The organism is Phocaeicola paurosaccharolyticus JCM 15092, from assembly GCF_000613805.1.
GTDB lineage: Bacteria > Bacteroidota > Bacteroidia > Bacteroidales > Bacteroidaceae > Phocaeicola > Phocaeicola paurosaccharolyticus.
In genome coordinates, this window is sequence record NZ_BAJR01000005.1 from 1 (window position 1) to 57,671 (window position 57,671).

Annotated in this window: 39 protein-coding genes and 3 pseudogenes (1 of these 42 running past the window's edge); 9 read left to right on the plus strand and 33 right to left on the minus strand. The window is 37.0% G+C overall.

What is annotated here, in order from left to right; all coding sequences use genetic code 11:
* Positions 1-100: 100 nt before the first annotated feature.
* The 7 genes and pseudogenes from JCM15092_RS03835 to JCM15092_RS03865 all read right to left on the minus strand — a co-directional run bounded on the left by JCM15092_RS03835 (position 101) and on the right by JCM15092_RS03865 (position 8,993).
* The gene (locus JCM15092_RS03835; RefSeq protein WP_024993510.1) at positions 101-1,630 is read right to left on the minus strand and encodes an LruC domain-containing protein; all 1,530 of its coding nucleotides are present in this window, start codon (positions 1,628-1,630) and stop codon (positions 101-103) included.
* A 38-nt stretch (positions 1,631-1,668) separates the two neighbouring features.
* Entirely contained in the window at positions 1,669-1,974 is a 306-nt protein-coding gene (locus JCM15092_RS03840) for a hypothetical protein (RefSeq protein WP_148296591.1), read from the minus strand.
* 147 nt (positions 1,975-2,121) lie between these two features.
* A complete protein-coding gene (locus JCM15092_RS14810) occupies positions 2,122-3,756 on the minus strand; it encodes a carboxylesterase/lipase family protein (RefSeq protein WP_235782262.1) in 1,635 nt (544 codons plus the stop codon).
* Between the two features lie 262 nt (positions 3,757-4,018).
* Positions 4,019-5,266, minus strand: coding sequence for a DUF1015 domain-containing protein (locus JCM15092_RS03850; protein WP_024993512.1), 1,248 nt, complete (start codon positions 5,264-5,266; stop codon positions 4,019-4,021).
* A gap of 126 nt (positions 5,267-5,392) precedes the next feature.
* Positions 5,393-6,312, minus strand: a pseudogene (locus JCM15092_RS14815) (NAD(P)-dependent oxidoreductase).
* Between the two features lie 17 nt (positions 6,313-6,329).
* On the minus strand, positions 6,330-7,400 hold the full coding sequence (gene serC / locus JCM15092_RS03860; protein ID WP_024993513.1) for a 3-phosphoserine/phosphohydroxythreonine transaminase: 1,071 nt from the start codon (positions 7,398-7,400) through the stop codon (positions 6,330-6,332).
* A gap of 261 nt (positions 7,401-7,661) precedes the next feature.
* The gene (locus JCM15092_RS03865) at positions 7,662-8,993 is read right to left on the minus strand and encodes a DEAD/DEAH box helicase (protein ID WP_034541527.1); all 1,332 of its coding nucleotides are present in this window, start codon (positions 8,991-8,993) and stop codon (positions 7,662-7,664) included.
* 115 nt (positions 8,994-9,108) lie between these two features.
* On the opposite strand from JCM15092_RS03865, the gene hcp reads away from it, so the two are divergent.
* Positions 9,109-10,752, plus strand: coding sequence for a hydroxylamine reductase (hcp, locus tag JCM15092_RS03870; protein WP_024993515.1), 1,644 nt, complete (start codon positions 9,109-9,111; stop codon positions 10,750-10,752).
* Between the two features lie 53 nt (positions 10,753-10,805).
* Here the strand turns inward: hcp and JCM15092_RS03875 are convergent, their stop codons facing one another.
* Positions 10,806-11,333, minus strand: a complete 528-nt coding sequence (locus tag JCM15092_RS03875; RefSeq protein WP_024993516.1) for a contractile injection system tape measure protein — start codon at positions 11,331-11,333, stop codon at positions 10,806-10,808.
* A gap of 83 nt (positions 11,334-11,416) precedes the next feature.
* Complete coding sequence (locus tag JCM15092_RS03880) at positions 11,417-12,775, minus strand: metallophosphoesterase (RefSeq protein ID WP_024993517.1); 1,359 nt, start codon at positions 12,773-12,775, stop codon at positions 11,417-11,419.
* Positions 12,776-12,937: 162 nt separating this feature from the next.
* On the opposite strand from JCM15092_RS03880, the gene JCM15092_RS03885 reads away from it, so the two are divergent.
* Both JCM15092_RS03885 and trhA read left to right on the plus strand, forming a co-directional pair.
* Positions 12,938-13,591: an outer membrane beta-barrel protein gene (locus JCM15092_RS03885; protein ID WP_051532478.1), complete on the plus strand. Its 654-nt coding sequence runs from the start codon at positions 12,938-12,940 to the stop codon at positions 13,589-13,591.
* A 94-nt stretch (positions 13,592-13,685) separates the two neighbouring features.
* Positions 13,686-14,306 carry a PAQR family membrane homeostasis protein TrhA gene (trhA, locus tag JCM15092_RS03890; protein WP_024993519.1) on the plus strand — a complete coding sequence of 207 codons (621 nt, stop codon included), beginning with the start codon at positions 13,686-13,688 and terminating at the stop codon, positions 14,304-14,306.
* 23 nt (positions 14,307-14,329) lie between these two features.
* Here trhA and JCM15092_RS03895 read toward each other — a convergent pair whose 3' ends face one another.
* Genes JCM15092_RS03895 through JCM15092_RS17420 form a run of 4 tightly spaced genes read right to left on the minus strand, consistent with a single transcriptional unit; the run spans position 14,330 to position 18,289 of the window.
* Positions 14,330-15,208 carry a PhzF family phenazine biosynthesis protein gene (locus tag JCM15092_RS03895; protein WP_024993520.1) on the minus strand — a complete coding sequence of 293 codons (879 nt, stop codon included), beginning with the start codon at positions 15,206-15,208 and terminating at the stop codon, positions 14,330-14,332.
* Between the two features lie 20 nt (positions 15,209-15,228).
* Positions 15,229-16,944, minus strand: a complete 1,716-nt coding sequence (locus JCM15092_RS14820; protein ID WP_148296592.1) for a glycoside hydrolase — start codon at positions 16,942-16,944, stop codon at positions 15,229-15,231.
* A gap of 35 nt (positions 16,945-16,979) precedes the next feature.
* Positions 16,980-18,044, minus strand: coding sequence for an AGE family epimerase/isomerase (locus JCM15092_RS14825; protein ID WP_235782263.1), 1,065 nt, complete (start codon positions 18,042-18,044; stop codon positions 16,980-16,982).
* Positions 17,996-18,289, minus strand: a complete 294-nt coding sequence (locus JCM15092_RS17420) for a hypothetical protein (protein WP_235782264.1) — start codon at positions 18,287-18,289, stop codon at positions 17,996-17,998. Before JCM15092_RS17420 ends, JCM15092_RS14825 begins: the two co-directional genes overlap by 49 nt.
* 225 nt (positions 18,290-18,514) lie before the next feature.
* On the opposite strand from JCM15092_RS17420, the gene JCM15092_RS16505 reads away from it, so the two are divergent.
* From JCM15092_RS16505 to JCM15092_RS03920, 4 genes are read left to right on the plus strand one after another with little or no spacing between them, the layout of a single operon-like run.
* The gene (locus tag JCM15092_RS16505; RefSeq protein WP_084488443.1) at positions 18,515-19,699 is read left to right on the plus strand and encodes a ligand-binding sensor domain-containing protein; all 1,185 of its coding nucleotides are present in this window, start codon (positions 18,515-18,517) and stop codon (positions 19,697-19,699) included.
* A 2-nt stretch (positions 19,700-19,701) separates the two neighbouring features.
* The gene (locus tag JCM15092_RS14830) at positions 19,702-22,464 is read left to right on the plus strand and encodes a hybrid sensor histidine kinase/response regulator transcription factor (protein WP_051532480.1); all 2,763 of its coding nucleotides are present in this window, start codon (positions 19,702-19,704) and stop codon (positions 22,462-22,464) included.
* Positions 22,465-22,480: 16 nt separating this feature from the next.
* Positions 22,481-24,214: an alpha-amylase family glycosyl hydrolase gene (locus JCM15092_RS03915; RefSeq protein WP_159101369.1), complete on the plus strand. Its 1,734-nt coding sequence runs from the start codon at positions 22,481-22,483 to the stop codon at positions 24,212-24,214.
* Positions 24,215-24,263: 49 nt separating this feature from the next.
* Positions 24,264-26,792, plus strand: coding sequence for a glycoside hydrolase family 9 protein (locus JCM15092_RS03920; protein ID WP_024993522.1), 2,529 nt, complete (start codon positions 24,264-24,266; stop codon positions 26,790-26,792).
* A 66-nt stretch (positions 26,793-26,858) separates the two neighbouring features.
* Here JCM15092_RS03920 and JCM15092_RS03925 read toward each other — a convergent pair whose 3' ends face one another.
* The 4 genes and pseudogenes from JCM15092_RS03925 to JCM15092_RS14835 form a co-directional block, all read right to left on the minus strand.
* Positions 26,859-28,181, minus strand: coding sequence for a TolC family protein (locus JCM15092_RS03925; RefSeq protein WP_024993523.1), 1,323 nt, complete (start codon positions 28,179-28,181; stop codon positions 26,859-26,861).
* Positions 28,174-31,209, minus strand: a complete 3,036-nt coding sequence (locus tag JCM15092_RS03930; RefSeq protein WP_024993524.1) for an efflux RND transporter permease subunit — start codon at positions 31,207-31,209, stop codon at positions 28,174-28,176. Before JCM15092_RS03930 ends, JCM15092_RS03925 begins: the two co-directional genes overlap by 8 nt.
* 10 nt (positions 31,210-31,219) lie before the next feature.
* Complete coding sequence (locus JCM15092_RS03935) at positions 31,220-32,302, minus strand: efflux RND transporter periplasmic adaptor subunit (protein WP_024993525.1); 1,083 nt, start codon at positions 32,300-32,302, stop codon at positions 31,220-31,222.
* A gap of 316 nt (positions 32,303-32,618) precedes the next feature.
* Positions 32,619-34,966 (minus strand): annotated as a pseudogene (locus JCM15092_RS14835) (beta-galactosidase).
* A 429-nt stretch (positions 34,967-35,395) separates the two neighbouring features.
* On the opposite strand from JCM15092_RS14835, the pseudogene JCM15092_RS17980 reads away from it, so the two are divergent.
* Positions 35,396-35,734: pseudogene (locus JCM15092_RS17980) on the plus strand (relaxase/mobilization nuclease domain-containing protein); the annotation flags it as partial.
* A 4-nt stretch (positions 35,735-35,738) separates the two neighbouring features.
* The gene (locus tag JCM15092_RS03945) at positions 35,739-36,458 is read left to right on the plus strand and encodes a hypothetical protein (RefSeq protein ID WP_024993526.1); all 720 of its coding nucleotides are present in this window, start codon (positions 35,739-35,741) and stop codon (positions 36,456-36,458) included.
* A gap of 2 nt (positions 36,459-36,460) precedes the next feature.
* Here the strand turns inward: JCM15092_RS03945 and JCM15092_RS03950 are convergent, their stop codons facing one another.
* From JCM15092_RS03950 to JCM15092_RS04025, 16 genes are all read right to left on the minus strand, one after another.
* Positions 36,461-37,039, minus strand: coding sequence for an SLATT domain-containing protein (locus JCM15092_RS03950; protein ID WP_024993527.1), 579 nt, complete (start codon positions 37,037-37,039; stop codon positions 36,461-36,463).
* Positions 37,021-37,488, minus strand: a complete 468-nt coding sequence (locus tag JCM15092_RS03955) for a hypothetical protein (RefSeq protein WP_024993528.1) — start codon at positions 37,486-37,488, stop codon at positions 37,021-37,023. The genes JCM15092_RS03950 and JCM15092_RS03955 overlap by 19 nt, the downstream gene beginning before the upstream one ends.
* Positions 37,476-38,384 carry a nucleotidyltransferase domain-containing protein gene (locus tag JCM15092_RS03960; RefSeq protein ID WP_024993529.1) on the minus strand — a complete coding sequence of 303 codons (909 nt, stop codon included), beginning with the start codon at positions 38,382-38,384 and terminating at the stop codon, positions 37,476-37,478. The genes JCM15092_RS03955 and JCM15092_RS03960 overlap by 13 nt, the downstream gene beginning before the upstream one ends.
* A 52-nt stretch (positions 38,385-38,436) precedes the next feature.
* Entirely contained in the window at positions 38,437-39,126 is a 690-nt protein-coding gene (locus tag JCM15092_RS03965) for a DUF4468 domain-containing protein (RefSeq protein WP_024993530.1), read from the minus strand.
* A gap of 38 nt (positions 39,127-39,164) precedes the next feature.
* Complete coding sequence (locus tag JCM15092_RS03970) at positions 39,165-39,743, minus strand: hypothetical protein (RefSeq protein WP_024993531.1); 579 nt, start codon at positions 39,741-39,743, stop codon at positions 39,165-39,167.
* A gap of 66 nt (positions 39,744-39,809) precedes the next feature.
* Positions 39,810-40,550, minus strand: coding sequence for an Ig-like domain-containing protein (locus tag JCM15092_RS03975; protein WP_159101370.1), 741 nt, complete (start codon positions 40,548-40,550; stop codon positions 39,810-39,812).
* 8 nt (positions 40,551-40,558) lie between these two features.
* Positions 40,559-41,200, minus strand: a complete 642-nt coding sequence (locus tag JCM15092_RS03980) for a hypothetical protein (protein WP_024993533.1) — start codon at positions 41,198-41,200, stop codon at positions 40,559-40,561.
* A 64-nt stretch (positions 41,201-41,264) separates the two neighbouring features.
* Complete coding sequence (locus JCM15092_RS03985; protein WP_024993534.1) at positions 41,265-42,302, minus strand: helix-turn-helix transcriptional regulator; 1,038 nt, start codon at positions 42,300-42,302, stop codon at positions 41,265-41,267.
* Positions 42,303-42,351: 49 nt separating this feature from the next.
* Positions 42,352-43,365 (minus strand): helix-turn-helix transcriptional regulator, encoded by a 1,014-nt coding sequence (locus tag JCM15092_RS03990; RefSeq protein WP_024993535.1) that lies wholly within the window; start codon positions 43,363-43,365, stop codon positions 42,352-42,354.
* Positions 43,366-43,409: 44 nt separating this feature from the next.
* A complete protein-coding gene (gene brxL, locus JCM15092_RS03995) occupies positions 43,410-45,476 on the minus strand; it encodes a BREX system Lon protease-like protein BrxL (RefSeq protein ID WP_024993536.1) in 2,067 nt (688 codons plus the stop codon).
* A 12-nt stretch (positions 45,477-45,488) separates the two neighbouring features.
* The gene (locus JCM15092_RS04000) at positions 45,489-48,044 is read right to left on the minus strand and encodes a PglZ domain-containing protein (RefSeq protein ID WP_024993537.1); all 2,556 of its coding nucleotides are present in this window, start codon (positions 48,042-48,044) and stop codon (positions 45,489-45,491) included.
* 3 nt (positions 48,045-48,047) lie between these two features.
* Entirely contained in the window at positions 48,048-49,643 is a 1,596-nt protein-coding gene (locus JCM15092_RS04005) for an RNA/DNA-binding domain-containing protein (protein WP_024993538.1), read from the minus strand.
* 30 nt (positions 49,644-49,673) lie between these two features.
* The gene (gene pglX / locus JCM15092_RS04010) at positions 49,674-53,273 is read right to left on the minus strand and encodes a BREX-1 system adenine-specific DNA-methyltransferase PglX (protein ID WP_024993539.1); all 3,600 of its coding nucleotides are present in this window, start codon (positions 53,271-53,273) and stop codon (positions 49,674-49,676) included.
* 11 nt (positions 53,274-53,284) lie between these two features.
* Entirely contained in the window at positions 53,285-56,917 is a 3,633-nt protein-coding gene (brxC, locus tag JCM15092_RS04015) for a BREX system P-loop protein BrxC (protein WP_024993540.1), read from the minus strand.
* A 12-nt stretch (positions 56,918-56,929) separates the two neighbouring features.
* Positions 56,930-57,538: a BREX protein BrxB domain-containing protein gene (locus JCM15092_RS04020; RefSeq protein ID WP_235782265.1), complete on the minus strand. Its 609-nt coding sequence runs from the start codon at positions 57,536-57,538 to the stop codon at positions 56,930-56,932.
* Positions 57,535-57,671: the final stretch of a BrxA family protein gene (locus tag JCM15092_RS04025; protein ID WP_024993542.1), read on the minus strand. The gene runs 496 nt beyond the window's last position; the window shows 137 of its 633 coding nt (coding positions 497-633); its start codon lies beyond the right edge, outside the window — the gene reads right to left on this strand; it ends in the stop codon at positions 57,535-57,537. The genes JCM15092_RS04020 and JCM15092_RS04025 overlap by 4 nt, the downstream gene beginning before the upstream one ends.

The window sequence follows — 57,671 nt, forward strand, 5'->3', positions numbered from 1 at the left end:
CTAAAAGGAAAGAGTCCGGTACAATACCGAACTCTATACTATTGAAATCTTTATTAATAAGTCCAACTTTTTGGGATCATATTATTATGCTGGCTTTTTTCTATAATTCTTCATCAAAATAATTTCCTGCAGAAGGATGTTTATACCAATCTTTAGATTTTGTAGCTTTACTACTTATCCAATCGGATATTTTGAAGCCATTTTCGTTGTATGTCTCTGTTATCTTTTTCCTCTCTATAGAATACTTGAAATTCTCATCAGGAATTCTTACACCTCCGATAATCTGTGAAGATGCATTAATACCACCTTGATCGGCTGCATAGATATCATGATTATCAACACGTATAAAGAATTTTAAATCGTCAAAATTGAAGTTCACGTTGCAAGCTATTCCATTCTTCTCAATTGTAACAGGGGCTACTTTCTTAGTACCTTTTTCTGTATTGACAAATACACCATTATTAACTCCCATTTCCTTGTGAGCATTGCCAAATAGTAATGTCTCAGCATTATTAATACTTATATATCCTGCAATAACCTTCGTTGCACCAACAGCAACTATCTTACATGATATATTTACTTTAGCACTGCTATTATCGCTCTTTAATAAAAGGGTTGGACTTATCTTAACAACAACATCATTTAAATCGAAATCTCCCATCGCAGGATATTGATCTTCCATGCAATATGTGACAGTTCCAAGTTTTGTCTGTTTATATCCAAAGCCTGGATTAGTAGAAGTTGCGTTGATATATATCAGTTCAGATGCATCATCAAAGAATTCTACAAATTGAGAATCAGGATTCTTATCCAACCCGTCTCTTGCGCCCTCTTTACACTGAATCAAAAGCTTTGAGTTCTCGCTATTACCACTGACATAAATTCCACTTGAGTTGGTAATCTTATCATTAACTACTATCAATGCAGCGTAATCATATCCATCAATATTAACCGGACTCTCTTTATCTATTGAGGCAATAGATATAACACCATCTTGACCTTGTGTCCTTGTTAATACATCACAATTAATATATGAGCCTGTATCCATTGTTATGTAACCGGAATCAAGAGATAAAACCTTACATTTAATATAACTGTATTTATATAAATGAGCATTAGGTTCAATAGTGCCATTTCCTTTGAAGTTTAAAGTAGAGACAGTTAAAGAACCATTATTTAAAAACTCAGCTCCTTCGTAAATAGTCATAGTTTCTGAACCTCCTGAGACTGTTATGATTCCATCATTGAAAAGCATAGAATGAGAACCTATAGAAAATGTTATATCTTTGTTCTTTAATATGAAGTTAACTTTTACACCTGGAGCTACATATATCATATCAAAGTTAAATCTTTTGCTATTGATATAAATATTACAGTCACTTTCTATTAGATAACTTTTATCATAGGAAAAGTAATAATCTTCCAAAAATAAGTTGCTTCTAGATAGTGTTTCAACTTTAATAAAGCTACTTAAATCTTTCAACTTATCAGGACAGAGTTCAGGTAATGTTTGACCAAGTTTATTATTTGCTCTGCTTATTGAGGCTCTGGAAAGCTTTACACTAGATATATTATTTACATCTACAGTAGAAGAAGCTATATCTATTTCTACACCAGATGGATCATTCAAAGTCTGCTTGATATATAATTTCTGAGCTATCTGGGAAATTATAATTTTTGGGCAAATGGCTTATCCTTGCTTGCGAAGCCTGATGCAATAGGTTTTGCTTGTGTGTTAATAGATGGGTCTTCATCGTATATTCTGATATTATAATTGAATTTACCGTTATAATCATCAACAGCTTCAACTACAGCATCTACACTTCTGGTCAAACTCCAATCAAATCCCTCAGGTATTTTTAAATTCAACTCTTTATTGAATTCAGTATCAAAAATATCTTCACTATTTTTAGTACATGAAGTCAAACATAATACCAAAATAAAAAAAACTGACCATATAACTTTGATGTTCATTTTTTTAAGTTTTAGGAGGTTTAAGCTGTATTTTATTATATTAAAATAGAAGTAGATAGACCTATTTTTAACATGACGAAGATAATTAATTATTAACAAATTTAATTATTTATACCTAATTATTTATACCTAATTATTTATACCTAATTATTTATTTAATCTATCTCTCTCACTTTCCGTAGTTTCCCTAATTTGTTTATAAAATTTATCCATGATATCTATTTTATCACGATTTGGGACAGAAATTAATGAAGCACCATTGCTAAACTGCATAGTTGTCTCCTTATCTTTATTAAAAGATGGCCAATAAGGCATACCCGATGCATTTGGGTTACCACTCTTTGCAAAGTTGACCCAATAGTTTTGCATAATATCACTCAGAGCAGCTTCAACAGGATGTTTGTCGATATTCTCAGGAAGTTGGAAATCTCCTTTAATATATAGAATGTCGTCCGCGTGGGATACACCATGACGCTTTTTATCTCCAATAACACTCATTGTTGATGGTTGAGAGAGATATGCAGCGTATATGGAAGACTTTCCATATTTACTATGTAGGGATGTCCATGCAAAAGATGGCCATGCAAAACCATTATCACGGAACAGGTCTCCATTTGATGAATATGTCTCATCGGCATTATTACCTGGATAAAGTTTTAGAATATCCTGAGCAAAATTCCCATATGTTGACTCTACATTCTTTTTGTAACTATCAACCGACATCTCTCGTGTAAACATAGCTCCCTCATCAGAGTTTGTCATAACGATACATGGTACATCATTAAAATTACCTTTCTCGTAGTTTCTATAATAATCATCAGTGATTACATATCCGTCCATACATGGCCAAAATCCACCGAATCCTACATTATCTCCTGCAAGAGAAAGAGCATCCATCTTTCTGAGATCTTTGATAGATTTTGCTTTTAAGTGTTTTTGAAAAGCCAAACCTTGCTCCTCTGCACCTTTCTGCGATGAATTTACAATATGTCCGCTCCGCTTATCACTCCATGGGCTAAAGAATCCGCCACTCTGTGAAATCGCTCCACGAAAAAGACCTTTGGCTAGTGGTGAACCACACAAAATGCTAACACTTATTGCTCCGGCAGACTCTCCAAATATTGTTACCTTTGTTGGATCACCACCAAATGCAGAGATATTTCTCTGAATCCATTTAAGTGCAAAAATCTGATCAAGAATTCCGTAATTTCCTGAATGACCACTCTTTGACTCTTTTGAAAGCTCAGGATGAGCCATAAATCCAAGGGCTCCTGTACGATACTCAATGCTAACAAGTACAATTCCCTTCTTTACAAGAGATGTAAATATGTCATTTCCATATGTTTCTGTCTGAAACCCACCACCATGTATCCATACCATAACAGGCAATTTATCCTCTTTTCTCGTAGCAGGAGTAACAACAGCCAAGTTAAGGCAATCCTCACTCATTGTCACCTTACCATGATAAGTTGTTGGTTGAGGTGGATATGGGCCAAACTTGTCAGCATGAAGGACGCCGCTCCAACTTTTAGCAGGCTGTGGTTCACACCATCTCAATTTACCTACTGGAGGTGCTGCATATGGAATAGCTTTATATAGAGCCATAGAACCTTCAATCAAATCGCCTCTGACTTCTCCTGTCTCGACAGTTGTTTGTAAAATAGGTTTACTAACGGAATTATCTTGTGTGGTACAACCTATTATACCATCACCTTCTACAAGATTTGAGGCAGATGCAAAAGATATTGCAAAAGCCATTACAGTGGTAAGAATAATTTTCATAATGCTAGTAATTTAGTTTAACTAAAGATTTTGAGTCGCAAACTCATTTGGTTTCTATCAATATATTTACTCTGACATTATTAATATAATGTTGGTAGATATACATACTAAGTATGGCTCGTAGTACAAAGCTATTCAGTTTTTTAAACCATCCAAAATAAAATCTAATTTTCCTTAGTTATTATAATTTATCTTGGTATAAAAAGACTCACGATATTTATAATGTATCGTGAGTCTCATAATTATCTTAATCAGATATCTTTTATCCTAATTTATGAATAACAAGGCCTGATCTAAGTTTTGGTTCAAACCATGTAGTCTTTGGAGGCATTATATTACCAGTATCAGCTATATCCATAAGTTGTTTCATTGATACAGGATAAAGAGCTAATGCAACCTTCATCTCTTTAGAGTCTACTCTCTTCTTCAACTCTCCTAATCCACGTATACCACCTACAAAGTCTATTCGTTTATCAGATCTCAGGTCTTTTATGCCAAGAACTTTATCGAGAATAAGATTAGAAGATATAGTTACATCAAGTACACCAATAGGATCATTGTCATTGTAAGTACCCTCTTTTGCGGTAAGACTGTACCATTTTCCTTCGAGATAGAGTGAGAAGTTATGAAGAGTTGCAGGTTTATATATCTGCTCTCCCTTTTCTTCTACGATGAAATCTTCTTTTATTGCATTAAGGAACTCCTCTTCAGTAAGACCATTCAAATCTTTTACAACTCTGTTATAGTCAATAATTGTAAGTTGATTTGCTGGGAAACATACAGCCATAAAGTAATTATACTCCTCATCACCATTATGATTAGCGTTTTGGCGAGATTTTTCTTCACCAACAAGGGCTGCAGCAGCAGATCTATGATGACCGTCAGCTATATATAATGAAGGCATCTCTTTGAAAGCTGCAGTTATTGACTTTATATCTTCGTCATTGTCGATTATCCAAAATGTATGACCGAATCCGTCACCTGGTGCAATGAATTTATACTCAGGATCTTTGACAATATATTTAGCAACTATCTCATCGAGCATCTTGTTATCAGGATATGCAAAGAATACAGGTTCAATATTAGCATCGTTTACCCTGACATGTTTCATTCTATCCTCCTCTTTATCACGACGAGTAAGCTCATGTTTCTTGATAACTCCATTCATATAATCAGGAACATATGCTCCGACAACTAGTCCATACTGAGTTTTGCCGTTCATTGTCTGAGCATAGATGTAGTAACACTCCTTCTTATCCTGGAGAAGCCATCCTTTCTCTTGGAACTTCTTGAAATTAGATGCCGCCTTCTCATATACAGCCGGATCATGTTCATCTGTTCCAACTGGGAAGTCTATTTCCGGTTTAATTATATGATATAGAGATTTTTCATTACCTGCAGCCTCTTCTCTAGCCTCTTGAGAGTTTAATACATCATAAGGCCTCGATGCTACTTGCTCTACAAGATCCTTTGGTGGTCTAACACCTTTGAAAGGTTTAATTATAGCCATAATATTGATATTAAAGATTAAACGTTTTTACCCTTTAAAGATAGTAACATATAGATATAATTACAAAAAATGCCTCCATTTTTAAGGAGGCATTTTTTATTTCTATATAACCATTGTGGAATTATACTATTTATTTACTCTAAACTTCTCACATCCATCTTTTAAGAAGCCTACAATCTGCTTGGCAGCAGCTATACCTGCATTGATATTTGCCTCTGCAGTCTGTGCACCCATCTTTTTAGGAGTAGAGAAATATCTTCCTGCACATTTAGAAGCAAATTCATCATTTGCAGCAGGCATGATATCTGTAACATACTTAAGATCAACACGCTCTTGCATAAGTCCAATAAGTTCTGCCTCATTGATAACCTCTTTACGAGCAGTATTTACAAGTACGCCATTCTTCTTCATCTTACCAACCAATTCGCGGTTGATAGAGTTCTTAGTCTCAGCAGTTGCTGGTATGTGAAGAGAAACAACATCACAAGTAGAATAGAGTTCTTCAGCAGAGTCAACAGCTTTAACGCCATCTTTCTCAATAACCTCTTTAGGGCAGAATGCATCGAAAGCATATATTTCCATTCCAAATCCCTTTGCTATTCTTGCAACATTGCGTCCAACGTTACCATAAGCATGTATACCTAGTTTCTTTCCCATGAGTTCAGTACCGATGTGCCATTATAAAGATTTCTAACAGCCATTACCATAAGTCCTAATGCAAGTTCTGCAACTGCATTAGCATTCTGACCTGGGGTATTCATTACACATACATTGTGTGCTGTAGCCGATTCAAGGTCAACATTGTCATAACCTGCACCGGCACGTACAACAATTTTGAGCTCTTTTGCAGCATCAAAAACTTCATTATCAATGATATCACTACGAATAATGATAGCATTTGCATCTTTTACCGCATCGAGAAGTTCACTCTTCTCTCCATATTTTTCCAATAATGCCAACTCAAATCCAGCAGCCTCAATCTCCTTGCGGATGCCGTCAACTGCTACTTTGGCAAATGGTTTATCTGTAGCTATGAGAACTTTCATAATCGTATAAAAATAAATTAATGTAATTTTTCAAATTCTTGCATGCAATCTATAAGTGCCTGTACGCTCTCTTTTGGAAGTGCGTTATAGCAAGAAGCACGGAATCCACCTACAGAACGGTGTCCTTTGATACCTACCATTCCTCTCCCTGTAGCAAACTTCATAAAGTCAGCCTCAAGATCTTTGTACTCATCGTTCATAATGAAACAGATATTCATATAAGATCTATCTTCATTGTTGTTTACTGTACCACGGAACATCTTATTTCTATCGATTTCAGTGTATAGTAATTCAGCTTTCTCTTTAGCTCTTTGTTGCATAGCCTCAACACCACCTTGAGCTTTTATCCAACGAAGAGTCAGAAGAGCAGAGTAGATAGGTACTACAGGAGGGGTATTGAACATTGAACCATTGTCGATATGAGTCTGATAGTTCAACATTGTAGGAATATATCTTGATACTTTTCCAAGAGCGTCATTTTTAATAATAACGAAAGTTACACCGGCAGGAGCAAGATTTTTCTGTGCACCACCATAGATACAGATATATTTTGAGACATCAATAGGACGTGAGAAGATATCTGAAGACATATCAGCAATCATTGGAACTGGAGAATCAAGATCTTTGTGAAGCTCTGTTCCGTAGATAGTATTGTTGGTAGTGATATGGAAATAATCAGCATCAGTTGGGATAACATAGTCTTTAGGGATATATGTATAAGTTGATTCAGCTGAAGATGCAACCTCAACAACTTCTCCGAATGCTTTAGCCTCTTTCATTGCCTTTTTTGCCCAAACACCTGTATTCAAATATGCAGCTTTTTTTTCTAAGAAATTAAATGGAATCATACAAAACTCCAGACTTGCACCGCCTCCTAAGAAAAGTACCGAATAGCCTTCAGGTATGTTAAGTAGTTCTTTAAACAAAGCTACAGCTTCGTCAACTACAGGCTGGAAATCCTTTGCACGATGACTTATCTCCATCAAAGAAAGACCAGAACCATTAAAATCAAGAATTGCATCAGCTGTTTTTTCGATTACTTCGCGAGGCAAAATTGAAGGTCCCGCATTGAAATTATGCTTTTTCATTTGAAGTTTGTTTTGATTATAAAATTTATTATAAAAAATATTTTCCGCGAATGTAGCTATTATTTCCAGTACAAACAAACAATATTAAATGAAAATGCAATTTTAACGTGGTATACGCTTTCAAAATAATTATTTAATATGGCTATTATGTTACAATATGATATTATGTAGTACTTTATATAATATTATTACATTCCTTAATTTAACAAATAGTATCAATTTCTGCAATTGATACTATTAAACCAAGTATAAATCAATATCTTATTTTGCCTCTTCTATAAGTATCTTTTGCCCTTTAAGTTTTTCATTTTTCAAAAGAGTCATAGCCTGTTTAATTTTTTTTCTTGATATTGCAGCGAAGGCATAATGATCCTTTACATCCACTTTCCCTATATCTTCCTTGCTAAGGTTTCCTTTTTTAAAAAGGAAACCTACAATATCAACTTTATTGATCTTATCTTTTTTCCCTTTTCCAATATATAGTGTTACAAATTTAGGAAGTCCTGGCTTAGGCAAGACCTCAGGAATAACATATTCATTTATATCTTCATCTATATATTCTGGTAGATTTTCCTCAGGACCTAATAAAATATATGAGTTACCATATGATTGCCATCTTGCTGTTCTACCATTTCTATGTGTAAATCCTTCCTGGTTAGTTGGTAGATGATAATGTATGATATTCTCAATTTCCGGTATATCAAGACCTCTTGCAGCTAAATCAGTAGATACCAGAATATGGCTACTTCCATTTCTGAACTTATAGAGTGACTTCTCTCTGTAATCCTGTTCCATACCTCCGTGAAATATGCTTGTGATAAGTTTTTTAGATTTCAAAAATTTATCAACTCTCTCCACACTCTCTCTATGATTACAGAATACCACTGTCTGCTTCTCCCCTACAGTACAAAGTAACTTATATAGTGTCTCCAGTTTATCTTTTTCAGGGGAGTTAACTACAAAAAGGTTAAGTCTCTCCTCTTCATCATCTTTATTATCAAGATAGTTTAGGCGAATAACACTATTCAATCCCGTAAAATCAGGTATCTCCTCTGCATCAGTAGCCGATGTAAGTATTCTCTTTTTTAGATTTGAAAGATTTTCGATAATCTCCTTCATTTCGTCATGAAATCCAAACTCCAATGATTTGTCAAACTCATCTATTATAAGAATCTCGACTTTTGCACAGCTGAAATTGCCTTTATCTATATGGTCAAGTACCCTTCCTGGAGTACCAATTATTACAGCTGGTTTTACGCTCTTAATTGTCTTATGTTCTTCCATCGTTGGTCTGCCACCATAGCAGCATACAGAAGTGTATTGAGAGTTTATGCTTTTAAATACACTGTTTATCTGCATAGCCAACTCACGAGATGGCGCAAGGATTACTGCTTGAACATCTTCGGTGTCACTCTTTAGGATAGAGATAAGTGGTAAAAGAAAAGCAATAGTCTTACCCGAACCGGTTGGTGAAAGTAGGATTATATCTTTATCCTCTGAAAAAGCATTGATAGATGACTTTTGCATATCTGTCAACTGTTCAATACCAAGCTTATTTAATGCTGAGACTATATTTTTGTCTGTTATTTCCATATTCTATAAATTATTTGCAAATATAGATAATAATATTCATCACTAAATCTAATACACTCAAAACATTAGTGATAAGTTGCTTGTTATCTTATTATAATCATTAATATCAGACAATATGGAGATGTTTTGTTATCAGTGTCAGGAAACAGCCTTCAATAAGGGTTGTATGACAAAGGGAGTATGTGGAAAAGAAGCAGAAACCTCAAATTTAATGGACTTACTATTGTATGTCACTAGAGGCATAGCTATAGTAAATAAGGGACTTAGAGAAAAGGGAGAGGCAAATGTTGAAGCCGACCGATTTATCATCGATGCTCTTTTCTGCACAATTACAAATGCCAATTTTGATAATGAATCTATTAGGAAGAGAATAACAGCAGCTCTTGTATGGAAAGACAAATTAAGTGGTAAAGCTAAGAAAAGAGGCATAGAAATTCCTGATTTTGAAGAGGTCTATTTCGAATGTAAACCAGAACAATATCTTGACTTTAAAGCAATGGCATCACCTTTGTCTGAAGAAAACAATGACATACGTGGTCTGAAACAGTTGGCACTATTCGGATTAAAAGGAGCTGCAGCTTATACTCAACATGCACTTAATTTGGGATTCGAAGATGATGACATATATACTATGATGGAAAATACTCTCAAGGAGATTTCCCGTAAAGATATTGATGCAAAAGAGTTGACTTCGTTGGTCCTCAGTGTAGGTGAATGTGCTCTTAAGTCTATGATGTTACTAGATAAGGCTAATACAACAAGATATGGTAATCCTGAGATAACAGAGGTAGAGTTAGGTGTTAGGGACAGACCAGGAATCTTGATAAGTGGACATGACCTTCATGATCTAGAAAATCTGTTGGAACAGACAAAAAATAAAGGTGTAGATGTATATACTCATAGTGAGATGCTACCTGGACAATATTACCCATTCTTTAAGAAGTATCCACATTTTGCAGGAAATTATGGAAATGCTTGGTGGAAACAGAAAGAAGAGTTCGAGTCATTCAACGGAGTAATCTTCTTTACAAGCAATTGTATTGTTCCACCTCTAAAGAGTGCAACTTACCTTGATAGAATCTATACAACAGGGCCAACAGGTTATCCTGGAGCTCACTATATTGATGGAGCAAAAGATGGAAAACCTATTGATTTCTCAAAGATGATTGAACATGCACAGAGGTGTGCACCTCCTAAACAGATAGAGAGTGGAAAATTGATTGGTGGATTTGCACATCATCAGGTTATCGCGTTAGCTGATAAGATTCTTGCTGCAGTAAAATCAGGAGCGATAAAGAAATTTGTTGTTATGGCTGGTTGTGACGGAAGGATGAAGAGCAGAGAATATTATACTGATTTCGCAAAAGCTTTACCTAGAGATTGTGTAATTCTTACAGCTGGCTGTGCTAAGTATAGATATAATAAACTAGGTCTAGGAGATATCAACGGAATTCCAAGGGTACTTGATGCAGGTCAGTGTAATGATAGCTTCTCACTAATAGTTATAGCTTCTGCCCTTCGCGATGCATTAGGATTGAAAAATGTGAATGAGTTGCCTATTGTGTTCAATATTGCGTGGTATGAGCAGAAGGCTGTTGCTGTACTTTTAGCACTACTATCTGTAGGCATTAAGGATATCCATGTTGGGCCTACACTCCCTGCATTCTACACACCAAATATTCTGAACGTTTTGAAAGAACACTTTAATATCGGCACAATATCGACTGTAGAACAAGACATTAAAGAGATGATTGGATGATATTAATTAAAAAGAAGTCCCACAGCTCAATTAAGCAGTTGGGACTTCTTTATTTAATTCCAGATTACTCTTATTGGTTTCTTTATCCACGGGAAATTTATCTTATGGTACTCTAACGGCAACTCTATAAGTACATCGAATGTACTCTTTTCAATAGTGAGTACCCACTCATTTTGACTCTCCTGTAACTCTCCATTACGAAGGAAAAAAGAGTATTGCATAGCTATTATTGAAGTATTATGAATTTTATCCCATAGTATCTTTACATCTAGCAGAAGCTGATCCAAAATTTCTATCTCACCATCACTCAACTTATAATCTGTTGAGAGAGAAGAAGAATCCGTATAATCTACAAGCAGACCATTTAGTTCCAAATCATTTGCAGATATATTTCTGTATTTCTTGTTAACAAGATACTGTATAACAAATATCGCATGTATTTTTGAATCTATATCTTTGAAACTGTTCCCTGATCTATCAAGCATACCAAGTTTCTCAAAAAGAGGAGGAAATAGCGAAGATATTAATACAATACCTGCATTAGAAACAGATAAAATCTTAAAGTTTTCTTCGTTTATCATAATATAACTTTATATAATATATCGGTGTTAATAAAGTCTCAACGTCCTATTGAATCCTAAATATACTCTTTATTATTATAAATTTACATCTGCAGATTTTTTAATATAGGATTACCATATTCATATTGATAAAGAGCAACCTGCAAATGTTTCTTATCTCCTTTTATAGGAGATACAACAATATAATTCATATTTATGTTGTCTTGATCAAGCTGCTGGCTCTTGTCACGCATCTTTTTATCTTCCCATGTACCTGAATTGGCATAGATACATTTTTCACCTCTGTCATTATCAAACGTCCATAAGTCTGGCTTATGAGTATGACCAAATATGACTATTCTGCAAGGAGAACGGTCATTATTAAAATATTGAACCGCGCTTTGCTTATCAATGAATCTTGTATCTAAACTTCCATTGATAGCTTCGTCTATATTAGTCATTACAGGTACATTATTGTAAACTAGCCTCTCCTCCCAAGCTGCTTGTGTAAAGAGATTATCATATAGTTTCATCTTTATTGAACCATCTTTATCATTATATGGAAGTATGTCATTAATTGAATAACTTTTTGTAAAGTTTCCTATGCCAGTATTTATTATAGGTTCAGAAAAATTGTCATCTACATATATTACTCCTGTAAGTACCTTAACCCATAATGAGTCATAAATAGATTTACTAACTTGAGACGCATCGTTTTTATTAGTCAATGACACATATGATACTTTTGTGGATTCCTCAGGTGTTGTAGGATTGGTAAAAGAGTTAGCAGCTATCCTCGCAAAGAAATATCCGGGAGGTAATATTGTATTTGGAGCATCATTGTCAGCACCACCTGGAGTTATGTTTGCAAAGAAATCATATCTGTGACCATGTTCAATAGCTATCTGAGGATAATCTATAGGTGAATATGTACCTACACCCCATTTATTACCGCTATCACGAGCCTGATTGACTCCTGGAAGTCCAATATTTACATTCTCAGCAGTAAATCCCATGTCATGGTTACCTGGAACATATGTCAGCTTTATCTTACCCTCACTGATAATATCATTAAGTGCTTTGAATACGCCACTATTTGTGACAACAGTTTTCCTAATAAAATCTGCTTGAGTACCATTATTGTATGTGTTGGTGCGAGATGGAACGTACCACTCATCAAAAATATCACCTCCCAACACAAGCTCCTTGATTGTACTGGATTTTTTTACATTTGTCAGGAACTCTTGCAGACGAGCAAGATGTTTTACATTCTCAGAGTATGTAATATCATTTCCTAGATGTAAATCACTAATAATAACAACTTTGTCGCGTATTTTATTATTACTGACACTAATTGTGTCGAATGGGTTTGTCCCAATAGGATCATCATCCTTTGAAACACAAGAATTAAATAAGCACAGAAGAGTGGTAAACGAGAGTGTTAATAGAGTTTTGTTCATCATATTTATAGATTTATACTTAGTAAACAATTAAGTCAGTAAGTGTATTTTCAATAATTTAAAATAAATTTATATAGAATGGTTAAATAAACTAAATATATCAATAACTTAGATATTTTCAGCAATATATTTGCGTAATTTTTTTCAACAGATCAACAAACGTAGATGAAATTAACAAAAATGAAAAAGGTTGCTCTTCTATTATTATTAATTATATCCGGACTCACTTCAATCAATGCTCAAAGTCATCTTCCTGAAAAATATGGTATAGTATTAGGTGGAGGTATTGGTATTCCTATTATTGATAGTTATGATAATTCAGAATATGAAAATTGGAATCGTCCCGGTTACTTACTATCGGCTGAAGCACGCTTGCACTTTACCGAAAATGTTGCATGTGGATTTAAATATGACTACATACGTTCAAAAAAGGGTGATAACAAGATGCATGTAAACTTTATTGCTCCAGAAATTGTTTTGAGATATAATTTTGATGATTCAAAGAAAGGAGTATATTTCAGTATTGCGCCAGGATATATGGATTATGAACAGAAATTATATATTAGTGGAAGCAGATATGGACAGAATTATCAAAAGGGGTATTTTGCTATAGATTTTGGATTGGGATATGAATTTAATATGTCTAGAAATGTGAATGGTATATTCAAATTAAACTTTCTTACAGCCGACTGGGGTGTGAATCCTAATGGCCGTCTTTTTAATCCAGATCCAGATTATGATGACGGAGAAAACCACAACTGGTTTAAGAACGATATAACTTTCATTAATCTTGGCTTCGCACTTCAGTTTGGTAAATGATAAACTCAATTAATTACTATCAATAGTACATATTACTATTCTAAAGAGTAAATAATGATTTATTTACTCTATCTTTGACTTCAAATTGATAATAATGGAAATTAGACAGACAAAAGAGGAGATAGCTAATACCCTGACTCACCTGACAGGCATGTTGCTAATGCCATTGGCTCTAGTATTGCTGATGCTTAAAGATAACAACTCCCTTACCATATTTGCTATTATGGTATTCTGTATATCCGGTTTTCTTATGTATACAGCCTCAACACTATACCATTGGTCTTTACCAGGAGAGACAAAGCGTATACTCCGATATTTTGACCATATAAATATCTACATGCTTATTGCAGCTTCATATACACCAATCCTTCTTTGTGCAGTCGGTGGAGTTCTAGGATGGATAATGTTTGGCGTTATTTGGGGGATAGCTCTTCTTGGTACATTCTTTAAAATATTTTTCCTCGGTAAATATCCTAAATTATCACTCGCATTGTACCTAATAATGGGTTGGAGTATAATAATCATTGCACCATCAATTTGGAAGAACCTTTCATCTACAGCACTAATATTTTTGCTGTTAGAGGGCATTTTCTACTCTTCAGGCTGCTATTTCTATGCCAATGATTCAAAGGTATCATACTATCATGCTGTATGGCACCTATTCGTATTAGGCGGAACACTCTCCCACCTTGCAGTAGTATGGTATATACTATAAGTCTATACCACACTACTTAAGTTTTAAAGCAGATATACACCCTCTATTCTAACAGTAGCTTTACCACCAAAAAGGACTTCTAATCCATTGGTTTTTAGCTTAACGCTGTTGAATATAATATTGTCGCCACCTTGCTCTACACTTATAGGACTACCATCCCATAAATTATGTTTTAAAAGATAGTTTGCAAATGCACTATTACCTGAGCCTGTTGCTGGATCTTCAAGATAACCAAATTTAGGTGCAAAGACTCGAGTATGAGCAAAATAATCTGGTTGGCTGCACTGTTTTGAGTATATTAGAATAGTATCAATATCATTATCAAGAACGAACTGTTTAAGATATTTCTCATCAGGATAAATTGTTATCTCCTTATCTAGACTGTTTATAGGTACTATAAGTGTTCTTAGTCCTGCATCAATTAAATCTATATCATATTTATCTGATATATCATCACTACTTATATTAAGTGCCTGAGCTATTCTATCCTTGGATATATTACAATTGAAAAAAAGTGCTTTCGGTGCTGTTATATAAATTGAATCTTCACTTTTTAAGTTGTTATAAACAGTAAGAACACCCTTTTTATTGGTCTCTATAGAAATCTTATCTCTATCTCTCCATGATTCATTACCTTTGATAAGCTCGTACATTGTAGCAATTGTACCATGACCACAAAAGTCTACTTCACATTCAGAAGAGTAATACGTAAGTTTGCAATCAGCAACTTTTGAGTCAGAACAAAACACAACTTCGCTTACAAAGCCGGCATGTTCTTTTCCAATTTTTAGATACTCATTATCTGTCAATTTATCTTTACCTGTTACGATATAAGCAGCAGGGTTTCCCATTGATTTTCCGCTAGTAAAAGCATCAACCTTTTTATAACTATATCTTTTCATGTTGTAATGATAATTATTTATTATTCAGTAAATATAGAAATAAAACTAATAGGTTGTAATAAAATCCTTACAAATCCATCGGTTACATTAACTTTGCTCTCTTTCATAGACTCTTTAGAGTTAGTAACATATACTCTAACACTTTTCACATTATCAGGTAATCCTTTAATTGTCGCTTCACGGCTTGCTCCATTATTCACCAAATGAAGTGCATACTCACCTCTAACTATGTTTGCAAAAGCTGCAACATTTACATTCTCTTTATTAACCTTAGCAGGTATATGCATAGACTCTTCAGGTGTTGATGCAAGTTGTTTTATATTCCAGAACCTTTGAGTCGTTCTTAATGGTCCCTCAGTTCTAAAAATGCCATCACCCAAAAGAAGTGAATAATCTGATGTGAGTTGCCACTGAAGTATAGATTTAGGTTGACTAAGTGCACATATTCTCGTATAGAGGTTTATCTCATATAGAGCGAACGTAGACTCATTGAAAATCTCAGGATATCCATATGCTGCCGCATCAGTACTGCCCTCACCAACTATGAGTGGCACATTGAGCTTTCTTGCAGCTTCTCTCCATTTAATCAGTGTTACATCATCACAGCCTCTCCAAGAGTGGAAAGACACTGCACCAATATATGGAAGTGCATTTATATCATTAAGTGCTGGAACTATAAAGTCATACGTTGTAGCATCTGAATTATCTCCAAGTAGCAGTTTTGTTGGCAGAGCTCTTTTTGCAAGATATTCACCAAACTCTTTAATGAAATCACAATGTTCCTGTGGAGTATGTATTATGTCAATACCTAAATCAGATTCATTGAAAGAGAACATATCTATCTCAATGCCGCAATAACTTTTTATATATGATAAATAATCAGCTATAGATTTATATATTTTCTCCTTTTTGCTGTTATCAAGTCTGTAGGCCTGTATGCCACCTACACGTTTATAATTTTCTGGTCTACCATCAATAGCCCAAACAGGTGGAAACCAACAACTCAAAATCACAGGCATTCCTTTAGCTTTAAGTTGTCTTGCCATCTCAATACTCTCATAAAGATGCTTGATAAGTTTACCATTCACTGCATCTTTTATTGGATCTGTATTCTCATTAGCTTGCCATGCACTCCAAGGGAATTCAACACGACCATAAGCAACACGTATATTATTCAAGCAGTAGCCAATGACCTTTTGATCTTTATCAGGACTCTGTAATCTGAAATTTCCTCCCATTCCTGAGAACAGATTTCCTGGGTTCTTAACATCAAGCTCAACAACAACCCCTTCATGATCTATCTTTCCGTTTGTATTAATCTCTATTGATACACTATCTTTTTCACCTCTCTGTACACCTTTAGCTAACTCGATATATATAATCTTAATTCCATCTCTCTTATCAATAAATGATTTCAATGATTTGCTTAATTTAAACTCTAGCTCTCTTGTTGATGATTTTACCCCTATTTTTCTATTACTTATTGAAATCTTTGCATCATTATAGTTCTTTGAAGATATGTCAATACGAAAATAAATCGGTTCATTAATGGTAGTATCAGCCTTATATGTCAAATCGACCTTAACTTTCTTTGCAGATACATCTTCTACTCTTTCATTAAACTCGATATTTCTTACTCTTGTTATAACATTTTGCATGTTATTCTCTCTGTGATATTTTGGACGTACCTGTTTCTCTTTTCCTGTGGCCTCGATATCACCATTCAAATTTCCCACAGCCAAGGAAGATTCAAAATCAATAAGTTCACCATCTACCTAACGCCGGTCATATTACCCCATGCCATTACCTCTGTTTGTGAAGAGATACTATTAGATAATCTAGTATCCACTTCAAATCCCATTCTGCCATTATGGTAAGGACAATTCCAAAGTGATATTTTTGCTTCCTTAATGTTTGGTATGCCCTCCTCTGATACAGAACGGAACCACTCACCATATTTATTATCTACATGGTATTTTTTTATAAATGACCAGAACCGATATGCGTAATCAAGATATTTCTCATTACCGGTAATTTTATAGGCATTTATGCATCCTAAAACAGATTCAGCCTGACACCACCACGATGAGTCTTTACGGTAATGCTCTCCATTACGTTCATACATCATCGATCCCATTTTGCTGACACCCTCTTTAAGGGCTACATCAACCATATCGACAGCAATCTTGCTAACCTTTTCAATAACCTTCTCTTTACCTAGTACCTCTGCTGCTTCAGACAAAAGCCATGATGTCTCAATATCATGTCCGTAAGAGTCAATATCGGCTAAACTATTCCAGTTATTATCACAATATATTATTAGATGTTTCCTTTGGCTGTCATAGAGCTTTGTTGTAAGCAGATCTATAAGTGATTCAAGTCTATTCTTTAATGCATCGTTTTTCCAAACTCTATATAGAGAAGTATAAGCCTCTAGTACATGAATATGAGTGTTCATGGTCTTAGTAGCTGTTCCGTCACCATCATATCCAATCTTTTCTGGAGTCTTCCAATCTCTTGTGAATGACTCGATGTAACCATCCAACTTATGGTCACGTACCTTATCTTCAAGAACATTATATATCTCAATCGCTTTTTGCAAGCTCTCACTATTCCCTGTAGCTCGGTAATGTTCACTTAATCCATAAATAGCATAAGCCAAGCCATATGTCTGCTTAATGTCTCCATTTTGAGGAGTGCCGTCAGCATTTATCTGCCAAAAGGTACCACCATATATAGGATCTATAAAATGATCTATAAAATATTTTTGGGCTCTGTTTGCCATATTTAAATATTCATCACCACCATATAGCGATATGCCTGAGAGAAGGTCCATAGAATACGAGCATTAAGTACACCTCCTTTAGGTGCATTCTTATCAGGAGTTCCATCACGATAGACAGTACCATAAAATCCTCCTGAAGGATCTACACTATAATTGATCCAAAAAGGAAGAACACTCTCTTTTATGTTTGAAACCACTTCTGAACGAAAATGATTAACCTCTATCTTTTTTGCTATTAGTGAGAAAGGAAAGAGAGAGAGGATTAGAATTGTAGTTAATGTTTTGACCTTACTCATGGTGACTATTTTTAAATTATATATCACAAATTTACATTTATTAATCACTTCTCATCTTTATACTTTGAATAATATCAGGATATTATGTATCCAATAAGTATACTATTTGTAACCACGCCCTCTATATGAAACAAATCAAGACTGAATTAGATATATATTGTTACCATACTCCTATTCAGCATTCAATAATAAATTATTAAATTTGTTATATATAAATCTTTATACATGAATAAAACGACTACATATATTTTACTCCTGTTATTATTAGTATTACCATCCTCTTTGACAGGTGCTCAGATTACTGAGAGTGAGAATATAATGTTTCACAAAATACCAAATAAATTATCTAGCCAAAGTATAACATCAATCTTTAGTGATTCGCATGGTTATATATGGATTGGTACTACTTACGGACTTAATAGATATGATTCATATTCTTATCAGAACTATTTCAACAGTAATGTTGGATTACCCGACAACGATATACGTGATATATTCGAGGACCCTGATGGGAATGTATGGATAAATACACGACTTGGCTACTCCATATTTGATTATAGCTTAGGTACCTTTAAAAATGACGTAAAGAAGAGATTAAAAAAGTTCAACATTGATTCTCCTTCAAGGATGCTTGTTGGATCCGACAATAACAGAAAATATATATACAGCTACAACACAACACAACTTTTTATATACAATCACGAAAACAAAACATCTAAAAAAACTCCTCTGCAACCAAGACCTATAACTAGCATCTTTGTTTCGGACAACAGAGTTTACACAACCTATTTGGATGGTTCTCTCTTTTATACAGAGATTAGCTCTGGAGAAACAAGAAGAGTCCCAATACCTGATAAATGGGTAGGCGAACTAAAAAACAGAACTATTAAAGTATATGTTGACAATGAAGGTGGTTTATGGCTCTACACATACCAAAACACTTTACTACTATACAAGAAAAACCATAACTCTCAATGGGAAGAGATAGATTTAGGTGTAGATACCAGATCGTTCAACAGAATAAAGAGTATAGAACAGGATAAAGAGGGGTATATATGGATTATCTCAAGTCATAATGGTGTATATAGATACCACATAGACACAAAAAAAATAGAGAACATGCAGAATCACTATCTGCAGAACCACTCTATAAATAGTAACAATTTAAGTGCTTTACATATAGATAAGGATGGTATAGTATGGATTGGTAACTTCAAAAAGGGAGTAAACTACTATGTACCAAACTCACAGGTGATACTTAATTATCAATATGAGAGATACAATGACATTACAGCTTTTGCAGAGACAGATAGACATCTATATCAAGGCACCGATGGAGGAGGATTAATTGAGCTAGATAAAAGAGATGGCACAAGGAAAAAGTTGAATTTTCCTGCAACATCATTGTAACAATGAAGAAAGACTCGCAGGGTGTTTTATGGATGGGATGTTACCAGAATGGTCTTGTAAGCTTCGATAATGGAAAGATAAAACACTACAACACTAAAAACAGTGCTATGAAAGATGATGATATTTATGGCATAGTCGAAAGTGATAAAGGAGAAATATGGATGGCTTCTTTGAATGGTCATATAATGATTCTTGATAAAAAGAGTGGAAAGATTAGCTCTATTGATTTTGACGGAGCTACAAATTTTCTGGATCTTGTTGCAGGCGAGAAAGGTGTACTTTATGCTGCTTCATCAAAAGGAATATTGAAGATAAATACAAATACAAGAAAATATAAGTGGATTGATGATAAAATATTCGCTCCATATTCTCTTAACGGATCAGAGATACAAACACTTCTTTATGACAGCCGTGGATGGTTATGGGTTGGTCATTCTAATGGTGTAACAGCAATTACCAAACAAACTAAAAAAGTACTATTCTTTAATCAGAAGAATGGGCTTCCTATAAATAAGGTAAAGTCGATTATTGAAGATGATAACAACCAGATTTGGATTGGTACCTGTAACGGTATAACACGAATAAACCTATCTCAGAATACTCCTAAGTTAGTGAGCTATGGCATTGACGACGGATTGTTATATGCCGATGTAAATGAACGTGCAATGTTCAAGAACATAATAGGAAATATTCTTATTGGCACTCCAAACGGATATATGGAACTTGTTCCACAAGAGATACTTAAAGATGAATACAATGAGAGAGTGGTGCTCACTCATATTGTAGAACAACATACGCACGAATCAAGCCCTACAAACAGAACAATACCTGAAGGGACTGAGAAACTGACTATTGGTTCCGACATAAAATATTATAGTCTGAATTTCTCTACACTAGACTTCAAAGAGAAGGGAAAGATTATCTATTCATATTGCATAGACAGTGACAAGAACAACTGGACTGATATGATGGATAATAAACTTGATATCTCATTATTGCCTCCGGGAACATATAATCTTAAAGTAAAAGCACGTAACGTAGATGGTATATGGAGCAGAAAGAGTCTTGAAATGACTATATCTATACTGCCACCATGGTGGAGAACAAAGATTGCATACTCCATATATCTAATAGCTGTTATAGCATTTATTACTTTCATATTTATTCAATATAAAAGAGCACAGAAGAGAAAAGTATTACTCAAGAACATAGAGTTAGAGAACAAGCAATCTCAGAAAATTAACGAGATGAAGTTGCAGTTCTATGCAAACATAAGCCATGAACTGCGTACTCCCCTATCTCTAATCATAGGACCTTTGGAAGAGTTTGTTAATGAGAACCCTCAATATGGCACAGGAATCCTACAGATTGCGCGTAATAATGCCGGTTATCTTCTTGAACAGATAAACCAGTTACTTGACTTCAGGAAACTTGATGCTGCAGCCGAGAGCTTGCAGTTGAAAAATGATAATATCATAATTCTACTAGACTCAATCTTCCACTCATTCGATATCCTAGCTAAAAAGCACAATATAAAATACACTATACAGCTGCCACAGAAGCCTATATTTATAGATTTCGACTACGAAAAGGTAAAGAAGATAATAAATAATCTATTGAACAATGCCTTCAAGTTCACTCCTGATAAAGGAGAGATACGAATGACAGTTGATATTAAGGATAATCAGTTGAACATATGTATTGCTGACACAGGATGTGGAATAGATAATGAGTCTAAGGATAAGATTTTCCAACGTTTCTATCAGAGTAAAAATTCAGTTGAGGGAAATACAGGAAATGGTATCGGACTACATATCGTAAGTCGTTATGTACACATGCACAATGGCAGTATAAGTGTACATGATAATACTCCTTGCGGATCAATATTCCAGGTATTATTGCCTATAAACCAACTGCAGCAAGATAAACGAGAAGATGAAACAATACCTGAAAAAGAGTATAACAACACAGATAACGCGCCATATAGCATTCTTCTAGTTGATGATAACCCGGATTTCATAAGTTTCCTTAGCGATACACTAAGCTCAAAATATCGTATTCTTACTGCTGAAAATGGAGTCAATGCTTTGAAGATTATTGAAGAAGATGATATCGATTTGATTGTTAGTGATGTTATGATGCCGGTAATGGATGGTCTGCAGCTCTGCTCTACATTGAAAAATGATATTCGATACTCACATATACCTATTATTCTGCTCACAGCAAAGGTGAATGATGAACATCAGCAAGAGGGACTTGCTATTGGTGCAGACGACTATATTACAAAGCCATTCAGCGTTGAAATTTTGAAACTGAGAATAGAGAAGCAGATAACAAGAAATAAGGAACAACACTCTCTGTTCGATAGACAGATGGAAATAGAGCCAAGTAAGATAACAATAACTCCGCTTGACCAACAGTTTATAAGTAATGCTATTGCTATAGTTGAAAACAATATAGAGAATCCGAACTTCTCTGTTGATGAACTATCTATACATCTCAATATTTCTCGCGGCTATCTGTATAAGAAAATGGTGAAGATTATAGGTAAAAAACCTATTGAGTTCATCAGGATAATACGCTTGAAGCGTTCTCGACAGCTACTTGCTGAGAGCCAAATGCAGATAAGTGAGATTGCTTATATGCTAGGATATAACTCGCCTAAACTTTTCGCAAAACATTTCAAGGAGGAGTTTAAGATCACTCCTAGCGATTATTTAAGGAAAGTAAACAAGGAGAGCAATGATGATAAATATGAAATCTAATTTTAATACTATTAATATGAAGAACATCTTCACACTTTTATTACTCCTCTTTGCCATATCGGCAAATGGAGAGAAAATTACCGGAGAATATAAGATTCCGGATGTGCCTGACTGGGCTAAGAATGCGGTGTTTTACCAAATATACCCACAGACATTCTCAGATTCAGATGGTGATGGTATCGGCGATTTAAACGGTATCATCAATAAACTGGACTATGTAAAATCACTTGGAGTTGATGCAATATGGTTGAATCCATTCTTTGACTCACCTTTCAATGATGCAGGATATGATATACGTGACTACTATAAAGTTGCTCCAAGATATGGAACAAATGATGATGCAAAACGTCTGTTTGATGAAGCGCATAAAAGAGGACTAAAGGTGATATTCGACTATGTAATAAGCTATACAGCTATTGACCACCCATGGTTTAAAGAGTCATGTAAAGAGGAGAAGAACAAATACTCAAACTACTATATCTGGACAGAGACAAACTGGATTGATCCTCCAAAAGAGTTTGCTGGCTCATTCATTAAAGGGTATGCAAGACGCAACGGACAGTTCATGAGAAACTTCTTCTGGTCTCAGCCTGCTCTTAACTTTGGATTCTCCAACCCTGATCCTAATGAGAAGTGGCAGTTACCTACTGACCACCCCGATGTTAAGGCAATGAAGGAGGATCTGAAAGATGTGTTACGCTTCTGGATGAAGATGGGAGCAGATGGATTCAGAGCTGATATGGCAGGTGCATTGACAAAGACATCACATACCAATGGTAATGAACAGTTCTTCAATACACGTGAAAATGCTACAAAGTTATTCTGGAGAGAGATTAGAGCTCTTCTTGAGAAGGAATATCCTCATGGATTTATGGTAGCCGAGTGGTCCTACCCTACAGATGCTCTCGATAAATGCTTCCATGTGGATTTCTTCCACTGGTTTAATGGATATAATGATCTATTCCAGAAAGAGAGTTGGCGTATTCTGAATGGTGTGAGCCAGGGACACAGCTATTTCGATGTCGAAGGAAAAGGTAATATAACCAACTTCCTTAAGAGCTATATGGGTGAATATGAGAATACAAAAGGTAAAGGATATATCTCTATTCCTTTAGGTAACCATGACAATGCCCGCCTTGGTAACAAACGTTCCGATAAAGATCTGGAGATTATTTATGCCTTTGGATTTACTATGCCGGGAGTTCCATTCCTGTATTACGGAAATGAGATTGGTATGAAACAGTTGCCTACAACATGGCCACAAGTAGAGGGTGCATATCAACCAAGAAACGGAGCACGTACACCTATGCAGTGGAACAACACCAAAAACCTTGGTTTCTCAACGGCAGATGCTTCAAAACTATATTTACCTGTAGACCCCGCTTCAGACGCTCCTAATGTGGAGAGCCAGGAAAAAGATGAGAACTCGTTACTTAACAAGACAAGAAAACTTATTAAGTTGAGAAAGAGTGAACCTGCCTTAGCTGACTATGCAGAGTTCGTTCCTCTGTATGCCAAGGAGAATACTTACCCATTTGTATATGCTCGTGCTGCTGGTGATGATGTTGTCTTGGTGATGCTCAATCCTAGAGGTGAAAAAGCAGATGCGACATTTCAGGTCGATGTGAAATACAAAAAGACAAAACTTCTTGCAGGTGACAAGTTCGATATCAAGTCAAACAAAAAAGAGAAAAGCATAACTATCTCAATGCCGGGACAATCATATGCAATTGTCAGACTTGTTAAATAGTTAGGATTACTAAAAACAGAAATTAATTAATTCCTAATACATTATCAATATGAGAAACATTTTTCATCGATCATTATCGTTAATGGCAGCAATCTGTTTAACAAACATGATGTTTGCGCAGAAATTTGATCTCACCGAATCTGGATATTTCAAAAACAGAGGTGTAGATGTAATGGCTTTTGATGATATCTACCCTGAAGGTCATCAAGGTGGAGTTAGTGTCATAATGAATGGTCACAGAGTAGCGACAAACGGAGATATACGCTTAGAGGCAACTCCGGGACAGTGGCAACCTGTACCAAAACAACTAAGTAGAACATTAGATGCAAATAGCATAACAGCTACTCTATGCTATCCAGATTCATCAAGACATCTTACAGGTTTCAATCCTATGATATATCCTGATCTGAACCTGAAATATACCGTAAGGACTGAGAGTAAGGGTGACTATATAGAGGTTACAGTAGATCTCGAAAAATCCATTCCTCAGGAGTTTTTAGGAAAAGTTGGATTTAACCTTGAGTTCTTCCCAGGATCGCTGTTCGGCAAACCTTGGATAATGGACAATATGAGCGGTATATACCCTCAGCAACCAAATGCACCATTATTAACTACATCACCAAACTATTTGCATACCGGGAATTACCATAATGGAAAAGCTCCTTTGGCAGATATTAATAGGTTGGTAGGTAAAGGCTACTCTCCTATCGTGGCTGATGATGTTATAGCAGAACCATACTCAATAGGCACGAAGTTTACATCACGTCCTGATGATCCATATAGCAAGCTGACAGTAGAGTCACTTACAGGTGATCTGAAACTCTACGATGGTCGAATGAATCACAATAATGGATGGTTTGTTCTTAGAAGTGAGATTAAACCTGGTGTAACTAAAGGTGCTGTAAAATGGATTATTCGTCCAAACGTAGTAAACGACTGGATATATAAACCTGTTGTTCAGACTTCACAGATAGGTTACCATCCAAATCAAGAGAAGGAAGCTGTTATTGAAATGGATGTCCGCGATACAAATATCGGAGAAGCACAGCTTATACGAATTAATTCTGACAAAGAGAGTGTTGTTAAGAGTATAACACCAAAGAGTTGGGGCAAATTCTTAAGATATAACTACCTTAAAGTTGACTTCTCAGATGTCGAGGAGGCTGGACTATACAGAATTAAATATGGAGAATCTCTGTCACCAATATTCAGAATTGCAAACGATGTATACGACAGAGGTGTTTGGCAACCTGTAATAGAGTACTTCCTGCCAGTACAGATGTGTCACATGCGTGTAAACGAGAAGTATAGAGTATGGCATGACTTCTGCCATATGGATGATGCAAGAATGGCTCCTGCCACAAACCACATCGACGGATATGATCAGAAAGATGGTTTATCAAAATACAAACCATTTGAAGAGGTCCCTGGAGTAAATGTGGGAGGTTGGCATGATGCTGGTGACTTTGACCTACGCATAGAGTCACAGGCTGGTGAGACTTATATATTGTCATTAGCATACGAAGCATTCCATCCTGAGATAGATGCCACATCAATAGACCAGATAAAACATATCACAGAGATTCACCAACCTGATGGAAAGAATGACATTCTACAACAGATTGAGCATGGTGCTTTGAGCGTTGTAAATGGTTATCTCTCTCTAGGAAGACTTTACAGAGGCATTATATGTAACAGCTTGCGTCAATATGCTATGTTAGGTGATGCATCTGCTATGACCGATGGAAAGATTGGCAATGATGATGACAGATGGATATTTACAGAAGATAATCCATATCGTGAGCTTACAACAGCAGCAAATTTAGCTGCCACTTCCAGAACTTTAAAAGGATTCAATGATACCTTGAGCGTTCATTGTCTGAATATTGCACGTACAGTATTTGATAAGACTAATGTTGACAGGTTCTCAATGATAGCAAAAATTCAGGCTGCAGTAGAACTTTATATTGCTACCGGAGAGGCTAAGTATATGAACTTCTTGCTTGATAATCAGGAATTGATAGTAAAACAGATTGATCGTACAGGTTGGTTTACAGCAAGAGTTGAGAAAATATTCTCACAGATGAAGAATAAAAAGGCTATTGCTTTTTCAAAAGCTTTCCGCAATTCACTATCTGTTGCAAAGACTGCTTTAGATAAGAGAGTAGCAGAGACTCCTTATGGCGTTCCTTATCGTCCACATATCTGGGGTGCAGGATGGGATATTCAAGGATTTGGATTCCAGCACTACTTCCTTGCAAGTGCTTATCCTGAGGTTTTCTCAAAAGCCCCTATATTCAATGCACTTAACTTTGTACTCGGATGTCACCCAGGTTTAAATCAAGCTTCTTTTGCTTCAGGTGTTGGTGCTGAATCTGCGACAGTTGGTTACGGCTTGAATCGTGCAGATTGGTCGTACATCCCTGGTGGAGTTATTTCAGGAACAGCACTTATCAAACCTGACTTTCCAGAACTGTTAAGATTTCCATTTTTATGGCAACAGACAGAATATGTACTTGGAGGAGGTTCATCACACTACATGTTCCTTGTTCTTGCAACACAAGCTCTTCTAAAATAGGTATTTGATTAAATAAAAAAGATGCATCAGGAGAGTTCCTGATGCATCTTTTTATTGCTAATATATTTAGTTTTTGAGATAACTCATTATATTACCGCTAATCTGCATCAATGATATCTCACACATCTTTGTATTATATTCAGCGGCAAGTATTCTCTCCTCTGCATCCAGAAGACTCTTCTGTGCCTCACGCATCTCGAATCCTGAAAGGTCACCTAGCAGATAACGCTCGTGAGCAATATCATAGTTCTCCTGAGCAGCTATAACATTCTGACGTTCAAGGTATAGAACTTCTATATTATTTCTGTATGCCTGCCACAGATTATTAAAGTTTGCACGTATAGATAGCTCAACATCTTCACGCTCAAGTTTTTTTGATTCAATCTTTAATCTAGCATTCTTTCTATCAGCAGCACGTTTACCATCAAAAATATTGAAACCTACTGTCACTCCCGTACTCAACCCCCAGTTATCCACCCTCTTGTTGGCTGCAATTTCATACTTATACCTATTTAGATTATAACCGGCGTTGATCTTTACATAAGGATAGTTACGTGATAACACCTTCTTCAGATCCAGCTGCGCCATACTGGAACTTTGGTCTGATCTTAGCAAATCAGTATTATTCATCAGCATATTACTCTCAAGTTGGTTGTAGTTCAGAGAAACATCAACATCAATAATTGTGTCAGGTATGAATATCTTGTCATTAACCTGCGCATTAGCCATCAGTTCATTAAGACGTATAACCGAACTCTTCAGGGTCTCCTGTTGTTTCATATATTTTGCAGAGTCAGCATTGAAGTCAACCTTAGCCTGCTGATAGTCAAGTTTAGAGAAGTTACCAATGTTATAACGTTCCTCAACAATCCTCATCCTCTCTTTTGACAGCTTAACCGCATAACGGAAATTCTTGAGCCTAATTTTCTGCTGTATAAAGTTATAGTATTCTGATGCCATCTCAGCCATGAAGTCTTCAATAGATATTCGTGTCTGTAGCATACCCTGCTCTTTCATCAGTTTTAGCTGTTTATAATTTGTCCATAGCCCAAACCCATCGAACACAGTCCAGTTAAGTTGCACTCCTGCCCTGAAATCCTCATCAAGATAGTTATACGATGATTTTGTCTCACCACTTGCTCTAGCTGTCGACTTCGAAGATGTTACATCGGCTCCATATCCTGCACTAAGATCTACAGTCGGAAGGAGTCCGGCATATGCAGCATTAGCTGTATTGGCACTTGCCTGTTCATCATTCTTTACTATCCTTATTGAATAATTCTTCTCCAGACCAATCTCAAGACATTTTCTTAATGAATAATGCTGTTGAGCAAAGACTGAAAGGGATGAAAAAAGTGCAAATAATGATATATATATTTTCTTATTCATGACGCTTTATATTTTTTCTGTTAGTTGAGATGTAGCTATAGATAGCAGGAACAATAAATAGTGTAAGAAGCGTTGACACAACCATTCCTCCTGCGACAGCAACACCCATAGCTATACGTTGGTTACATCCTTCACCCGAAGCAAAAGCAAGAGGAAGTAGTCCTAAGATTGTACAAGCACTTGTCATCAAAATAGGACGTAAACGTTGAAGTGATGCCTCCTTGATGGCCATCATCTTATCAATACCTGCCTCCTGCTTCTGATTTGCAAACTCCACAATCAAGATACCATTCTTAGCTACCAGACCTATAAGCATAATTATACCTATCTGGCTGAAGATATTCATTGTTATATCTCCGAAGAACATGAATATCAATGCTCCTGCAATAGCCAGAGGTACTGAGAGCATTATGATAAATGGATCTTTGAAACTCTCAAACTGAGCTGCAAGGATAAGATAGATAAGTACCAATGCAAGAAGGAAAGCGAACATAAGACTTGATGAGCTCTCTCTATACTCCTTAGAATCACCTGTAAGTGAAGTACGGAACGTATCATCCAAAACATCTTTTGAAATCTTATCCATCTCTTCAAGTCCCTGTCCTATTGTCTTTCCTTTAGCAAGACCTGCCGATACTGTTGCGGAGACAAATCTGTTATATCTATAAAGTTTAGGAGGAGCTACCGCATCATCAAGTTCTATAAGATTATCCATCTGCACCATATTGCCATCGCTACTTCTTAGGTAGATAGCTTTCAAGTCGGCAGGCTTGTTTCTCTGCTGACGGTTTATCTCTCCAAGAATCTCATACTGCTTACCATTCATATAGAAATATCCCATACGCTGTCCACTCAACCCATATTGAAGTGTCTGTGCTACATCACGAGTGCTTACTCCCATAATAGTAGCCTTATCACGGTTTATATTTATATGCGCCTCAGGCATACTGAACTTAAGGTCCACATCAGCCATCTGGAATGTAGGGTTATCATAAACCTTAGCCATAAACTTAGGTAATATTTCCTGTAGTTTCTGGATATTTATCGCCTGAAGAACATATTGAACAGGCATACCACCTCTTCTGCCACCAAACGAACTCTGCTGTTGTACAAATGAACGGGCTTTTGTTTTCTTCTTTACCGCAGCAGTTAGTCTATCGGCAACGTCCATCTGCGAATAATCCCTATCTTTCAGATCTTTCAGTGTTATTCGTATATTACCGCTACCACTTGATACACGTGCGGTAACAGACTCTGCGTCAGGAATTATTGAGTCAACAAGATCATTGATATCCTCTGTATAATCTCTCATAACCTCGTATGTAACACCTTCCGGTCCACTTGTATTTATGGTTATAGATGATCGGTCTTCAAGAGGAGCCATCTCAGCAGGTATAGTTTTCCATAGCCATGCTATTAAGGCAAAGGTTACAATAATAAATGGTATTGATAAAGTACGATGATCTAGGAACCAGCTTAATCCGTTGGAATACATTCTGTTCATTCCGTCAAAGAACGGCTCTGTTATCCTATAGAAATAATTCTTCTTTTCTTGCTTGACAAGAAGTTTTGTCGCAAGCATTGGAGTGAATGTAAGTGCTGCTACTGCAGATATGATGACAGAACCGGCAATAACCAAACTGAATTCACGGAACAATCGGCCTGTTGTTCCTTCCATGAAGACAATCGGGAAGAATACGGCAACCAGTGTTATTGTAGTGGAGATAACTGCAAAGAATATCTCTTTAGACCCCTCTATACCTGCTTCCTTAGGATTCATTCCCTTCTCAATCCTAATGTATATATTCTCAGTCATAACTATGGCATCATCAACTACAAGCCCCACGGAAAGCACTATGGCAAGCATGGTAAGCACATTTATTGAAAAGCCTGCCACATACATCACAAAGAAAGCTCCGACAAGTGAAACAGGAATTACAATACATGGTACCAGTGTTACACGCCAGTCACGTAAGAATAGGAATATTATTATTATAACAAGGACGAATGCGATATAGACAGTATCTTTTACCTCATTTATAGAGGCACGTATAAACTTTGTATTATCGAATCCATAACTATACTTGATGTCACTGGGAAGATCCTTTTCCATCATCTTCATACGATCGTAAACAGCATCTGCTATATCGATATGGTTAGCACCTGGTTGTGGCACTACAACTATTCCGACCATCGGAACGCCATTCATCTTCATATAACTCCTTATGTCTGCAGAACCCAATTCTGCCCTACCTATATCCGAGAATCTGATAATCTGATTACCATCTTTCTTGATAATAAGGTTATTGAACATCTGAGCAGTATGCATCAGTCCCATAGTACGTATGGTCAGCTCTACACTGTTTCCTTCAATACTTCCTGAAGGTAGCTCAATATTTTCTCTGTCAATAACATTCTTAACATCCATAGGAGTTATTCCATATCCTGCCATCTTAACAGGATCAAGCCATAGGCGCATAGAATATCTATTCTCACCCCATATACCTACACTACTCACATCAGAAATTGTCTGCAACTGCTCCTTAACTGTAAGCGAAGCAATCTCACTCAACTCCAATAGATTTCTTTTGTTACTCTGAAGAGCAACCATAAGTATAGGCATTGCATCAGCATCAGCTTTTGATACTGTAGGAGGATCACAGTCACGAGGAAGGAAACGTTGTGCTCGTGATACCTTATCACGAACATCATTAGCTGCAGTCTCAAGGTCGACAGATAGCTCAAACTCCACAGTTATGCTGGAACGACCTTGCTGGCTGACACTTGTAAGTGAACGAATACCGGGGATACCGTTGACATTCTGTTCCAGAGGTTCTGTAATCTGATTCTCTATAACATCTGCATTTGCTCCAGGATAGGAACATTGAACAGATATGATAGGATTATCTACAGATGGATACTCACGTACACCTAGATAGGTATAACCAATAAGGCCCATGAGCAATATAATCAAAGTAAGAACGGTAGCAAGTACCGGACGACGGATACTAAGTTCTGATATATTCATATGCCTGTCCTTACTTTTTTAGTAATTGATCTATTGTAACAGGAAGGTCTGTTCTTAGTTGAAGTGTACCGCTGGTAATCAACGTGTCACCTACGTTTAATCCCTTCAAGACCTCTACCTGACTCTCTGTACGTATGCCTGTCGTAATCTCTACAGGTGTGGCCTTACCACTTTTGTATAGGAACACCTTATCTTTACCCATCTCAGGCACTATAGCCTCTGAAGGTATAGCTATGGCATTATCTATCTCATCTTTTGTAAGTTTAATGCTTGCATATCTTCCTGCCATAAGTTTTCCATTACTATTTGGATATAGAGCTCTAGCTGTAAGAGTGTGTGTGTTGATGTTTATAGAGCTTTCACTGGCATAGACTTTTGCCTTATATGCTTCAAGAGAACCATCTATAGTGAACTCAAGAGGCAGTCCATCTTTCATCTGTGATGAATAACGCTCAGGAACAGAGAATTCAACTTTTAGAGGAGTTATGCATGTCAGTTTGCTCACTTGAGTGGTAGGAGAAGCATAGGCTCCTATACTTACCTGACGAAGACCGATGATACCTGCAAATGGTGCCCTTAGCTCAGTAAGGTTTATCTGTGCCTTTACCATATCAATCTCAGCCTGAAGAGTTGCAAGTTCTGTACGAACCAGCTCATAAGCTTCCTTACTTACTGCATCCTTCTTCAAAAGAGCACTCTGCCTGAACACTCTGTCTTCAGCAAGTTTCAACTGCGAAGTTAACCTCTTAAGTTGAGCCTTCAACTGCTCATCATTAACTTTGGCAAGCAGCTGACCTTTATGTACATGGGTACCCTCTTTAAAATAGATGCCGATAACTTTACCAGAAGTCTCAAAAGAGAGGTCAACCTCCTCATTTGGCAACGTTATGCCTGTAACACGAATCTCATCGACTAGTTTTTGGCGGTTTATTACTAATGCGTTTATATTTAATATTTCATTTTTCTTCCCTCTGGACATTTTGTCTACAGCCATCAGTTCTTTGTTTGGTTTTGGAAGTTGGGAATATATACCTATGCCACATAGAGCACAGGCAGATATAGCAATCAATCCCCATTTAATCTTTTTATTCATATAAATAAGAAATATTAGTGGTTCACAGTGTCATTAAATTTTTATATCGATAAAATTAACAAAAACCGCCAACATAATAGTCTTTATTGGAATGAAAAACATATTAAATATATATTATTATCTATGTTTAAATCTGTCATGATCGGATAACCAACCGATCACGACAAGTTAATCGACGAATCATGATCGGTTAACCAACGAATCATGATCGGTTGAACAGTTTCTTTTATAAATAAAATATGCCGCTCACATCACGTGAACGGCATACTTAAAAACAACAACCTAATATATAGTATCAATAATACAGTACAGAGTTTTAATATTTAAACTTATCTTTTTTAATAAATACTCTGAAGTCTTTTATCTGACCTGGTGATGACTGTTCTGCACGAGGTATAAGTTTAAATCCTTTCACTTTATAGCTTTTACCCAAATCTATTACAATTTGATGTGGATAAGATGTGTTGTCTACAGTCTGCCAATATGTACTCTCCTGAAGGTCGTAAACCTTATCAGCAGTATAGTTACCACTTCTTGTCTCTTCGCTATCAGCATACAATATATTCCAGTTTTCGCGAGGTATATTGTTGCCATCCTCACCTATAAGATGAAGTTCAGCTATAGATGCTACGTTTGTTCCATCAAAAGATGACAATCCTTCAAGACAGAAGTAACGTCCTTCTATAAGAGGAAAATCTATCTGCTGCCATCCGTTTCCTTTTTTGAATGTTCCCTCTGCAGTTACACTCTCATTATCCAAAACAAGTTTCTGTCCGCTCTTTCTGTGAGTTTCAGGTACGGCTACTTTCAACATATCAAGAATTGGTTTATCTAGACCCTCAATGGCTCTCTCCTTAGGACCAAGAATGTCAAGAACAATAATCTCATTTTTTCCCTTCTTTAGCCAACAGCCTGGCATATACAGAGTCTGCTGTGGTCCTATCTCCCAAAAGCGACCTAGACAGTGTCCGTTTACCCATACAAGACCTTTACCCCATGACTCCATATTTAGGAATGTATCTCCTGTCTTATCTAGAGTAAACGATCCACGGTAGTATGCAGGTAAGTTTATATCGCTCTTCTTCAGATTTTTGTAAGCAGCAGAGTTGATATCTACAAATTTCTTGCTCTCAACGAACTTATTGTCAAGTGTGAAGGTGTATATCTTCCAGTTCTTAACTAGTTCAACTGATTTTCCATCAATAAGTTCAACCTTCTCTGTTATACCCTTTCTGTCATGAATAGACTTGTCAAAGTTAACTCTACCCATTATCTCTACTAGAATATCAAGACGACTGCCTCCCTTTATTTCTGGCATAGTAACTTCCTGCTCACCTTTTCTTCTGTCAAGACGTGCAATAAGCTTACCATCAACGAAGATCTGTGTCCAGTCATGTTGTTCCGTAATTTTAAGGATTGTTCCCTTCTTAACATCTTTATCCAGAGTAGTTGTATAGAGAACAGATCCCCAACCTTGGTTGAACTTCTCTACGGGTTTTACATTCTCCGAAAGAATTGCCTTAGGAAGATTCTCTATCATAGGAGCAACCTTATTTAGTGTGAACTTAGGTATAGTAATTACAGGAATAGCCTGAGGTATATCCGAGAGTTTCTCTCCGGGAGCCATAAACTCCTTCATCATCTCTCTCAATTCAAAAAACTTTGGAGTAGTCCATCCTGCTTCACTAATAGGAGCATCATAGTCGTATGAACTACACATAGCCGAATATGCAGGATTGTTTGCACCTCCCCACCATCCGAAAGTGGTACCTCCGTGAGTCATATACAGACTGAACGATATATTACGTTTCAGCATATCTCTCAGACCATCCACCATCACTTTACCTTCGCGTGTCTCATGTTTCCTTCCCCAATGATCAAACCATCCACTCCAGAACTCACTGCACATAAGTGGAGATTCAGGACGAACCTCTTTAAGCTTCTCAAACTGCTTATCTATATTTGCACCAGTACCAAAGTTTACTGTCCAGGTAGATCATCCAGTCCATTGTTGAGGAAGTTGGAGCTCCAGTCACATTGAAAGAGAGGAACCTTATTGAAACCGGACTCTCTTACAATATCACGTATAGCAGAAACATAAGGTTTATCTGTACCATACGAACCGAACTCATTCTCAACCTGCACCATTATTATATTGCCTCCATTGTTTATCTGAAGTGGAGCAAGCTCCTTAGCAACTGCATTCATGAAGATTTTCACTCTCTCCATATAATATGAATCCAGAGAGCGCAACTGTACATCATCTTTCTTCAATAGCCACCATGGAAGACCACCCATCTCCCACTCTGCACACACATAAGGACCGGGACGTACTATAACATACATTCCCTCATTTTGAGCTAACTTACAGAATGCAGCAATATCATTGTTGCCTGAGAAATCAAATTTACCCGGAGTCTGTTCGTGTAAGTTCCAAAAAACATAAAGACAGAGGGAGTTCATGCCTAATGCTTTGCACATCTTAATACGGTGTTCCCAATATTCTCTTGGAATACGTGGATAATGTACTTCGGCTGCCTTGATGATAAATGGTTCCCCATTGAGTAAGAAAGTATTCTTACCAACTTCAAATTTACCAGGCTTACTTCCTGCATATGCATTTATCGTGCACAATGCAATTAAAATTAGTAGTAGTCGCTTCATAATATTTCTGAAAGTTATCTATGTAAAAAAAATGCAATGCTTTCTTTTGTAAAGATAAAGTTATGTTATTGAAATAAAGATATAGTAATCTGTCAAGAAGTGTCATAAATAGGTCATATTATAACGCGTCTGAATGTTTCATATACTATTGAATGAAATAGTGACATAAAAAGTCTTTGAAGAGTTGGAGAAAAGTTTTAAGACTTTTGAGTAAGAGTCTTTGAACTTTGGGCGTCGTGAAAAGCTACATCATCAGTTTATCGATACACACACGTTCATATATTACTTTGGCAGTCGTATGTTTGTGAAAAGCATAATGCAATTAATTTTTAACAGTTGAATAGAATTTGCGTGTCATCTGTTCGCGAGGGTCATAATCGATAGAGGAAAAACAAAAGATGCATTTCACCGAAGGCTTACGATATAATAATGATTGCTACTATTCTACCATCAAGTTCCAATTTTCATGCAGTTGATTACAATGAGCGAAAAGTCGCCCAAGGTAAAGCAGAACTATTAGAGATGACCAATTTCGCTTTTGTAGGTGCTGTTGGCAAGTACACACCTAATGACTTGAAACAATATTTGGTCGGATACTCATCACGTATCAATAAACGCATACGTCGGCCATAATTCCATCTGGCCATATCCTGTCGTGGAGATGAATATACCAAAGAACAGTTAGTGGACTTCGCTCATCAATATCTTAAAGAAATGGGATATACCCAAGAAGGTCAGCCATTGCTTATCTATTCTCATCACGATACGATCTATGAAACAGCTACTCAACTTCCAGAGCCGCGAAGAGAGACTGGAGAAGATTGATATGTTTATTGATGCCATGCTTGAAGATAACAAAAGGCTATCTACTTATGATTTGAACACACTGCTTTGGCGCCAGTTCGGAAGCTATGTCACAAAGGGACGCATAGCATTTCGTAACGAGCGTATATTGTTGAATGAAAACATCCGCAATACATTATGTTATAATGACAAACTCCAATGGCTACAATCCTTCTCACCTGTAAATGAAATTGAGCGTAATTTGCTCTACAAGTTTGGAAAGATAGAAGACATTGAACAAATCTCCATTGTAGATGCCTCACAAAAACATCCGGAGACAACAGTAAATCAACTTCGAAGTCTCTTTGAGGATACAGAAATTACAAACTTGCGCTCGTCATTATTTGATAGCGGGATGTCTATCTTTCAAGCAAATGGTAAGAGCTATTGCATTGATTTTCATAATCGTTCCATAATCTGTATGGAAGACTACGGATTTGACACTCAACGGTTGAAGTTTGGGCTTAATTCTCATATAAAACTACCCACCGAACGACAAACAAATATTCATATTAATCAAGATCTAGTCAACTCTATTGCCAACCTGCTCAGGCATAAAGCTGGTTCACAAGATGGCAACAGAGAATGGGAAGTTGGTGGCAAGAGTCTATATAATGATATTGATGATAATAGGGACTTAAAAAGATAGTACTATGAGTTCTCTTCTTCTTTTATTTTTAAAAAATCAGGAAGTATATTATTTCTTTCTTCATCTGTTGTAGTAGACTCTTGTTTCTCAATTAGAGCCCTATGGGCAGCATTAACAGCTTTATCTGTCGTATGTGGGGCTATTGGCTTTGAGAACAACCCATCCTCTTCTTCTTCCAAGAAATTTCTTCGTTCTGAAATTTGTCCGTCGCATAAAAAGCCTGATTTTATATCCGAAAGTAATGATTCATATTTGTTTCGTATATTGTGTGCTTGTGCCGCAAAGTTCTTATTCTCATTTGCAAGTTCTGTCAATTCACCATCACGATACCTCCATGAGAGAAATGTTGTCAAAGCAGAAATGACTGCGGTTATAACTTTACCCCAAAAACTATCTGTAATAAAGAATATAGCAACAATACCGCATGTGCTAATTGCTGTCAGCCAGCATTTAGCATTTCGAATCCAACGGTTCCTTTTTAGATGCAGATCGGCTTGTTTCTCTTGAATTTTGTGGGTCCAAGCCATCTTGCAATATCTATCTGCAATTTGTCGATATAATACTAAAGTCGTTTTGTCCATAATAATTTATTTAGTAAATAACCATACCCGTGTTCCTCCGCTATCCAGGGCTCTTTACCATATATCCCATAATATGATATCCAATAGAAGTGTGTCATAAGATGATTTATGAATAACTTCAGATCAAAACCATTCTTGTATATTGAATATACCTTATCTTCACGTATCATGCAAAGGGTTCCATCTGAGTTGACGTGGAAATCTCCTATTTGTTTACCTGCTATTTTAGCCATTCTTGCAATCTTTCCCCTTGTTTCATAGACTTCAGGAAGAATGCCGTTTGAAGTAAACCTTATAACCAAATCGTATGAATCTGTTATTTTTTCAAGAGTTCTATATTGAGCAGTAAACTTGAAGGTGCCAGCCAAAAGGTTGGCACCGTGTATATAAGTCAAGCCCGGTTGAACTTTCCACAACCATGATATTTCATTATACGTCAATGTGACCATGGTCTCGGAGCTGTAGAAAAGCGATTTACTTCATTTTCTCTCTCTTCATTCTTATCTGAATGAGGAAATAATTTAGGATCAAAAATTTTACGCCATTCTTCCGAAGCTTCGATGTGCTTGCCTTCCTTTTCATATTGAACAGCCTTGTTGGCCCGATTTAAAGCTGTCTGGAAATGACTTCTCCTTTCATCTTTGTCCGATAATCGATTCACCCAATAATTAAAGAAATCACGTACTACAACATCATAGTTCTCATCACGTTTCCCACTTGAATAAATAGAGTTCGCAAACGAAATAACATCTTGGACGACATTAAATGATTTGTATTTCATTGTTATCGTATTCCTGACCCAGTTCTTTATCATCATAACACAATCTCTCGTTAAGCCATCTGTCGAGTCAATACTTTCTTGAAAAGAAGCTATTTGTGAGCGGGGATCAAAAGTTTCCCAACTCCCACAATCTTCTGTATTGGGAATAAAGAATTTATTATCACTTTTTTCCCATGCTGGTAACACTTCTACATTATGCGTTCCATCAGAGAACTTCACCAATACAACCTTACCCCAAGCATGAATCTCTTCTGTAGTAGAGTATGTGTCTTTTAGTGCGTTACGACATTCCTGTAATATTCCTGATGCATTGTCCTTGTATTTTTCATAAGAATCATTATCAATTTTGAAAAGCACATCGACATCAGAACCGTCTTCAATTGGACGTATCGCAGTTTTTGTTTTGTAGGAACCAAATAGGTATTGATCACTATCATTTCTACCTCTATCGTAAAAATGGCGGGCAAGACAATTGATAACACCTTCATACTTCTTTTTAGCATCTTCCCTTTGATTTTGTGTCAATCTTAAGTTGCATAGAAATTGAGAAAAGTTTTTTTCCATAATATTTTAATTATAAATAATAAAATGCGTACTAAATATATGTGTAAAATGTTCACCAATTATCACCCTCATTACCTGTTAATCCATTCTTAAGACATTCTTCAATCTTGTCCATAACAACGTTTGAGTAAGCATGCGCCATTATGAGTGCCTTGCATGAAGTTTTTTTGTGAGAATCTTTTGCAGCAAAAGGAAAACATGTATCAAGTGTCCAATTTTCGTCAGAACGTGTGGGAGGTGTTTTTGAGCCTCCAAAAGCACTCATCCATCCACCTCCAATCATTCTAACAACAGAATAGAAAGGCACGGTATAAGTAACTCGAACTTTCCCTTCTTTAATATCACATTTGATGACTGGTCTTATACTTACATCGTATGTGCTTGTTCCACCCGCGTGTTGAGCAATATCAGCTACATAGCCTTGTGCAATGATTGTTCCAAGCTCCTTGTCATTTAGTTTAATTACAGAATTAGCATCATTGAATGTAGATGTAAACCAATAGTTCAACAAAACATAGAGCTGGTCTTTTGTCTTTCTGGGGGCTTCTATTACTTGAACGTATGTAATGGCCTCGTTTTTATCCAATGTGAGCTGAGAACCAAGATTGGTGGCGGCATCTACCCATTTATCACCAAATTTCTCTTTGGCGTATTTTTCCAACTCATCAGCACGAAGTATTTGTGCATTGACTGTCATGAAAGCTCCAAAAATCAGAGCGATTGATATGATTAACTTTTTCATGAATTTATTGTATTAATGATTGACTAAATCGTTGTATATTAAAATTCATAACCTATCTTTAGAGTTATTCCTTCTGCATTATATATTTCCGGCTTTCTTATGTAGTTCAAGTTGTAATTACTTGTAAAATGAGAGAATGTCTGAAACTCCAATTTCTCGGTGGTATAACCTACAGAGATATTTACAGCTTGTTTGGAATTAGTTGCAATACGGCAACCGGCAGATAGATTGACATACAAACCGCCATTGTTGTTGACATAAGTACCACCTTTCAAATCAATGAAAGGAGAAATTTTCCCTTTTAGGATATTACATCGAGCGTTGGCAAATACAGGAATATCAACCTTACTATCTCTCGTGTCCAAAGGTATGTCCATTCCAGAAGTCTTGTAAGAAGACATAAAATGAAGTCCCACACCTGCACCTACATACAGATACGGATTTATTTGATATCCATGAGAAGTATTTACTTCAAATCTTCCAAAATCATAATCACCTATACCAAAAGTATAGCCTGCATCAACATAACCGCGATAGCAGTTATTTGATATGTTTTGAGCATTAACTGATGTAATAGCAAAAGCTAAAATTATTGCTATAGTAAAAATATTTTTCATCACATATTAATTTTATAAATTGTATTTTTCTGAATTATTATTAAAATAATAAATTCAACCTACCTGTTATCTTAAACTCAACTTATCAAGTAAACTTTTAACCTGTAGTTTAACACTTTCGCTATTTGTTACAGAACGAGATTTTGAATTGGTATAGGGCAAATAAGCAACGTATATTATTGAGGCAGAATATACTTGCTCTCCAATAATCATGGTAATTTTATCTGCAGTTAGCGCATTTACATATAACACCGTATAATTCTCCTCAGAAAATGTAGCTGGTGCATACCTTTCAAGAAGAAAATCTGTCAAACTATCAAAATAGATGCTATTTACTACCATTACTACCGATGAAACCTTTCCATCTTTTAATAGATATAAATAACCTCTTACTCTGTCATTTGTTGTAGTATAAGCGATACCACTTTCATTTGACAATGAGTAGTTTGTTCCGACTTTTGCATATACTTCATCTTTTGTTGCTCCGAACAGGAATTGAGGTTCGGCAAATTGAGTGAAAACAGGTGTAACAGAGACCTTGATGGATTTTTGCCCATTTACATCAATATATGTTTCTCCAATTCTTTTACCGGTAATAAGTCCTGTCTCTGAAACCGTTGCTACATACCCGTTCTCAGAGGCATACGTTGCCTTAGAATCTGAACATTCAATTTGTGATGTCTTCTGGCTTGTCAATTCAACACTTTTTGAAGATGTGATATTAAAACCATCACCATCATCTTTTGAACATGCAGCAAATAATGTCAATGACACAATTGCTGTTACATAAAACAATTTTCTTTTCATATTCTTCATTATTTAGTTAAAAGTTTTTCATTACTTAATTCAGGCCATTTATTAATGGCAAAAAGCTTGCACATATTTATAAACTGATTGCTTGGCATTGTATCGTATATCTCAAAAACGACTTGCTCTACTTCTTTCCAAATGCCATTATATGACGCACTTACTAAAGCCTTTATACACAAGACAACATTCATGTGAAGTTCTTGTAAATTGTTTAAGATGACTTCTCGTGTATATTTATGCTCCTTTGTGCCATAGGGGTCACCTTCCATTTTATAATAACCTATATCAAACAGCTTCTCAGACATTTGAAAAGTATTTGGAATTTCATTCTTGGCATATGTCGGTATCTCTTCTATTAATACATACTTTGTTTTATCCTCTGATAAATGGTCTATATATTGTGATTCAACAGACTGCATTTTGTCTGCGAGTATTGAGAACTTATCCGTCCAGAAACCTATAGAATTATTCAGTTTGCAAATAGCATTTGCCTGCTCTGTTGTCAATTCAAATTGCATTAGTTTTTCTGAATGAAAGGCTAATGCATTACTACAATCTTCAGCGAAATTGGCAGCATCATGTAGTTTCTTAAAGCGCCTTTCAAGGGTGGAAACCAATATTTCTTTTGTTTTTATAGTTATATTCATTGCTTATTTGTTCTATAGTACAAATATCTAAACTAACAATGCACTCAATATGCATTGTTAGATTCTATTTGTCTTCGGCGTACATCTTACTCATGAGATCTGCAGATTCTTTCATCTCTTGTCGTAATGATGCAGGTGACATAACTTCTATTTGTTCGCCGAATGAACGAAGCAGTGATTTAAGTTCATAGTTATCCTTTACCTTCAATGTTATTTTCCAACGTCCATCTTCCATTTTATTGGCCATAAAGCACTGAGATTCATGAAGCGGCTTGGTAATTATATATCCAATTACACTGTCATTCACGTATAGTACCACATTTTCAACCGGAGTATCATTTACGGAAACACCAACTACATCACCAAAATACTCCTCAAAATCGAAATCATCATCCAAAGGCTCATAAGACTTAGATGTTTCTTTCAGACCTTCAATTCTGTCAATAGCGATATTTGCCAGTTGCTTATCATAATCTGTTTGCTTACCGATAAGGAACCAACGATTGTTGTATTGCTTCAAGTGATACGGATGAATAGTGATAGTGCGTGGATCTCTGCCAAACGGATGATAGACAATTTCAATCACACGTTTGTTTACGATAGCATCAAAGAGGGGACGAAAATATGTATCCATACCCTTTAAATACAGATTGGATTGAAATGTTATCACAGATTTACTATTTTCACCGAGTTGACTTGTCGTATAGAGTCGTCTCTCTACATCATCCATCCAGTCAAAATGCGGTACACCTTTGAAGCGTTTCATCAATAGCAAAGCATCATGAATCAAATCAAGCTCTTCTTGGTTTATAGGTTGGTCTTTGATAGAATCACCCCTATAATGGTAACGATAATATACACGATGACCATTTCTGATAGCATCGATATCCATTCTATAACCTTCTTCGCTTTCCAAAAATTTCAGATCTTCTTGAACCTGACGTTTTTTAATGCCGTCTTCTTTTTTAGTATCACCATTATATTGACATAAAGCTTCGTTACAGCTTTCAACAAGGTCCTCAATATAAAAGCGTCTTGTCCAATTGCTCAAACAACGGTCAAGTACTTGATATCTAATTACAGCATTCTTATTTGTTGGCATAATCCTTTGTTTTTAAATTACCTCGCAAAGGTATTATGCAACTATGCAATCATTCTGCACAAATAGAAAATCTTTTTAAATTTTCATTTATTTTCTTTATTATTTCATTCCTTAGCCATTGTGGTGATATGACTTCGATATCCGGAATGAAAGAAAATATCTGCTGGTATAACTCTCTATTGGGCTTTACTTGTATTTCAACCTCACAATCCTCTCCTTCTATAATTCTTTGGGACTGATGGATGGGCTTGCTAACAACGTAGGGGAATCTTTCTTGAGCGAATCTTAGAACAATAGATTCTTTATTAACATTCTCTTGGGGAATAGTAACGCCAATAATATCATCAAAATAAGTGCTAAAGTCGACACTTTTGTTTTTCTTGAATACAACGCTCGTATTATTAATGTGTTGTATTCTATCTAAAGCTACATTTGCAATTCTATCATGTCCATTATCCAAACCGAATAGAAACCATCTTCCGTTGTACTGTTTAACATAGTATGGATGAATAAGCATTCTGATCTTATTTTCCTTAAATGTGCAGTAGTCTATATCAAGAGGTTGATGGTTGATGGTTGCATCAATAATAGTTGAAAGATATTCCAATCCCTTTAGTTGTTCATTTTGTTCAAATGAAATCAGATTTTCAGGATTCGCTTTTATACCAAAACGATATTCAAGACTTGACACCACTTCTTCTACCCAGGCATTAGCAGGAATTCCCCGATATTTACCCAACATCTCTATCGTGGCACGAAGATTCTCAATTTCTTCTAAAGATAATTCGTTATTGAAGATAGAAAAATCCGGATCGGAATAACGATAATAACATTTCCGACCCTCCAACGGATATGCCGTAATTGGAGCGTCATACATTACTCTGTCTCGCATATCCTGAATGTCTTTGCGAAGTTGCCGGATACTTATAGAGCGACCGCCTTTATCTCCTAATTTTTCATTGACAATTTCAAGTAAATTGTCAATGGTATATTGATGATGAGTGTTGCTAAAACACCTATCTAAAATAAGATAACGTAAAGATGCATTATTATTTGTTGACATCGTCATTCAATATTGTTCCAAATTCATAACAATAATATTTAATATCATCCTTTGATGTACGTCACCATAAAATCTTTACATTTTCTTTTATCTTGACGGGACATAGCCACAGAATATGTATTGTACTTTTCAAAAATGTCTAATCCTCTACCCATCGCTATCGTCCATCCTGTATCAGTCTTGATGCAACGGTCATGGAAATCACTAAACTCATATTCGAAATCGATGCCATATCCGGCCAAGTCATCTTTTATGTCATCAAAATGATCTATCAGATCCGGGATCTTTTCATCCTCTTCTTTCGTTATCAGTTTCAATTTCAAGTCATCCACTGGACGTGTATCGATTAGCATCGTTACGAACTCCATAAAATTCTTGATTTGCCAAGAAGTACGGATATAAGGATCTTCTATGGTAATCTCTCCTGCTTTTTCCAGATAAGGCGCGAAAAGTTTTTCATAAGAGACACCAGTCTGTCCCATACGGAATGAAAGGCTCTTTTCCTCAAGTATGGAAATGCGTGGACGTGATTTTGTTTCATTTGCATACTCTTCGTTTATATCCTCTGATTTATTTATTTCTTCTATATCATCTGCAAGTGGTGTATTATTTGTTGGATAAGGTATATATGCCGGCACTATCTGAGGATTGCTTAATCTTTCTAATGTTTCCACATGAATTTCTGCTCCTGTTTTTAAATTCGTGTACTTGAAAAATGCAGGATCAGCCTTAAACGTTTCATCAATGAGATATAGCTGATCTTTCACCCGTTTGCGTCCTTCAGCAGCAAAATCTACTAACTCGAAGGCCTCTTCATCTGTCATCTTCAAATCCGGATAAAGCAGTTTCACCATACCCGAGAATGTTTTACGAATAGCCAGATGATCACGTTCAGATAGAGAAGGATCAAACTTGGCATAGTCTTTCAACATATTTGTCAAATCATTATTACGCAATTCGTGTAGAACAGCAGCAATATAGTCTGTGATAAGGCCATAGCCTTTAGAAAAAGAATCCTTCTTCAACATCTTTATTTCCCATCCCGGATTGTACAAATGAATACGATCCAAGAATGCACCTTTGACAAACGAGGTTGGAATGCTTTCAAAAAGATGACTGTTCTTCAGCATGAATGGCACGGTATGCTTAGTGTTTCCCACAAATACCATTGATGCAGATGCTTCATGAGTTCCTTTTCCTCGATTAAACGATTTATTGGCCAAATAATTCTGCATGGTATCAATAAGCACAGCATCCGTTGTTCTGCCTTTCTGCTGTTCAAACTCATCCCAAGCCACAACATCCCAATATCCCACCAAACCAAGAATTTCCTTATTTCCACTCATCTTTACAAAAAGACGAGCACTGGTAACATCACCACCAGACACAAGAACCCCATAGGGAGAGAGTTCTTGAAATACATGTGACTTACCTGTACCTTTTGGTCCCAGCTCCATAAAGTTGAAGTTGTTTTCTACATGTGGCAGCAATCGTGCCAACGAAATCAATTTTTCTCTACGGTTAAACTTTTCAGGATTTAATCCAATGGTATGGATGAGAAAATCAATCCAATCCTCAGTAGTAAAATTCTTCCGTTGGTCTATATATTCTTGAATATCAATATTACTGATTTGAATAGGTTTCAGATTTTGTATTTCCCAACGTACTTTCACTTCTTCACCGGATATATAGCCCACTGTCACAATGCACCATACTCCATTGCCACTCAGTAATTTGGGATTCTTCTTTACATATTCTGTACCAATAGGTACATTACTCAGTCCAAGATTGGAAAAATAAGCTTGATATTCATCGGATTTCTCATTTAAAAGAACCGTCACTTTATCTATAATGCGATGGCGGCCATTCTCCCTGATGAGTCCTTTTACAGACTCAGCTTCGGCCCGGTGAACATAATTATTTTGAATAACCTGTTTTACTTTTTCCAAGCCCTCCGCAATCACTTCTTCATCATTGCTGGCACAATATTGTCCGAGTAGATATTCCAATACATAGGTAGGCACAGGCAAGCCTCCTTTGACAAGAAAAGCCAAATCCTTACGTACAACTTTGCCAATAAAGGCATCCATCACTTTATCTTGTAAATTCATAGTCATTCAGTTTTAAAAATCGAAATCATTACCAATAAGCGTATTATTCATTACATTCTCTTTGATGAGAGGATTGAGAGGATGATCCTTATCATATACTTTCAATTGAAGTACCTTTGCATTTACATTTTGGTTCAGTGTCAAATCAACTAATACTTTACGATTATCCAAAATAGCATCAGTATTATCCAATACAAATTCCTTGACCGGCGTAACAGCCTGATCATTATAGTACAAAGCAACATTAATGGTGCGTTCCGTCATATCCATACTTACAGCATCTGTCTGCAAAAGTTTAAAGCGCAGTCGTGAAGCCTGAATAGACAAATTTCTGTCAAGCACCATTACACCTACAGGCGGTTTTGTATTCCCCCGTTCCTGACGACTAACGATGACAGGGATAATCAATTCCTGCAAAGAAGCTCCACCATGAGTAAACAAATATCCACCGGAAGGTGCAGCCATGCGGTTTGTTCCTTCCGGTACAGCTACATATATATCTTTGGCATTCATTTCTGATACTTCCGACAATGGAAATTTTACGATGCCTGGAACAGCGTCTGCAACTTTGGTAAGATAATAACGTGAACTCTTTTCCAGAACCTCTTCTGCAACTTTATGTTTATCCTTCTCTTTAAAGTCCTGGTCATTGAAGAGAAATCCATGGTCAGATGTTATATAAACTTCTGTAACATTATATGTTTCGTGAATCTTATGGACGAGCATTTCCAATTCATTGATGGCATCACGACAACTTTCAGCTACCTCTTTTGCCGTTGCTCCATGGCTCTTATCATCAATGGTATTGTGCATCACGTAGACAAGAGGATGCTTAAAGATCTCACGATTCTTCTCTTGATCATATTTACCGACCACTTCATAATCCACACAAATAGCCCCGGAACGATAGGAATCCACTTGTTCTGTTCGTTTGCCTGTAGAATCCAATATTCTATTGTCCACGCCCATATTCTGTGTTCCATTCTCCTCACCATACAATCTCAATTCACGATGTGGAAGTAACGCCGGTTTGCAAAACTTTGTTTCCGATGGAAGCATGGCTATCCCTAAGTTCAGATGGGCTATGTGCTTTCTTTTTGCAAGTACTCCAATGAGCTCTTGCGCCACTTCATAGCGAAAGGCATCACTGACGATGACTACCACTTTTTTCTGAATAGGCTTGATCTGGCTTTCATAAAAATCCTCCTGCCGAAGCGCATGAACAGCAGTCATTCCCCCAGCTTCTTTCACACAACGCATCCATTCCAGATTGATTCGGTTGCAGAGTTTTGCATAATGACTATCCAATGCAAGTTTCACCTTTTGAACGGTTTCATAAAGGCTGATAGAAGGACTAATCTTGTAATAGTTTTCAATAGACAAACGGTAAAGTTGGTCTATCAGGAAATATTCACTACGATACTTATCAAGATAATCATCAGGGTGATTCAATGTGAGAGAGCCAAGTGATAAGGCACACTCATAAAAACGAGCTACGAGAATGTCATAATCCATCACCATGCCCAGCTCGCCATTATCACTATGCTTTATCATCAACTCCTCCAATCTGTCAAAGACCTTCTTTGGCTCTTCTGCAATTGATTGTTCCATTAATGTACGAAGAATGGGAATGCACAACTGGTCAGGAATATAGTAATAATTGGCATCTGTACCATACCATTTGATAAAGTCATCATCATGAATATCCTTTCCCAATTCCTGAAAGACCTCGACTAAAGCCTCTGCTATTTTTGGCTGGCTCAACGCCAATTCCAAAATACTGTTCATTTGTTGTAGTGCTAAAGAATCTGTGATTCTGATAGCCTTATAATTATCTGCACTCACCGGTGCAAGGTTCTGAGCTATAGCATTGTATTTCAATACTTGTACCAATTTCTCTACCTTAACTTCCGTACTCATATCAATCGAACAGCCAAAGATTTTTTCAAGTCGTTCGTCCAAGGCGGCCTTTATCATAGGAGCAGCCTTTAATTTCACGTAGAAGCTTGTTTGCTTGCTTCGCTCGGAGATACGACCTTGAAATAATATTCTCAAGATAATATTATCCCAATCCAGTACGCGTGTCAGCCCCATATATGAAGAGAGAAAGGCTCTGATGGCAATATCCTGTGAGATGCTCTTATCTACATAGTATGTTTGCAGCATTTTGAGCATTCTGTCAGACTGGAGTTGTTGAATGTTTTTCTCCACAAAAGTGGTCATGCTGGCCGGCAGTCCGTATTGTTGCATATAGGCTGCATAGTCCTGATGATGGTATTCCATATTGGCGACAAGTACATCCAATAATGGAAATTTCTCTTGCAAAGACTTCTTTTGTAATGGTGAGTCTTGATGAAAATACAGAACGACCTTATCATTCGCCCATTCTGTATCCAATTTATATTTGGTAGTGAACCAGTCTCCTTTAAAATCTACATAACGATAACCGTCCTTCCATTGAGCTTCTTCCAGCTCCATTGCAAGGAATTCGTCATTGAAGATGAACAACACTTTCAACTCCGGATCACGTTCAAAGTAATTATATATTTTATCTATGACTGTACTCATATATTATTTCTTAATTTTCCTACGATACTTTTGATTACTTGCATTTGGGTTCTCAGGATTGGTCATTTCCAGATAATCTCCATCAACCAATACATTTATATATTTTTCTCTATTTTTCGTATGGTTTGTTACACCTATTCTGTCAAGTATTTCCCTACTGCTACGCGGTATGTTACAGTAATTGACAACATCTTTTTGTTTGTTGTTCAATTTAAAGTGTTGCTTAGTGTCTAAGTCCGTCAATAAAATGTCAGAGTCAGTGTCTAAGTTTTGCCTTTTAGTGTCTAAGTCCGTCAATAAAGTGTCAGAGTCAGTGTCTAAGTCTCTCCTTTTAGTGTCTAAGTCCGGCGATAAAGAGTCAGAGTCTGTATTTAAATCCCTTGCAATAGTTATCACAAATTCATGTAAAGCCTCATTGTTTGAGAATGTTAGTCTATTATCTTCGCTCATGGCTCGTTGTATTCCACTGCCTGCCCCTGTATAAGGTAGGAGGTAAATGGCATTAGCAAACAAGAAATTATTTCGTGGCATGGAAGTTCCTGCTACGATGTCATCAACCGACAATCCATTGGGAAGTGTACCCGGACTATGGATTTCCACTCTGTCGTCAAAAATAAAAATTCGGATTGGAGCCTTCCAGTTCAGAGACCGGTGTACCAAAGCATTTACGACAAGTTCCACCAGACATGTATAAGGTATTTCCAACTGTCCTTGTGAATTGAATTCTTTCTTTACTTGAACCGTTTTTAGGTTACGAGTAAAGAAACTCATAATGGTTTCAAACTGATGGAGCAAGTTGCCTTCCATGTCTGTGTCATTTACCTTGTCACGGAATTGAGTTCCTCCTATGAAGTTTCCTACGAAACTGATGCACTTGGCGGTCATAACAGGTAACCATCGTTGTGTGTATTTAGCAAAAAGGAGAATTGCGGCAACCGTTAATTTCCCATTTGGAAGAATGAAATGCAGATTTCCAAGTAGTTTTACTTTATCATGCCCCTGGGCTATTGTTCCGCATACATCATCAAGAGTCGCTTGTTTAAACTTATCTCCTGTCAATCCTTTCTTCTGGAGTACAGTCCCAAATTTATTATTAAGAAAAGTCTTGATCGTCTTTTCATCCAAATCATCAACGGTCGCATTGTTTACGGCAGCTTCATCCGGCATAAAATTACCGCAATCGGCCATCATCTCGGCCAATTCTGCATTATCAAACACCTTGCGTTTGTCTGCACCATTCTTTACCCATACTATACCTTTGTTATCATGATAAGGTTTGTTCAGTCCTTCCTTAATAGTTGCAATGACAAGTGCACCACCTTCTACAGAAACAGTTTCTATAGAAAGGAGAATATTGGGGACAACATTCTCAGAAGCAACATTTCCCAAGAGATTAGTTACTTCTTGAACTTCACTATACGATAATGGATTTATTTCCCCTGTTTCGTCATTGATTCCTATAATTAATTTTCCGCCATGGGTATTACTGAATGCTACCAATTCGCATCCAATATCATACTTATTCATGAGCCGTTCCTTGAATTGAACCGTACTCATTTCTCCATGGTCTTTTATTTTAAGTATATCTTCTGTTGTCATTGTCTGATTAGCTATTAAAGTAATTCTTATTTATTTCAATTTCATCAATACATCTCCGAACTTGGCGTAGTTAACTACTACGCCATCATCTAAGTCGAAAGCTATTTGCTTGTCAGCTACTGCATGAAGGCGGTCGTGGTATTCACGACACTCTTCTATCTGCTTGCCTATATTGTCCATCTCCTTACGCTCGCGAGTGGAGAGGTCGGCTGCTTTGGTCTGCATTTCGCTCTGTTTGTTTATCAGCCATTCTATGTGAGGCAACAGATAGTTGGTGCGCACCTTTTCGGCTGTGTAGGCATTCATGCGGTGCATGTATACGATGCACTGGAATGCGCCTTTCTTGCTACTGAACAGCCAGTAGATGGGACGGTTCTGATACATCTTCTTGTGGTATTTCCAGAAGTCTTTCACAAAATAATCATCCAATCGCTTGCCAAGTGATTTTTCTATGTAGTTCAGATTTCCTATCAAAGAATCCTCTCCAAAGACAGTGCTAAGCCATGTCTTGAATCTTAATGTAATGTTATCTGTAAACTCAGTATTGGCAGGCATAATTGGAATAATCCCATCATCGTCTATCGCGAATCGACAGTTGGGTACAAGAGCATCATACTCTTTTAGTCCGTCCCCTTGATTAGCAAGAATTAGTCCGGGCTTGTCGATGCTGTAACGCCCCATCATGCAACCTACGGCATAGCTGATGAGTTGCTTCATGAGCACATCGTCATGCCATACTATAGCGTTATCTTCTATCGAAATCTCTCCTTGTTGCAGAATGGTGATTTCATCGAGTGGAACATCGGGAGTGAGTTCATCTTCGAGACCATAGATGCTGATGAACTGACGGTTGAGTTCTTCTTCGTTGGCGTGGAGCTGCATAAACTTGCGTTCCCATTTCTGTTTGATGATACGAGTGCGCCATTCCAAACTGTTCAACTGTGGAGCTGCCAAATCAACCATCATTCCTGTGCCTTCGTAAATTTCGTTTATCGTGTCGGCATACTTCGCATCAGTGTCTAAGGCCATGATCTCATTACTCTGAAAATCCCAACTGGTTTCATGAGCATCCCAATCGGCTTTGGATAGGGTGATGTTTTGTTGAACTATATCAGTTACAACATCAATATCAGAAAATGGCATTTTTAGAATGTTTTCAGTTTGAACACTAAAAGTCGGATTTACAATATCTAGTAGGTAATTAGTAACCTTAGAATTTAATGCTCCAAGTTCGCTGTAGAGACTATTGGAGTTATTTGGAGTAATATTTACCTCATCAAATGTTGAATCTTCTCTCAAATAACGAAATGTTGCTTTACCAGAACATATTTTAGACCAAGTAATGCCAGTTCTGTACCACAGATATTCTTTTATAACTCTAGACATTTTGTTTTTATGATAGAATTCAATATCGTCTTTGGACCATGCAATAACATTCATGGTATTTCCATACCATCTCCTTGCCTCACCACCTTTTGTTTGAAGCATCCACTTACATTGTTTTCCTATTTTAGTACAAGAAACCTCCCATAAATAACGAAGAAACCTCTCATTGTCACCCGTAACATTTTTACCATCAGAAAATGAAAAATCTCCAATAGTATTGTCTGAAAATGCTGAAGTAACCTTTTCACTTACCCAATACCCTATCGGGCAACCTGGAATCTTCTCAAAATTCTTCTGTAGTACATTAGAATAGTAGATTTTGTTACCTTTATCAGAATATGGTAATTCAAGAACATCCTTGCTATACTCCTTGAAATAGTATTTGAAATCATGATTAGCCAATGTTTTCTCAAAAAGCTGTTGAAGATGTTTTTGATCAAATTCTTGAAATGTACGTTCTATCAAACGGAAATAAGTTCCCTTTGCATTTTCTGATTTAGTATTACTTATCACTACAGATGATGCACCGAAGTCAGCTCCGAATACTCCACGACTAAGATGAAGTAAAGAATCGATAGAACGATTATCAATTATATCCTTCCGAAGTCTTTCAAACGTACTTAAGAACATCCATGATGGAGGGATAATAAAACCGTATTTACCATGCTTATATGTCATCTTTGCCATATGCTGTACAAATACAGTAGCAAGGTCTGCTTTCCCTTCTTCATAATTATCCTTCACATATTTACTCAACACACTATTCATATTGCCTCCACCCATATACGGCGGATTCATCACCAATGCCGAATATTTGTTGGTTAATGTCAATATCATTTCAAATCCCGCAAACAAATCTCTGAAGTTGTCTTTATGTTCGTGTTGCTTTGTCTGTTCTTTGATGCAATTCATCAGGAAAGTTCGTGTTTCCTCGCTAATGTCGAACTTCATGATGGAACCTAAAGTCTCTGCATCACCCAACAGCTGGAAAGCATCATCAAGTTCTTTGTTTATCTTTTCAGATGTACAAGGTAACTCCAAGGCACAGCATAGATGTCCTTTCAGCTCTTCCCAAGTATGGAGATTGCAATGAGGCATATCCAACACTCGTGGCATGCAATGGGCATCCACAAAACTGATGTCTTTCTGACAGGCTTTCAGCAGCAGTGCAAATGTAGCCAACTGTTTGGCACGAGTATCAATGTCTACCCCTGTCAGATTGTAACGAAAGATATTTTCTATAGCCTTTCTCCGATTGTACCCCTCTTCAATGTAAATCTGATAGAGCAAATCGAAGCATTCATTTAGAATATGACCGGAGCCGCATGCCAAGTCGGCACACGTCAAATCGTGAATGTCATCAAAATGATAGATGGCATCGGTGGGGGTCGGTTCGGCAGGTTCTACCAAATATTGCATTCCTTTCTTGATGTCAGAATAAGGGTTGTTGTCCAAATAGATGCGCCCCACGCTGTTCTGCACCATGTACTTCACAATCCAGTTGGGCGTGAATATCTGGGTGGCTGCCGGAATCTCATCAGCTTCAAACTTGCCTTTCTTGGCAAACACCTCATCCTTGCGCTCGGATATATAGAACTGATAGAGCCAACCTATCAGTTCGGGCGACTTGTAATCTTCATCCGAAATGTAATCATCGTCATTGAGACGGTCAATAAATCCGCCTTTTTTCAAGATATTGTTTGGCAACAACAATTCAGTATAGTCTGAGATAGTGCCAAAGCACTTGTTGATAACTGGATTGTTATGGCAATAAGCTACAATCAATACCTGAAACTGCTCATCAGTCAGCGCATCATTAGCCAAAAGCACTTCCAGCTTCTGAAGGCTTTCTTCATTCATCTGCGGCATTCTGCCTTGACGGGCATCTGACACCAAAACAGGAACGCGGTTTTGCTCGCTCTCATATTCCAACACAGGAGGAATCAACCCATTCTTTGCCATGATACGAATGGCTACCAAACGGTTAAACCATGTGTAAACCACTTCCTCTATCACATCACGACAAGAGTGATTTTTCAACTGATTGGACAAGGACTCAAACTGATCATAAAAATCCACAGTTTGGGTGTCACCCATAAAGACAGCACCGCCATCTTTCAGCTCAGGCTTTTCCGTTATAGTACCATCCTCCCTGATACCTAAAGCAGAGAGGCGTTGTTTCACACCGTCAATCAATATATTGCGAGCTTCACCGGCGAAGCGTTTCAGTTTATTCGTGTCCATTTTTTCCGTTGTTATGAAACAATAATATCGTTGCCGCCACCGATGTACTGCATCAGTTGTTCTTTCAATCGCTGCAGATATAAGTCAATGTCTTCCTCCGAATGTATGGGATGGGTAGTGTGCGTATTCAAATGCACAATTCTGCGGGTACGTGGGGTGACAGTCGGTTCTTTCACAACGCCATTTCCTTCTGGTGCAGGAGGATAAGGTCTGGAAACCGGCGGCTTTGGAACAGCTTCGTTGATAAGCTTCATCTGCTCTTCATAAAAACCTGCTACATTCGCATTGGCTTGCAGTGCATAAAAATTGTTGCTATTGGTCTTTTGCAGGATAGTCGTATCTCGTGTGGCAAACTTATCCCTGTCGACTTTTATACCGGCAGCATATTCTTCCAACTCATCAAAAACTTTGTTGTAACCGGTCTTGATAGTTTCTATAAGGGATGATTTGCACTCGTTCAAACGTCCATTCAGATTAGTCATTATCTTCTTGTAAGAAGGCATGTGCTCCCAAGGTTCCATATCTTCATTCATGGCTTTCAGACAAACGAGCACTTCTTTCTGATCTTCCGGTAGGAAGGCAAAATTATCACGGTTTTCATCAAGGAATTTCTTTACCTTCTTGAACATATCAAACTGGTCGTCAACAAATAAATTGATGCTCTTGCATTTATCAAACAGAGCAGATGCGCTCTCCTTGGCATCCGTAATGGTTACAAAGAAGTCTTTCGGATCGCGGATAGTCGTCCATTTCTCCATCAGTGTAATGGCTTCTTCTATTACGCTTGCAAACGGACAACCGTTTACTGTCTTGAAAAGTTCACGGTAATGAACAAGCAAACGGCTGAGTGCACTATCTTTGGTCTCCTTACAATTGCGGTACAACTCAGTAGAGTCATTGCTACCCTTGATGGATACGACATTGAAAATATGCTTCCATGCTTCGATGAATGCATTCAACACATCCTGTGAAATAGCTTTGGCCGGCTCAATAGTGAATCTGCTGGCATCCCTGACAATATTTCGAGCTACATCTTCACGGTTAACATTTGGATTATTGTTGTAGTTGTAGGCATATAAATGACGCCGTACCAGTTCATTCACCACATAAATACTGCAACAGTCTGCCCATCCATAAGGCACCTTGGCGAACTGACGTACAATATCTGACACCGTCACATCATGAGGCGATCGATCGAGGAAGTCTTTCACTTTCTTCTCTGCGTTAGTGAGAGGAATGTCAAGTAAAGTCGGTTCGATGGGACGAAGTATTTTTGAAGCCAATTCGTTTTGTGTCTTGGGATATTCCTGCTCATTCACCAATCCTGCAGAACGATAAAGATTTTGCAGATGATAGGTAATTGCCACTTTGTAGCGTTCCTTGTTCTTCGAATTTCCCAATACGGATTGTGGAAGAATGTCTTGTCCGGAGATAACAGGACAGTTGTCGAGTAAATCTCTGAACTTAGGCTTAATATCCTTCTGATACATATCCTTGGCACGTTCTTGGAATAGTCGTTTGGTACGCTGGCGTTCTTCACTGATTGCCGGTTCCTGTGCAAAACATTGCACACGACAAAAGTCCAAAAAGTTCTGGCGAAGTTCCTGATTGCCTTTGAACAGAGAATATAGGAAGAATACCAGGTGGTTGGATTGATTTGTAAATGCGAACTGATCCGGAGAATCAGTACTTGCCGTTGTCAGAAAGTCAACCACCACATCCGGATTATTCGAAAGAATATTCTTACCATCTACATTTCCACCGACATTAAAAGAACGAGTTGCATACGTCTCCTTATTGGTCGATGGCGTAAAGCCAAAGTGTTCGTAGATAATCTTGTATAACTCTTCTGCATAGGTGTTACTGTCTACCGTTTGATTTTTGATAATCTGAGCTACTTGTGATTCTTCTTCAGTATAGAATTCATAGATTTCGGTATCATTGTCTGTTCTATTCTTGCGGATAACAGCTTTATCCATCAAGAAAGCCAGCACCTGAGATACATCTTCCTTGATGACAGCTTTGTTGGCATCCATCTTTGTCATCAGGAGCGTCACGATGTTGTCAATCGTAGCTGAGAATCCTTGCTTGTCCACATCAGAAAGGTTGCATACCATAAAAAGAACATTGACTACTCTGCGATAGAAAGATTGCTTTTCTTCATCTTTGATAAGTTTCAAGGCTTCACGTGCATTTGCTATAGCACGCTGACCAAGATGCTGCATGGAGCCTTGGAACATGGCACCAAAGAACTGGTCGAATGGAATGAATTCGTCCACCTCACATTCTGCGGTTTTCTGGGCTATCGAGAATGTAATGTTCAGTAAGGAACGTTCGTTGCCCTTCACTTGTTTGTCTACATAGTTCATGTTGACGAAAGAATCAAGCACTCTCATAATCAATTGAAATTGATAGGGTACGAATGGATAGAAGGCTGCAAAGTCTTCTTTGTTCTTATAGGATTGATAGGTACTGGGAAGAATGAATTGGGCATCGAGCATGGCTTTATTTTTATTAAACAAGTCTTCCAATTGAATTTCCACTTCTCCTTTTTTGTCTAATATACGCTTTTGTGTAATGTATTCCGGACTTGTTCCTTGTAAGGAAGCACGAACTTCAAAACGCCCCAAAATCTTACCCACTTCATCTTCAGGATTGGTATCGCTACCGCCCACATTCTTGACAACATCTTCCAAAGTCTGCTGGGCGGTACATGAAATCCATACTTGGGATTCACAGACTTCATCTAATCGTTTCACGAGTGACTGGAGCTGCAGCAACAAGTCGCGATGCTCCCCAATGAACTGACTTACTTCATCGACGAAGAACATGATGCGAAAATTGCGATTATTCTTATTATCGAGATATTCTTTCATTTCGGCAGCGAATGCTTCTACGGATACATTCACATCGTTTTTAAGGATTCTCTCCCGAATGACATCGATAGCCAAAGCCGGATCCACTTCCTTGGCCATCTGCAAAGCCAAATCCAAACGACCGGCGGCAAAGCGTGATATGTTGCGCTCCCAATCATACCCTTTACTCTTGACATACTCCTTGAATTCTTCAAATTTGCCGTCATCGTCCAATGCTTTTTCCAAATATTGGGCCATGGACAGGTTAAACGAGTTATATCCACGTCGGGCGTTAAACTGGTTCCAGAAGATAGTGGTAAAAGTGTTGGCATGATCCACATTGGCATCATGCACATCACCTATATTGAACATAACCATTTCCACATCGGCCTTGTTCACATACCATTTTTGAAGTGATTTGAGTTCGGAAAGAGAGACATTCGCCTGTTCTAGAACGGAAGTGTCTTTGTCACCAAGCAATAATTCCTGAGTGGCCTCTATCAGTCGGATAAAAGCCATGTCGCCATATTTGTTTGACAAGCAATAGCTTGCATATTTCAAGAAATGTGATTTACCGGAACCATAGTAACCGTTAATCCAAATGCCTACATGACTGCCTTGATTTACTTTGATGTTTACAAGTATATTGTACAGGTTGACTATAATCTCCTGAGTAAATACATATTCTACAATTTCAGTTAGAATTGTATCTTCACTGAGATCAGATGCAGAAACCGCAGGGTTGACCTTTCTGTCAAGACCTCTTTCATACAAATCTTTAAATTTCATATAGCTTGGGATTTATTGGTTTACTAATAAGGTTGCACGATATGTATGCGCATCTTCAAGCGTATCGAATAAGGAAAAAGAATTTCCTTCCTGATGCCCGGGATAGAAAAGGATAATTTTGTATCGCGACGTGTCATTGTATTTTTCATAACGTGTAAGGAATACATTGGTACGGAGATACGGAAACATTTTACCTACGCCATGAATAAAGATATACGGTTTGTTCAATCCATCGTTGATTTTCAGGTGTTCATCAATCCTGTCGTGGACATAATGAATGAAGTTGTCTGAATTTGCTTCTGTTGACAATTCTTGAGTTACCATATCCGGTTGGGTCTTATCATCTTCCAATGTTAAATCAAATAACGAATCAGGTCCAAATCTTTCGGTTTTCAGATAATCACAAAAGGCTTGAAACAAATCAAGTAGCATGGCATTGATAAAACTACTCGGGCGTTCCAAATTCTGTTTAAACACAACTATTTGACGTTGCATCTCATATTCTTTTGCGGCAGAATATTGGTATATGTAGTAATTATAAAATATATTTCCACTTTTCACATCTTTAAATTCCGGACTATTGAGATAGTCGTAAAGTTCCTGCAAAGTCATATTCTTCATGCTAACTTCGTTTTAATATCATTCACTTCGTAAGGATAAAGCAAGCAGGCTTCCAAAAACCATTCCTCACCGCTACGAATGTAATACTCATAATCGGATACGTCAAGATGGATGGCATGCAGCTCATCCGTCT

Bases quoted from the DNA above. Each gene is read 5' to 3' on its own strand.
- JCM15092_RS03960 (WP_024993529.1), bottom strand. From the start codon at position 38,384: ATGGAAAAAAACTTTTCTCAATTTCTATGCAACTTAAGATTGACACAA.
- brxC (WP_024993540.1), bottom strand. From the start codon at position 56,917: ATGAAATTTAAAGATTTGTATGAAAGAGGTCTTGACAGAAAGGTCAAC.
- JCM15092_RS03920 (WP_024993522.1), top strand. From the start codon at position 24,264: ATGAGAAACATTTTTCATCGATCATTATCGTTAATGGCAGCAATCTGT.
- JCM15092_RS03975 (WP_159101370.1), bottom strand. From the start codon at position 40,550: ATGAAAAGAAAATTGTTTTATGTAACAGCAATTGTGTCATTGACATTA.
- JCM15092_RS04005 (WP_024993538.1), bottom strand. From the start codon at position 49,643: ATGACAACAGAAGATATACTTAAAATAAAAGACCATGGAGAAATGAGT.
- JCM15092_RS03930 (WP_024993524.1), bottom strand. From the start codon at position 31,209: ATGAATATATCAGAACTTAGTATCCGTCGTCCGGTACTTGCTACCGTT.
- JCM15092_RS17420 (WP_235782264.1), bottom strand. From the start codon at position 18,289: ATGAGTAAGGTCAAAACATTAACTACAATTCTAATCCTCTCTCTCTTT.
- serC (WP_024993513.1), bottom strand. From the start codon at position 7,400: ATGAAAAAGCATAATTTCAATGCGGGACCTTCAATTTTGCCTCGCGAA.
- JCM15092_RS14810 (WP_235782262.1), bottom strand. From the start codon at position 3,756: ATGAAAATTATTCTTACCACTGTAATGGCTTTTGCAATATCTTTTGCA.
- brxL (WP_024993536.1), bottom strand. From the start codon at position 45,476: ATGAATTTACAAGATAAAGTGATGGATGCCTTTATTGGCAAAGTTGTA.
- JCM15092_RS03955 (WP_024993528.1), bottom strand. From the start codon at position 37,488: ATGGTCACATTGACGTATAATGAAATATCATGGTTGTGGAAAGTTCAA.
- JCM15092_RS03970 (WP_024993531.1), bottom strand. From the start codon at position 39,743: ATGAAAAATATTTTTACTATAGCAATAATTTTAGCTTTTGCTATTACA.
- JCM15092_RS03840 (WP_148296591.1), bottom strand. From the start codon at position 1,974: ATGAACATCAAAGTTATATGGTCAGTTTTTTTTATTTTGGTATTATGT.
- JCM15092_RS03990 (WP_024993535.1), bottom strand. From the start codon at position 43,365: ATGTCAACAAATAATAATGCATCTTTACGTTATCTTATTTTAGATAGG.
- JCM15092_RS16505 (WP_084488443.1), top strand. From the start codon at position 18,515: ATGAATAAAACGACTACATATATTTTACTCCTGTTATTATTAGTATTA.
- JCM15092_RS03950 (WP_024993527.1), bottom strand. From the start codon at position 37,039: ATGGACAAAACGACTTTAGTATTATATCGACAAATTGCAGATAGATAT.
- trhA (WP_024993519.1), top strand. From the start codon at position 13,686: ATGGAAATTAGACAGACAAAAGAGGAGATAGCTAATACCCTGACTCAC.
- JCM15092_RS03885 (WP_051532478.1), top strand. From the start codon at position 12,938: ATGAAATTAACAAAAATGAAAAAGGTTGCTCTTCTATTATTATTAATT.
- JCM15092_RS14830 (WP_051532480.1), top strand. From the start codon at position 19,702: ATGAAGAAAGACTCGCAGGGTGTTTTATGGATGGGATGTTACCAGAAT.
- JCM15092_RS03985 (WP_024993534.1), bottom strand. From the start codon at position 42,302: ATGCCAACAAATAAGAATGCTGTAATTAGATATCAAGTACTTGACCGT.
- JCM15092_RS14825 (WP_235782263.1), bottom strand. From the start codon at position 18,044: ATGGACCTTCTCTCAGGCATATCGCTATATGGTGGTGATGAATATTTA.
- pglX (WP_024993539.1), bottom strand. From the start codon at position 53,273: ATGGACACGAATAAACTGAAACGCTTCGCCGGTGAAGCTCGCAATATA.
- JCM15092_RS03850 (WP_024993512.1), bottom strand. From the start codon at position 5,266: ATGGCTATAATTAAACCTTTCAAAGGTGTTAGACCACCAAAGGATCTT.
- JCM15092_RS03925 (WP_024993523.1), bottom strand. From the start codon at position 28,181: ATGAATAAGAAAATATATATATCATTATTTGCACTTTTTTCATCCCTT.
- JCM15092_RS03980 (WP_024993533.1), bottom strand. From the start codon at position 41,200: ATGAATATAACTATAAAAACAAAAGAAATATTGGTTTCCACCCTTGAA.
- JCM15092_RS03915 (WP_159101369.1), top strand. From the start codon at position 22,481: ATGAAGAACATCTTCACACTTTTATTACTCCTCTTTGCCATATCGGCA.
- JCM15092_RS04020 (WP_235782265.1), bottom strand. From the start codon at position 57,538: ATGAAGAATATGACTTTGCAGGAACTTTACGACTATCTCAATAGTCCG.
- JCM15092_RS03880 (WP_024993517.1), bottom strand. From the start codon at position 12,775: ATGATGAACAAAACTCTATTAACACTCTCGTTTACCACTCTTCTGTGC.
- JCM15092_RS03935 (WP_024993525.1), bottom strand. From the start codon at position 32,302: ATGAATAAAAAGATTAAATGGGGATTGATTGCTATATCTGCCTGTGCT.
- JCM15092_RS03865 (WP_034541527.1), bottom strand. From the start codon at position 8,993: ATGGAAATAACAGACAAAAATATAGTCTCAGCATTAAATAAGCTTGGT.
- JCM15092_RS04000 (WP_024993537.1), bottom strand. From the start codon at position 48,044: ATGAGTACAGTCATAGATAAAATATATAATTACTTTGAACGTGATCCG.
- hcp (WP_024993515.1), top strand. From the start codon at position 9,109: ATGGAGATGTTTTGTTATCAGTGTCAGGAAACAGCCTTCAATAAGGGT.
- JCM15092_RS03965 (WP_024993530.1), bottom strand. From the start codon at position 39,126: ATGAAAAAGTTAATCATATCAATCGCTCTGATTTTTGGAGCTTTCATG.
- JCM15092_RS03895 (WP_024993520.1), bottom strand. From the start codon at position 15,208: ATGAAAAGATATAGTTATAAAAAGGTTGATGCTTTTACTAGCGGAAAA.
- JCM15092_RS03875 (WP_024993516.1), bottom strand. From the start codon at position 11,333: ATGATAAACGAAGAAAACTTTAAGATTTTATCTGTTTCTAATGCAGGT.
- JCM15092_RS03945 (WP_024993526.1), top strand. From the start codon at position 35,739: ATGAAACAGCTACTCAACTTCCAGAGCCGCGAAGAGAGACTGGAGAAG.